Here is a 55,100-nt window from a genome sequence, read left to right as displayed (position 1 = left end):
GCGCGCACTCCGCCATCACCGCGCGGAACAGGTCCGCCTTGTCGCGGAAGTGGTGGTAGAGCGCCCCGCGCGTCACCCGGGCGGCCCCCACGATGTCCTCCGTACCGGTCGCCGCGTACCCGCGCTCGGCGAACAGCGTCCTGGCCGCCTCCATCAGGGCGCGCCGGGTGTCGCTGACGTGCTCGGTGCGGCGGCTGGCCCGCCCGCCGGGGAATCGGGGACCTTTCATACGTACATCCTGTTCCATACAGACTGTATGTTGGTAGTGGTAGAGGGGATCGGCCTTCGCACCACCGGTCCCCGCCGCACCGGCCAGAGCCCGCGGCGGCTCGGGAACGGAGACGCGATGGGACTCCCGCTCAACCTCACCGTCAAGATGGGCACGTACCTGGTCAAGCAGAAGCTGCTGCGCCGGGAGAAGTTCCCGCTCATCGTCGAGGTGGAACCGCTCTTCGCCTGCAATCTCAAGTGCAACGGCTGCGGCAAGATCCAGCACCCCGCCGGAGTGCTGAAGAAGCGGATGCCGGTGGCGCAGGTGATCGGAGCCGTGGAGGAGTGCGGCGCCCCGATGGTGTCGCTGGCCGGTGGCGAGCCGCTGATGCACCCGCAGATCGACGTGATGACCAGGGAGTTGCTCTCCCGTGGCAAGTTCGTCGTGCTGTGCACCAACGCCGTGCTGCTGCCGAAGCACCTGCACAAGTTCCGGCCGCACCGCAACTTCGCGTGGATGGTGCACATCGACGGGCTGCGTGAGCGGCACGACGAGTCGGTCAGCAAGGAAGGCGTCTTCGACCAGGCGATCGAGGCCATCCGGCAGGCCAAGGCCGCGGGCTTCGCCGTCTACACCAACTCGACGTTCTTCAACAACGACAGCCCGCAGGACGTCATCGAGGTGCTGGACTACCTCAACGACGAGCTGAAGGTCGACCGGATGGAGATCTCCCCGGGCTACGCGTACGAGAAGGCCCCCGACCAGGACCGCTTCCTGGGCGTCGAGCAGACCCGGCAGCTGTTCCGCAAGGCGTTCGGCGAGGGGCGGCGCCGCAAGTGGCGGCTGAACCACTCCGAGCTGTACCTGGACTTCCTCGAAGGACGCACCGACTTCGAGTGCACCCCCTGGGCGATCCCGTCGTACTCCCTGTTCGGCTGGCAGCGGCCCTGCTACCTGATGTCGGACGGGTACGCGGAGACCTACCAGGAGCTGCTGGAGGAGACCGACTGGGACAAGTACGGCCGGGGCAAGGACCCGCGGTGCGACAACTGCATGGCGCACTGCGGCTACGAGCCGACGGCCGTGCTGGCCACGATGGGCTCCCTGAAGGAGTCGCTGCGGGCCGTCACGGCGCACTGAACCCCGGTTCCCCCGGGGTTCCCCGGACCGCCCGGCCAGGTGGTGGGAGGCGCGGCGAGGCCGCAGCCGCGCGGGGGCACCCGCCCCACCCCGCACCGGCCGGGCCCTGACGTCCGCCGTCGAGGACGGGTGGCGGGCCGACCCGCCGTCCCGGTGACGGTCCCGCGCGGCCCCGGCGGGGCTACCGCCGCCCCGATCCGCTCTCCCGGGCGTCGTCGCGCCGCGCCGCACCGCCGTTCTCGGTCCGCTCCCCGGTCGCACCGCCGCCCCGCGCCTTCTCGCGCTGGGCCGCCGCCCGGGCCTTCTCCGCCATCTCCTTGGCCTTGCGCTTGAACTCGTCGCGCTTGAGGTCGTCCGCGGCAGCCATGTCCGCACCTCCTGAGAACTCGACGCTACGGGCGCCACCAGGCTGGCACGCGGCGTCGCCCCGCGCATGTCGTACGTATGCGTACGGGCGGACGTTCACGCGGGCCCGCGCGCCAGGTGCGCGGGATGCCGGAGCCGGACGCGCGGATGCCCCGGCGGGCGGTCGCCGGGGCATCCGAGTGGAGTGGGCCGGAGCCCGGGCGTCAGCGCACGGTGACGTTGAAGACCGCGGAGGCGGTGCTTCCGCTGACCATGCGCAGCTGGTTCTTGCCCTTCAGGCCCAGCTCGACGCGGAGCGAGTAGGCGCCGGAGCGGGTGACGGTGGTGCTGGCCGGCAGGGTGACCCACTTGCCGTGCTGGACCTGCTGGAGGGTCACCTTGCTGCCCGCCTTCAGGCCGGTCGCGGTGCCGGTCACCCGGAACTGCTGCCAGGCGTTCACGCTGGTGACCGACGGCTTGGCGGTGAGCGACGCGCGGGCGGCGGTGACGGCCGCCTGGTGCGCGGCGGGAGTCGCGGCCATCGCCGTGGTGCCGGCCAGGGCGAGGGTGACGGCGCCCATCGCACCGACGGCGGCCAGACGCAGCGAGTTCCGCTTGGTGACGATCATGTCGAGTCCTTTTCGCTGAGAACTTCATGGTTCGCGCCGGTATCTGCTCATCCGGGCTGATTGGCGCGGTCTCAGGTGGTTAGACGGCGCACACAGGAAAATCGTTGCCGCCTCCTATGTCACTGTCTTGTAATAGGCGCGACGAGAGTCGCCAGGCGGTACGGGCGGGTCGAACAGGCGTCAGTCGCGACCCCGGACCGGGTGAACGCGCGGGGCCTCCTGTGACCCCCTACGGACCGCGGCGTTGATGGTGCATGACCACCATGACGATGTACTGGAGACCGCTGGGGAAGCGGGAAGAATCGATTCCGCGCATCCCTGACGCGCCCATCTACGAAGCCTTGGCCCAAGGCTGGGTCCTGGCCGGGCGGACCGTGCCGGGACAACACGACGTGGAGTGGGCGGAACTGGCCGGGCAGTCGCCCTGGCCCGGCGCCGACGACCCGCGCTAGCCGCCCCCTCGTGCGGGCCCGCGCACCCCGCAAACCTCCCGGTCGCATCCGTCCGCCTATCGCATGAACTCCACCGGCGTGTCGGCGTGCGCGGGCGCGTCCTGGGACAGGCTGCGGCGCAGGGGGCCGGACCGCGCAGGTGCGGACGCCGTGCCCCGGGGGAGCGGAACGCCGTGGGGACACGGCGGGTCCGCGGGGAGCACGCAGGAGGGGGCGGTGCCGCTGTGCGCTGGCCGAGTCATGCCATACGACGACCGGGTGGTCCCGCGCGGTCGTGGAACGAACGCCGTCGGCGCGCCCCGGCGGCCCCCGGGCGCCGCAGTCGGGTGGCGCGGCTGCTGATCCGGGGGGCTCCGGCGCTGCTGCTGGGCTGCGTGATCGTGCTGGCGGCCGGGACCGCCGGCGCGGCGCTCGCCTGGCCGGGCGGCGGCTCACCGGTGCCCGTGCCGACGTTGCGGATGCCCCGGATGAGCGGGCTGCCGACGCGGATGCCCGCCATGCCCCGGCGCGCCAGCGCACCGCGGACGGCAGCGCGGGGGAACGGGGTGCGCGGGTCCGCGTCCCGGCGTGGTCTTCCCGCGCCTCGGGGCGGGTTCCCGTTCGGCGGTACGCCGCGCGGGGACGCCGGGTCGCGCCTGCCGGGACTGGCCGCCGTCCGCGCCGCGGTGCGCTGCCCGCACGGCATCGGGTTCGCCGTCGCTGTCCACGGCGGGCCGCTGGGCTGCGAGATCGCCGTGCGCCGAGTGGCGTGCGCGCCGTTGCTCGCCGTCGACGTGGGCGGCGCCGAGGCCGTCGTACGCACCCGGGGCGACGCCGCGGAGCTGCGACGGCTGACCGGTCTTGCCGACCGCGACTGCCGCAGGCCCGCGCCGCCCGTTCGGCCCGCGCCGCGTCCCACGCCCCGGCCACGACCGGTCGCGCCGCCCAGGCCCGCACCGCGCACGCCGCCGCCGAGCCCGGCGCCGACGCCCGCACCGCGCCTGGTGGCCCTCCCGGTGCCGAAGCCCGCCGCGCCGCCGACGCCCACGCCGACGCCCAAGCCGACCGTGCCCACGGCGTACCTGCGGATGACGCCGCAGACGCAGAGCCCGGCGCGGGGCGGGATGGGCACGCCCGCCGCGTTGTTCCTCGTCCTGCTTCCGGCCGCCGTCGCCGCCGTCGCCGCGGGTGCCCGCGCGATGTCGCGTTCCCGGTGACCTTCCACACCGCCGGTGGCCGCCACGACGACCGCCGGTGACCTTCCGAGGAGAACCCTTGTCCCATCTGCTCAGCACCGTGGCGATCGTCGCGGGCGGCGCCCTGGTGGCCGCCGTCTGCGTGATCCTCAAGCACCGCTTCTTCCCGCTCAAGGCCGACGAGGAGCCCAGCGACGACGTCGCCGAGTACATCTCGATGATGATCGGCGTGATCTACGCGCTCGTCCTCGGCCTGGCCCTGGTCTCGGTGTGGGACACCCACTCCAACGCCGAGTCCGACATCTCCACCGAGGCCGGCGCGCTGCACCAGGTCTACCTGCTCAGCGACGCCCTGCCGCCCGCCGGGCAGCAGGAGATCCGCACCACCGTCGACGCGTACGCCCATCAGGTGACCGCCGTCGAGTGGCCGCGGATGGCCAAGCACGAGTCGCTCGGCCCGGCCGGGTGGCAGATGCTCGACAAGCTGCGCGACACCTACGAGACGGCGCCCGCCGCCAACGCCACGTCCGCCCAGCAGAACGCCGGGCAGGAGGCCATCTCCCAGCTGTCCACGCTGGACCAGGCCCGCAGGGGCCGCGCGAGCGACGCGCGCAGCAGCCTGTCGGACGTGCTGTGGGCGGGCATGTTCGTCGGCGGCATCCTCACGCTCGCGTTCATGTTCGTCTTCGGGGTGCAACGCAGCGGCAGCCATCTGGTGATGGCGATGGTGCTCGGCGGGTTCATGGTCTTCCTGATCCTGCTCATCCAGCAGCTCAACCAGCCGTTCAGCGGGGTCTTCGCGGTCGGCAAGAGCGACTTCACCAGCTACTTCCCCGTATGAGGCCGCCGCCGGGGCTCCGCCGCCCGCGACAGGTCGCGCCTCAGTAGTGCCTGCTGATCAGGGAGAACAGCCCGCCTTCCGGGTCGCGCAGCCCCGCGACCCGGCCGTAGGCGGAGTTCTCCGGCGCACCGGTGACCTCGCCGCCGAGTTTGGCGGCGAGTTCCACCGTGGCGTCCACGTCCTCGACCGAGAAGTACACGTGCCACCGCGGCCGCACCCGCGGGTCGGCGGCCGCCTCCGTGCCGCCGCCGGACAACGCGGCGACGCTGTGCCCGTCGACCCGCAGCACGACCCGGTCGTGCTCCCAGACCACTTCGTACCGTTGCGGATCGGCGTCGTCCCACGCGAACACGCCGCCGTAGAAGAGCGCGGAGGCGAAGGCGTCCCGGGTGCGCAGCTGGATCCAGACCGGGGAGCCGACCCGCTGGGCACGCTGCGGCCGTCCCTGCGCGCCCTCCCAGACGCCGAACGAGGCGCCCGCCGGATCGGCCGCCAGCGCCAGCCGCCCGGCGTCGAACTCCAGAGGTCCCACCGCCACCGTCCCGCCCCGCTCGCGGATCGCGTCGGCGGTGCGGTCGGCGTTGTCGGTGCCGAAGTACGTGGTCCACGAGACCGGCAGCTCCCAGCGGGCCGCCACCGCGCCGATGCCCGCGACCTCCCAGTCGCCGGAGTGCACCCGCAGGTACGGGCCCCAGCGCTCCGGCCCGGGCTCGAAGTGCCAGCCGAACAGCGGGCCGTAGAAGCCCGTGGCCGCGTCGAGATCGCGGGCCATCAGGCTCACCCAGCAGGGAGCCCCCGGCACGCACTCCTTCGGCATTCCGGTCACGTCAGCACACTCCCGGCCGCGGGCGGGCAATCCGGCACACAGGCCCTCAAGGGCCGCGTACAGCTTAAGCCTGCTCCCCGGGCCCCGCGCGACTCTTTCCCCCGGGCGGGCGGCCGGTCGCCCACGCGTCCGGCCGCCCGGTTTCCGCAGGTCCGCTCAGGGGCGGCGCGCCGGAGTCATCTCGTGGGTCTTGAGCGGATCGGTGACCGCGACCGGTGCGATGATCTCGTCGATCCGCGCCAGCAGTTCCGCGTCCAGCCGCACCCCTGCCGCCTTCGCGTTCTCCGTGACCTGCTCGGGCCGGGAGGCGCCGACGATCGCGGCGGAGACGCCCGGCTGCCTCAGCACCCAGGCGACGGCCAGTTGCGCGAGCGACAGGCCCGCCTCGTCGGCCAGCGGGCGCAGCCGCGCCACGCGTTCGAGCACCTCGTCGCGCAGGAAGTGGCCGATCATGTCGGCGCCGCCCTTGTCGTCGGTGGCGCGCGATCCGGCGGGCGGCTGCTTTCCCGGCAGGTACTTGCCGGTGAGCGCACCCTGGGCGATCGGCGACCAGACGATCTGCCCGATGCCCAACTCCTCGCACGCGGGGATCACTTCGGACTCGATGACGCGGTACAGCATGGAGTACTGCGGCTGGCTGGAGACCAGCGGCACCCGCAACTCGCGGGCGAGGGCGTGCCCCCGCCGGATCTGGTCGGCGGTCCACTCCGAGACCCCGATGTAGTGCGCCTTGCCGGCCCGCACGACGTCGGCGAAGGCCTCCATCGTCTCTTCCAGCGGGGTGGACACGTCGAAGCGGTGCGCCTGGTAGAGGTCGACGTGATCGGTCTGGAGGCGGCGCAGCGAGTTGTCGATCGACTCCATGATGTGTTTGCGCGACAGGCCGCGGTCGTTGTGCCCGGGACTGGTCGGCCAGAAGACCTTGGTGAGGATCTCCAGCCCTTCGCGGCGCTCCCCCTTCAGGGCACGGCCGAGGACGGATTCGGCGCGGGTGCCGGCGTAGACGTCGGCGGTGTCGAAGGTGGTGATCCCGGCGTCGAGCGCGGCGCGCACACAGGCGGTCGCGGCCTCCTCCTCCACCTGGGAGCCGTGGGTGAGCCAGTTTCCGTAGGCGATCTCGCTGATGATCAGGCCGCTGCGGCCGAGGTGACGGTATTCCATGGTGGTTCAATCTAGAACGAGCCGAGCGCGGTTCGGCCGTCGGCGGCGCCCGGAAGTCCGGGTGCCGGCAGTGCCCGGTGTCCGGGTGCCCGGTGTCTTTCGGGAGGAGAGCCATGGCCCTGGTGGAGCAGCCCGAGGAAGCGTCGATCCCGGTCGGAGGCGGCCGTCTGCACGCCCTGCGGTTCGGTGCCGGACCGCGGATCGCGCTCGCGGCGCACGGCATCACCGGCTCGGCCCTCGCCTTCCTCGCCGTGGCCCGCCTGCTGCCCGACGACTGGACCCTGGTCGCCGTCGACCTGCGCGGCCGCGGCGGCAGCGCGGGGACGCCCGGGCCGTACGGGCTGGCACGGCACGCCGAGGACTTGTGCGCGGCGGCCCGCCACCTGGGCGGCGGCGCCCCCGTCACGCTGACCGGGCACTCGATGGGCGCCTACGCGGCCGTGCGTGCCGCCGCCGCCCACCCCGAACTCTTCGACCGCGTCCTGCTCGTGGACGGCGGGCTGCCGCTGCCGGTCCCGGCGGGCGCCGACCTCGACGCGCTGCTCGACGCCTCCCTCGGCCCGGCGATCGCGCGGCTCGGGATGACGTACGCGAGCCCGGAGGCGTACGTGGAGTTCTTCCGGGCCCACCCGGCGCTCGGGCCGCACTGGAACGAGGACGTCGAGCGGTACGTCCGCGCCGATCTGACCGGCCCCGAAGGGTGGTTGAGGTCCCGGGTGCGGCCGGAGGCGGTCCGGGCCGACGGCCGTGACCTGCTCGCGTCGGCGGCGTCGCTGGGCGAGGACCTCCAACGGCTCACCGTGGACGCCCTGTTGACGTACGCGCCGCTGGGGATGTTCGGCCAGGCGCCCGGGATGCTCCCCGAGCAACTGGTCGCCGCGTGGCGCGACAGGGCGCCGGGGCTGCGCACCGAACTGGTCCCGGACACCAACCACTACACGATCCTGATGGGTGCCGGGGCCGCCGTGGTGACGCGCAGGCTCACCGGGGGGTGGTGAGCCACCCGGCCGATCGCGGTGCGGTCGTCACGCGGGCAGGGTCCGCCCCGAGCGGGCCAGCCAGCGGCCGTCCAGCCGGGCGACCTCGACAGGCCGCCCGAAGCAGTCGCTCATCCGGGCCCCGGTCAGCACCTCGGCCACCGGCCCCTGGGCCCGCACCCGGCCCTCCTTGAGCAGCAGCGCGTGCCCGATGGCCGGGGACAGCTCCTCCAAGTGGTGGGTCACCGTGATCGTCGCCAGTTCCGGGCGGCCCGCCGCCAGCCGGTGCATCGTGTCGATCAGGTCCTCGCGCGACGGCAGGTCCAGCGCGTTGAAGGGCTCGTCCAGCAGCAGCAGCGCGGGGTCGGACATCAGCGCCCGCGCGATCAGCACGCGGGCCCGCTGGCCGCCGGAGCACACCCCGAAGGGGCGGTCGGCCAGGTCCTTGCACTCCAGCTCCGCCAGCAGCAGCGACGCCCGCTCCCGCACCGCCGCGTCGTACTTGCCCCACAGCGGCTGGACGGTGCCGGTCGCGCCGGTGAGCACCACGGTGTGCGCGGTGGCGTCCAGCGAGACCTTCTGCGAGCTGGAGACCAGGCCGATACGGGCCCGCAGTTCGCGCACGTCCACCCGGCCGAGCCGGTGGCCGAGCACCTCGACCGTGCCGGACGTCGGGTGGACGACCGCGCCGATCAGCCGCAGCACGGTCGTCTTGCCCGCGCCGTTCGCGCCGAGCAGCGCCCAGTGCTCGCCGGGCCGCACCGACCAGCTGACGTCGTCGAGGATCACCTGTCCGGTCGTGAACCGGCGCACGCTCACGCCGTCCAGGGCGGCCACGGGGCCGGGCGAGCCGTCGGTGACGCGGGGGAGCGGGGGCCGGGCAGCAATGGGGTCCATGCCCCGGCAGGCTAGCTGTACCGGCCACCTTTCGCCGCCGGCGTCCGCCAGTCGGAACGCGCGGGTGGAACGGGACGTCTTCCGGGACTCGCCCACGTACCGGTGACAATGCCGGTGCGCGGGCCGGTCGTTGGGTACCACGGGGGCATGACCGATGCCTCCCGGCGCCGCACGAGTGGCGCCCGCAAGGCCGTCCGGCTGGTCGACGAGGTGACCACGGGCCCGGCCGGGGCCATGACGCGGGACGGCAGGACGATCACCGGGGACCTGACCGTGGTCACCGCCGCCCTGCGCGACGGGCGGGCCGAGGTCAGCGCGCGGCGTGCCGGGGCCGACGAGTGGCACCCCCTCGCGGGCAGCCCCTTCCCCGTACCGGCCGAGGGGATCGAGACGCTGCACGCCATCGTGGTCGCCGCCATCGCGGCGGGCGCGCCGTAGCTCCGGCCCGGCCCGCCCTGAAGCGCCGCGAGCCGTCGGCCCGTCAGCCGGGCAGGCCCGCCAGCGTGTTCCAGAACATCAGCTCGTACGCCTGAAGCAGCCGCCCGTAGCGGTCGGCCTCGCCGGTGTCCAGCCGCCCGCCGTCCAGCCCCTCCTGAACGGCTTCCAGCGCCTGCGCCTCGAGTGCGGGAGCCGGTTCGGCGAAGAAGTCGAAGAAGCCGCAGGCGGCGTCGGAGAAGCCGTACGACGTCCGCAGCGCCCGCCCGACCGCCGCGCAGTAGCCGCCCCACGCGGCGAAGTTCGCGCCGAGCGAAACCACCGCGTCCACCGGCTCCGCGTTCAGCGCCAGCCAGGCCACGTACGCCGGATAGGCCTGGCAGCCCGGGTGCGGCCGGTGGCCGCGGACGGTCTCGTCGTCCAGGCCGAGGGCGTCGATCAGCGCGGTCAGCCGTTCGGCGGCCAGCGTCTCGCCGTTCGCCAGCGAGGCGAAGAACCGCGCGGTCGCGGGACGGTCCGCCGAACGCTCGGCCAGCCGAAGGAAGGCGCGGCGGTCGCTGTCGATGACATGCCGCTGCTCCATCGCGAACGCGGCCAGCGCCTCGACGGGCGCGCTGCCGTCGACGACGCGGGGGACGAGGCGGTTGGCGTCCTCGTCCGGGGCCGTGTTCGCGGCCGCGGTGTCCAGTACCTCGCGCGCGGTACGTGTCATCGCCCGCCCATCCTTCCTGGCCGTGGGGCACCCTCCCGCCACGGTCTCACGGCGGCGCGGCGGCGGCCGGATTCGGCGTGCGATTCAGCCCTTCGCGACGCGGGCCCGGTGACGTAGGCGCGGCGAACCCGGCCACCGCGCCCGTGCTCAGGCCTTGCGCGGCGCCCCGGGGTAGGTGCCGAAGGACCAGCGGTTGCCCTCCGGGTCGCGGGCGGCGAAGTCGCGGGAGCCGTAGTCGGTCGTGTGCGGTTCGGCGACGATCTCGGCGCCCGCCGCCCGGGCCCTGGCGCACAGCTCGTCGGGCGCGTCGGTGACGACGTACGCGCTGAAGGCGCCGGGCCGCAGGCCGCACTCCTCGTCCGCGTCGGATCCGCGGCTGGAACCCAGCATGACGCCGCCACCAGGCGGCCAGCTCAGCTCGGCGTGCACGACCAGGCCGCCGTCCTCGTAGACGACGTTCTCCTCGAAGCCGAACGCGTCGACCAGGAAGCGGATCAGCGCCGGGGCGTCGGCGGCCCGCAGCGCCGGCCAGACCTGCGGCGGGGGCGCGGCGCCCGGCGAGGTCCCGGTGGTGCCGCCTTCCTGCGCGGTGTGTGCGGTGTCGGTCATGGGGACCAGACCTCCTCGGGGTCGTGATCGGGGGCGGCGGACCACTCGTCCGGCCCTTGTTCCTCCCAGCCTTGCGCCCCCAGCACCTCGGTGACTTGGACGTTTCGGAACTCCTCCGCCAGCCACCGGCTCGGCGGGCACCCCGCGAGGGCGCGGAACTCGCGGGCCAGGTGCGCCTGGTCGAAGTACCCGCAACCGACGGCCAGCGCGGCGAGCCCCAGCCCGTCGCCGCGACCGCGTACCGAGCCGGTCCCCGCCGCCCCCGCCTCGCCTCCGGGAAGGCCGTCCGTCCCCGGATACGCCGTCGCTCCGGCCGCCAGCAGCCGCCGCGCCCGGTCGAAGCGGACCACCCGGGCCGCGGCCTTCGGGGTCAGCCCGATCTCCTCGCGGAAGCGGTCGGCCAGATGGCGGCCGCTCCAGCCCGCCTCAGCCGCCAGCGCGTCCACCGGAACGGCGCCGCCCCCGCGCAGCAGCGCCCGCCACGCCCGCGCCACCGGCTCCGAGGCCGCGCGGTCGGGCCGCAACCGGGCCAGCAGCGCCGCGTCCAGCGCGGCGAACCGCCCCCGCCAGTCGCCTGCCGACCGCAGCCGGTCGCACACCTCGTCGGCGAACCGGCCCAGCACCGCGTCCGCCGGGAGGTCGAGGCCGCTCAGCTCACCGGCGGGCAGCCCCAGCAACGCCCGCGCCCCGAGCGGACCCAGTGCCAGCTGGACGCCGGACTGGGCTCCCGCGTGCGTGATCAGCGCGGGCGTGGTGTGCAGCCCGCCGACCAGGGCGTCATAGGCCTGCGCGGGCTGCCGGGCGTCGGGGTGGGCGGCCACGGTGAGCGGCTCGTCCAGCGTGAAGATCAGCGTCAGGTACGGCGAGGGCAGCCCGCGGTGCCGGGCGGGCGCCAGACCGCGCTGGCGGTAGCCGCTGTACCAGGCGACGTACGGGCGCAGGGCAGGCGCCGGACGACCCCGGACAGACTCGTTCACCCGCCCGTGCGGCCCACCGCTCTCGACGCCGTCCACGCTGCCCACTCTGCCCACTCCACCAGTATCGGCGTCGGCACCGACACCCGCCCGGCCACGCGGCGGGGCCGTTCGTGCGGGGGCGGGTGCTCTGAGCGGGTGGTCTTCGCGGGTGGTCTTGGCCTTGCACCGCGTGGCGGGCCACCGGAGGGCGCGTAGAACGGATCAGGATGCGGTCGACACGAATCCGTTTCTCTCCCCCAAGGAGACCGTCATGATCCGTAAGGCACTCGTCGTCGCCGGTGCGGCCGCGCTCGCCCTGGTCGGCACCGCCGGTGTCGCCTCGGCCGACTCGTGGGCGGGCGGCGCCGCGGTGGGTTCGCCCGGCGTCCTGTCCGGCAACGTGATCCAGGTCCCGATCGACGTTCCGATCAACGTCTGCGGCAACAGCGTCGACGTGCTCGCGCTGCTGAACCCGGCCTTCGGGAACACCTGCGCCAACCACTGACGCCCGCGCGTCGCGCCCGGCACCGCCTCAGATGTGCGGTGCCGGGCGCAGTACGTGTACGGCCTGGTCGCTCACCCATCCGGCGCGGTCGTCCAGCCGGTACCACTGACGGCCGCCACCGCCCTCGGTGCGGTAGCGCAGCGGCACCACGGCGCAGCGGCGCAACGCGCCCAGGGACTCGGAGTCGGCCGTGGGGTCCTGGCGGACCACCGCAGCGGCGGCCACGACCTGGGCCCACCCGGAGTTGGCGTCCACATCCAGCCGGGGCGCCGCGCAGCCCGCGGCGGCCGGGACCAGCGCCCGCGCCGGGGCGGACGGGCCGAGGGCACCCAGGGCGAGCGCGGCGAAGGCGACGGCCGCCCCCGGCAGCCGGGCGGAACGGGGCAGATGAGCGCTGGTCACGGCAGACGTCCTTCGGGCGGGGTACGGGCGAGCACCGTATTGCGGCCGGGACGCCCGCCGGGCCGGCCACCACCCGCCCGGGGGTCAAGCCCCACCTGATCGAGGGCGTGTGCCGCCGGGGAACTGACGGCTCGCGGCGCCGGATACGGTGGAGGTGCAGCACGCCGCCGTGAACGTCCGTCGGCGGTCGTACGTGAGGAGGGCCGGCACAACCATGACCGACCGGAGTGCCCCGACGACGGCCGGCGCGGTGGATCCGGCGGTGATCTCCCGCCTGCGGCTCGCCATCGCCCGGCTCAACCGGCAGATGGTCCGCGCCTCCGCAGGACAGGACCTCACCTTCGCGCAGGTGTCGGCGCTGGCCAGGATCGAGCAGTTCGGTCCGCTGCGGCTGGGGGAGCTGGCCGTCAGGGAGGGGGTCGCCGCGCCCTCGATGACCCGGACGCTGGCGCCGCTGACCGCCGCCGGGCTGGTAGGCAAGGCGCCCGACCCTCAGGACGGACGGTCCTGGCTGATCGAGATCACCCCCAGCGGCGTCGCGATGATCGCCGACATCCGGCGCGAGCGCTCCCAGCTGCTGGCCGACCGCGTCGCCGGACTCACCCCGCAACAGTGCGACGCGCTCCGCGCCGCGCTCCCGGTCCTGGAAGCGCTCGCGGGTGAGCCGGAGGGCGGCTGACGGCGCCCTCCGGCGGTGGCCCGGTGGGCCCGACGCTCAGCGGTTCGGTTTGCGGTGCGTTCTGCGGCCTATGCGCAGGCCGAAGAAGACCAGGTTGAGCAGGAACACGATCACGCCGATGATCAGCAGGTACAGCAGTCCGTGGACGACCGCGCCGACGATGCCGAGCGCGATGGCGACCAGGATGATGAGCAGGAAGAGTGCCATCCCGGGTTCCTCCTAGGGGCCTGTCCGGCCGAGCGGCTCAGCGCCGGGCCAGCCTGCGTTCGCCGGCACTGCCCGGCTGGAACGGCAGTTGGTAGTGCTTGAAGACGGCTTCCTCGTCCTCCGCGGGCAGTTCGCCGTCGGTGTCGATCGCCGGGGCGTCCTTGACCAGGCTCTTGTCGAACTGCACCTTCAGGTACCCGGGCCCGACCGTCGCCCCGGCCAGCGGGACGAAGGCGAGCCGTTTTCCCTTGAGCATGCCGACGGTGACGGTGGCGAAGGACGGCAGGTCGGTCGTGGTGTCCACGTAGACCGATTCCAGAGTGCCGATCTTCTTGCCGCTGTCGTCGACCACGTCGTGTCCGCGCCACTCGCGGATGTCTCCGGCCTCGAACATCGCTGCGCGCTCTCTTCCCGAGGGCGGGCGCCCTCCTCTTCCGGCCTTTCCGGTCTACCTACCCGGTCGGACCGTCCTAAGGCCTGCCGTTCCGCCGAGCCACTCGTACGGGCGCTCGACGCGGGGGTCTGTCCGTACGCCCGCGGGGGCCTGTCCGTACGTCGTGGTCCCGACCGCGCCAAGGGCATGGAATCCGGACGTCCGGGTAGGCAGGGCCCATGTCGGATCAGTGCGATATCGAACCGCTGGGCGGCCACGAGTACCTGGTGCGGGTCCACCACCCCGCCGAGATCGTCGAGTCGCGTTTCCAGGCCACCGAACGGGTCATGGCGGACCTGCACGCCGGGGCCGGGGACGAGCGCCGGGTCATCGAGGCCACGATGGACTTCCTGCGGGACAAGAAGTCGGCGGACGAACTCCCGCAGCTGGTCGACCTCGACGACGTCGCCGCCAGCTACGACGACTACGTGGACGCCCTGCGCGGCAGGCTGCCCTCCGCCTGACGGCGCTACGGCGACGAGCGGTAGGACCCGGCGACCACGCAGACCAGCGGGCCCCACAGCAGGATGCCGACCGCCGCCAGCGTCAGCCCGGTGGAGCCCAGCATCAGACCGAGCAGCAGCATCGCCACCCAGCCGGTGAGCAGCAGCGCCCAGACCAGGTGCCGCGGGCGGACCCGCCCGCGTAGCAGGCCGCCACGGGCCACGGCGCCACGGGGCCGGAGCGGACGGGAGTCGGCGAACTGCCGGGCCCAGTCCGGATCGTCTGCCACCAGCGTCGCCTCGATCGCGCGCAGCAGCCGGTCTTCCTTCTCCGACAGAGCCATGGCTCTCACCCGCTTCCGCCGCCCAAGGGCCCGCGGCCCTTCCGCCGGGGCGGCAGGGACCGGGCCTCGGTCTTCCTTATCCCTTGTGTGCCCCTGCCCGGCGCGGATCAAGCACCGACACACGGCCGAAAGAGGGTGCTCCGCCCGATGCCGATGCCCCTCGCCCACCGGCGGGCCGCGGGCCACCGAGGCGCCTAGCATCCGAAGGGACGCCTCCCGCACCCGAACGGGGTTCCCACCCATGTCAGAGCCGACCGACCGCCAGGCCGTCGACGTCGAGGGACACCGTCTGGTCCTCACCCACCTCGGCCGCGTGCTGTTCCCGCGGACCGGGGAGACCAAGGCCGCCGCGCTCCAGTACTACGCGCGGATCGCCCCCGTGATGGTGCCGCACACCGCTGGGCGCCCCGCCTCCTTCGTCCGTGCTCCGGAGGGGCCGGGCGGGCAGCGCTGGTACGCCAAGACCCCGCCCGCCGGGCTGCCGGACTGGGTGCGCACCGTCGAGGTGACCGGCAGCGAGGGACCGGCGCCGTACGTCGTGGTCGACTCCACCGCGTCGCTGGTGGCCGTCGCCAATCTCGGCGCGTACGAGATCCACGTGCCGCAGTGGACCGCCGACGCGGGCCCGGACGCCCACGACCGCGTGGTCTTCGACCTCGACCCCGGGGCCGGCGCGGACCTCACCGACTGCTGCCGGGTGGCGCTGCGGCTGCGCGAGGAGCTGACCGCCGACGGGCTGACCGCCTGCCCGGTCGTCTCCGGCTCCAAGGGCCTGCACCTGTACGCGTGCGTCGAGCCCGCCCCGCAGCGTGCCGTGAGCGGCTACGCCAAGAAGCTCGCGGAACGCCTGGCCGCCGAGGACCCGGGCCGGGTGACCGCCGTGATGGCGAAGGCGGCACGGCCCGGCCGGGTCTTCATCGACTGGTCGCAGAACGCCACCGCCAAGACCACCGCCGCCCCCTACACCCTGCGGCTCAAGGACCGCCCGGCCGTCGCCGCGCCGGTCACCTGGGACGAGGTGGCGGCCTGCCGCGATCCGGGGCGGCTCCTCCTCACCCCCGACCAGGTCCTCGACCGTGTCGAACGGCACGGCGACCTGCTCGACGCGCTGGGCGACCCTGCCGCCCTGCCGTGAACACCCCCTGCGGTGGGCGCCTCACCGACCGGGGCGCAGCCGCCGGGACGCCGAGCGGGCGCCGCTGCGCAGCCGGGTGACCAGCGAACCGGGCACCGGCTCGTCGGCGCCGATCTGCGAGGCCAGCCAGCGCGCCCGGCGCTCCACGTCGAGTTCGTTCAGCAGCCGGTCGATGTTGGCCAGCAGCGCGCCGTGCAGCTCCCAGCTCTCCCACTCCCGCTCGCTGCGCTCCCGCAGCAGTTCGGAGATGCGGTGGCGGTCCTCCCGCCCGCGGTGCAGCGCCTCCGCGAGCTCCTCCTCGGCACGTTCCGCGCCTTCGGTGACCTGCGCGGTGATGAGCCTGCCGAAGCTGTCCACCGCGGTGGCCACGTGGATCAGCAGTTCGTCGAGCGCGTCGGCGATCTCGCCCGCGTACAGCGACTCGTGCTGCTCCACGTTCTGCGCCAGGTCGCGCAGCGAACGGCACAGGGTGCGCAGCACCACCGCGCACACCTCCAGGGTGTCCAGCCCGCTGCGCAGGATCAGCCGGGCCATCGCGCCCTGCCGCACCCGCGGGTTGAAACGGGTCGACTCCTCCGCCCGGCGCAGCGACTCGTCGAACCGGGCGATCTCGTTGTCCAGGGTGCGCGCCTCCAGCAGCCACGACGCGGCCTCCTGCGCGCTGGCCCCGCGCCGCAGCTCGGACCCGATGCGCAGCAGCAACCGGCGCATCCAGTCGGCGAGTTCCTCCACCGCCTGGCCGGCCGTCTGCACGAACACCGGGGGAGCGAAGACCGTGTTGAGCGCGACGCCCACCACCGCGCCGATCAGGGTCTCCTCGACCCGGTCCAGCGCCTGGTTGCCGGGGCCGGTGACGCCCAGGATGAGCATGCCGCTGATCGCCACCTCCGCGACGAACTCGTCCACCCGGATGGCGTGGCCGATCAGCAGCGAGGTGAGGATGATCAGGCCCAGGCTCCACCAGCTGAGCCCGAACAGCTCACTGAACGCGACCGCGATCAGCACCCCCGCGATGACCGCGAGCACCCGGCGCACGCCGGTCGTCAGCGTCGTGTACAGGGTGACCTGCACGACCAGCAACGCGGTCAGCGGCGCGGTCAGCGGCCTGGGATAGCTCACCAGATTCAGCGCGACGACGTAGCTGATCACGGCGGCGACGGTCGAACGGATCAGCTGGACGACGACCGGTTCGTTCCGCCGCTTGATGAGCCCGACGAGACGGGAGGGAACAGCGCGCACTGTGGTCATATATCCCCCCGGCACCCCTCCGTACCGCCCCGGGCGCCCACCTGGCTGTCACGCTCCCACCGGATCCGCCGTCACGCCCGCGCCCGCCGCCACTCGGCCGCGAGCCGGCTCGCCACCGTGCCGGTGAACCGCACCGCCTCGGCCAGCGCCGGCACCGGGTCGTCATGGCACAGCCAGGCGCGTTCGGTGTGCCGCCGGGGCAGGAACGACTCGGGCAGTCGGTGTTCCCGGGCCGCCCACGCCAGCGCGGACGGCAGGTCCAGCTGGCCCACCGCGTACGACCTCGGCTGCACCTGCCGGCCCACCGGGATCGGGCGGCCGGACAGGTCGAGGTGGAGCGCGCGCACCACGTCCACCCCGCGTTCGGACTCGAAGAGCCGGAACTGCGCCCCGGTGCGCGGGTTGAAGTCCAGCAGCTTGTAGCGGCCGTCGCGCAGGTCCAGCCGCCAGTCGAGGTCGGCGACACCGCTGTAGCCGATGCGGCGGCACAGCCGGATCGCCAGCGCCGCCAGCTCCGGGTTGGCCACGGCCCGGGCCCGCGTGGTGACCCCGGCGCCCGGCGGCCAGGAACGCTCCTTGACGCCGGTGAAGACCACCCGGGTCGCGCCGTCCGCCGCGCAGTACAGATGGGTGATCCAGTCCTCGCAACTCCGAGCCGGCAGGTACTCCTGGACCAGCAGCGGCGCGCGCACCTCGTGCGGACAGCGGGCGAGCAGGTCGGCCTCGCTGCGCACCAGGACGGTGCCGGGCACCGCCGGGTCGCTCAGCCTGGTCCACGGGTCGCGGTTCTTCAGCACCAGCGGATAGCCCCACTCCCGGCCCACCGCCAGCAGTTCCGCGTGGTCGGCCGGTGCCCAACTGCGCGGCGCCGGGACGCCGTGCCGTACGCACAACTCGTACAGCGCCGCCTTCCCCGCCAGCCTGCGCGGCAGACCGCGCGGCACCGGCGGCAGCAGGAAGTGCTCCGACAACCGGGGCGCGTGCTCGGCCAGCAGGACGGCCGCCTCGTCGTCGGTGGCCACGGCCACGCTGCGCACCCCGATCGCCCGGCCGATGATCACCAGGGCGGCGACCAACTGACGGGGCTGTTCGAGCCCGCTGGTCGGCCAGACGAAGCGGCCGGTGATGTAACGCGACAACGCGGTGGGCGTGTAGCGGTCCTCGACCATCGCGTACACCGGCACGCCGGCCCGCCCCAGGCTGCGGGCGACCCCCACGGCACCGTGGTGCTGCGGATAGCGGCCGACCTTCACCAGCAGCGCCGGAACCCTCGGGTCGAGCCTGGGCGCTGAGTCGTGCATGACGGCCTCGATCCGGAGCGGCGGCCTCCCGTCAGCACGATTCTCCGTGGCCCGCGGGCCCGCCGCCAGCGATGGCCCGGCAGGTCGCGGCACCCGCCGGAATGCGGGAGGATTTTCCTGCCCCCCGCAAGGCCTGTCCAGCGGAAGCAGGGGAGGACGACTGATGGCGATGACCGCGCGCGCCGGCGCCCCGACGACACCCGTGACCGTGATCGGCGCGGGACCCTACGGCCTGGCCGCCGCCGCCCATCTGCGCGGCGCCGGGATCCCGGCCCGGGTCCTCGGCGAGCCGATGGACACCTGGCGCGCCCACATGCCCGCCGGGATGTACCTGAAGTCCACCCCCTCCGCCTCGTCCATCTCCGCGCCCCGCGCCGCCTGGGGACTGGCCGCGTTCCGCGCCTTCGAGGGCCGCCCGCCGGGTGACGACCTGCATCCCGTGCCGGGCGGGGAGTTCACGCGCTACGGGACATGGTTCGCCGAACAGTGCGTTCCCGACGTGGAACGCGTGGAGGTCACCGGGGTCGCGCTCGACGGGCGGGGGTTCCGGCTGACGTCGGCCGACGGCGAGGAGTTCACCAGCCGGGCCGTGGTGCTGGCGACCGGCCAGACGGCCTACGCGTACCTGCCCGAAGTCCTCGCCGGGCCGCGGGACGCCGGGCGCGCCTCGCACACCGCGGACCACGCCGACCTGTCGGGGTTCGCCGGGCAGCGGGTCGCGGTGCTCGGGGCCGGGCAGTCGGCGCTGGAGAGCGCCGCGCTGCTGCGCGAGGCGGGCGCGTACCCCACGGTCGTGGCCCGCGCACCGCGCCTGCTGTTCGGCACCCCTCCCGCCGACGGCGACCCCCGTGCCCGCCCGATGGCCGAACGCCTGGTCAAGCCCGCGTCACCGCTCGGCCCCGGCTGGTCGCTGCGGTCGGTCAGCGGGGCCCCCGGCGCGTACCGCCATCTGCCGGACCGGGCCAGGGCGCGCCTGCTGCGCACGGTGCTCGGCCCGTCGGGGGCCTGGTGGCTGCGGGAGCGGGTGGACGGCGTGGTGCCGGTGCTGCTCGGGCGTGCCGTGCGCGCCGCGGACGACACGCCGGACGGGGTGCGGCTGCGGCTGCGCGGCCCGGACGGGTCGACGGAGGTGCTGGACGTCGACCACGTGCTGGCCGCCACCGGCTACCACGTCGACGTCGACCGGCTGACCCTGCTCGACGAGTCGCTGCGCCGGGCGGTGCGGCGGATCGGACGGGCGCCGCGGCTGACGGGGGACTTCGAGTCGTCGGTTCCCGGGCTGTACTTCACCGGCCTCGCGGCCGCGGCGACCTTCGGGCCGGTGCTGCGCTTCGTGTGCGGTACCGGCTTCGCCGCCCGGCGGATCGGCGCCGGGGTCGCGACCCGCCTACGGCGGTGACCGTGCGACGCGCGCGGCCCGCGCTGCGCGCCCTGGCGGCCTGCCTGCTGGCGGTCGCCGCCGGATGCGGCGCGCCGGCGGCGACCACTCCGCCGGCGCCGCCCGCCCCCGCCGCCCCGGGCCACTGGCACCAGGTGTTCGCCGACGACTTCGGCGGCAGCAGGCTCGACCCGGCGAAGTGGACCACCTGCTACGACTGGAACCGCGGGGGCTGCACCAACAGCACCAACCACGAACTCCAGTGGTACCTGCCGGGCCAGGTCACCGTGGGCGGCGGAAAGCTCACCCTCACCGCGCAGCGACGCACCACCAAGGGCACCGACGGCCACACCTACCCGTGGACCTCCGGCATGGTCTCCACCGGCCGTGACTCCTGGAACGCCACGCCGCGTTCCACCTTCACCTACGGCTACTTCGCCGCCGCCGTGCGCATCCCGTCCCAGGGCGGCATGCTCCCCGCCTTCTGGCTGATGCCCGCCTCCCGCCACACACCGCCCGAACTCGACGTGGCCGAGGGCCTCGGCAGCACCACCACGGTGCGGATGACCACGCACTGGAAGGGACACGACGGCACCGAGCAGTCCGCGGCCGGGCACTACGGTCCGGTGGACTTCCCCGCCGGCTACCACGTCTTCGCCCTCGACTGGGAGCCCACGTCGCTGACCTGGTACGTGGACGGCACGCCCCGGTTCCGGGTGACCTCGGCGCAGCAGATCCCCCACGTGCCGATGGAGGTCCTGCTCACCCTCGCGGTCGGCTACCCGTCACCACCGCCGCCCGGAGTCGACTCGGCGGCGATGTCGGTGGGCTGGGTGGACGTGTGGCAGCACTGAGAGACGCTGGACTGACGGCACGCCAAATACCTTGTCCAGGATGGAAGTTCACTCCAGCGTGCTCGGGCCGGGCGGGCCGCCGACCGGTCGTCCGGCCACCGCCCGTGCCCTGCGGTACATCCGCCAGCCCCGGGTGCGCAGCGACTCGTGCAGAGGGGCGACAGGGGTGCCGGCGCAGCGGGTCCAGCGGGTGAAGGCCTCGGCCGTGGTGTCGGAGCGCACCATCAGCCGCGCGATGCGCATCGGATCGTCGGTCGCGGAGCTGATCGCGTTGCCGACCGCGGCCGCCGAGGTGTAGCCCGCCTCGCGGACCGCGCGGCGCACCGAGGCGCTGGAGTAGCCGTGCGGGTAGGCGAAGGAGTACACGGGATGGCTCAGCGCGTCCTCCAGCCTGCGTTTGCTGTCGAAGACCTCGTGCCACACCTGCCGGGCCGAGAGGGTGTCGAGCTGGGGGTGGGTGACGGTGTGATCGCCGATCTCGAAGCCGAAGGTGTCGAGCGTGCCGATCTGGCGCCAGTTGAGCATGTCGGCGGGCGGCAGCAGGCTGCCGTTGGGACCGGTGCCGGGGGTGTGCACGGCGCCGGTGGTGACGTACACCGTCGCGGGCAGTCCGCGATCGGTGAGCAGCGGGGTGACCGTCCAGTAGAAGTCGGCGAAGCCGTCGTCGAACGTCAACACGGCCGAGCGCGGCGGCAGTCGGGTCCCGCCGCGCAGCGCGGTCACAAGCCGCCGCAGGGGTACGACGGTCAGCCCCGCGTCGGCGATCCGGTCCAACTGCTCGGTGAAGACCCGGGGAGTGACCGCGTAGGGGGCGATCCAGTCGGGCGGATCGTCGGTCACCGCGTGGTAGAGGAAGACGGGCACCGGGGTCATGGCCGCGCCCCCTGTCCGCTGCGCGCCTCCTGTCCGCTGGGGGCGGCCGTGTCGTGCCGCCGGGGCCACAGGGCCACCACCGTGCCGAGCGCGGCCGCCGCCATCAGGGCGCGTTCCGGAGCGAACCGGCCCAGGAGCAGCAGCACTTGGCCCGCGAGCACCGCGTAGGCCAGGCTCACCGCGACGGTCAGCACGAGCCCGCGGGTGCGTCGTCCGACCGGGTCGGGGCCCGCCGCGGCCCGCTCGGGCGCCATCCGCAGGACCACCGCCGCGCCGGGCACCGTCAGCACGGCGAGCGTCACGGCGGCGATCCGCAGGCCGGATCCGGCGGGCAGGGTCATCGCGGCCGGGCCGATCCAGCAGACGACGGCGAGCGGCAGACGGGCGGCGACACGCATCACGGACCTCCCGCCGACGCGGGCAGGACGCGGTAGACGATCGCGTCCGGCCCCCGGTAGAGGACCGGGTAGGACGCCGGGTCGGCGGCGAGCGCGGTCTCGATCCTCGGCACGGTGCCCGGGGGCAGCGCGCCGGTCGAGGAGACCTGCGCCTCCTGGGCCCGGGTGAGGATCAGGTAGACCGGCCGGGCGGGTCCGCCGCCGCTCAGCACCCGCAGCTCCGTGGCCGGGTCGCGCAGCAGCAGCCGCTGGTCGACCGGTGCCGCCTCGTCCAGCCACAGCCGGTCGTGGTAGCCGTAATCGGAGTACGCGTAGGGGAAGTTGTCGGACGCGGCGACGATCAGCGAGAAGCGGGGCGCGTGCGCGTACAGCCACTGGGCCGCCGCGGTCTCCGAGGGCGTGAAGTAGTTGGTGTCCTCCTTGCCGTAGTACGCCAGCGACAGTGCCGCCAGCAGTGCGACCACCAGGACCGGCACGCCCGCCCCGCGCAGCCGTCCCAGCCTGCCGCGCGGCACGGACCCGGCCGCGCCCGCGGTGGTCAGTGCCGGACGCAGCAGCAGCGTCGCGGTGGCGAACGCGGTCGCGGGCAGCGCGAACAGGTAGACCCGGAAGATCATCTCGCCGCCGTAGCTGTTGGCGACCACCCACGGCAGCGGCGCCAGCGCCAGCAGGGCCAGCGGGGTGCGGCGCAGTGCCGGACGCACCAGCAGCGCGAGCGCCGCGAGCAGCAGGACACCGCCGGACAGCACGCGGTCCGCCCAGGCCACCGCGACCTGGCCGGTGGAGACCCCGGTCAGCCCCAGCAGCCCGGAACCGGCGTTGGCCTCGGGCTGGGTGAGGCCCAGCAGCATGGCGTGGAAGTTCTGCGACAGGTAGGAGCGTGCCTCGGTCGCGTCCCAGACGAGCGTCAGCGCGGTCGTCAGCAGCAGCACCGGCAGCACGACCCGGCGGTTGCGGCGCGGTATCGCCAGCGCCAGCAGGGTGCCGATCAGCATGACCGGCGTCAGCGGGTGCGAGCAGACGATGGCGCCGATCGGCAGGGCCAGCGCGAGCAACCACCCTGCTCCCGGCGCCCGTTGCGCCCCCCGGCCCACGGCACGGCCCTCGCGGTCGGTGCGGGAGCGGGCGTGCCGCGCGGCCACCGCGTCGCCCGCGTAGGCGACCGCCGGTGCGGTCCGCGAAGCCCAGGGCCTCGGCAGCCGCCGCACCACCAGCGCGATCACGCACACGTACAGCACGTATGCGAACGCCTGCGGCGAGAAGTAGTCCTGGCCGACCCAGGAGCAGCAGAAGAAGACGAACACCCCGCCCCACGCCAGCCTGCGGCTGCGGCTGAAGGACCGGTAGAGCAGCAGGAGCGGCGCGATCAGGGCGACGTTGGTCAACACCGGCCACCAGGACGCGTACGACAGCGGTGAGGCGAGCCCGGTGCCGCGTAGCACCAGGTAGTTGAGGGCGAAGAACCCGGGCCACTGGGCGTAGACCGCCAGCGGCCCGAACGACGGCGGGATGGCGCCGTAGCGCAGCAGTTCGTCGGTGACCGCCACGTGCTTCCAGGCCCAGGCGTACCGCAGTTCGGGATAGAGCAGCGCGGGGGTGGCGTGCAGGAACGCGATGAGCGCCAGGACGAACGCCGCGTACGTCCAGCCCGAGGTGCGGCGATCCCGCAGCGCGGCGCAGAACCCGGCGGCGAGCACCAGGAGACCGGCCCAGTAGCTGACCGGCAGCACCTGCACCAGGCCGAGGTCGCGCATCGCGCCCAGGTCGACGTGGCGCAGCGAGACCAGCCACAGCAGCACGGCGAGCGGCAGCGCGATCCGCGCGAACAGCCGTGCCCGCGAGCGCGGTCGGGTCCGTTCGCCGGACGGGACGTCGTGCGGGCGGCGGACGCGGCCGACCGCGTAGCCGAGCGCGGTGGCGCCGACGCCCATGGTCAGCGCGCCCAGGGTGCGCGGCCCGGCGTCGGTGCCCGGGGTCAGCGCGCGGACGACGGCGCGCGGCAACGCCGAGCGCAGGTAGGCGCGTTCGCTGGACAGCGCCCTGCGCGGGCCCGCGAGCCGCGCGACGGCCGCCTTCGACAGCCCCTCGGCGTAGCAACGGGCCCGGAAGTAGCGGCGGGTGGTGCGGGCGGCGGGCACGTGGTGGCGTACCGCGGCGGCCGGTTCGTACAGCAGGGTCGAGCCGGGGTCGCGGGCGGCGACGCGCAGGCACAGTTCGGTCTCCTCGCAGCCCAGCGGCCGGGTGCCGACCCGCCCGAGGTCGGTGCGGAAGCCGCCCGCGGCGAGGAGGTGGGCGCGGCGGAAGGACATGTTGGCGCCGATGAGGTTGCGCACGCCGCCGCGGGTGCGTGGCAGACCCCGGTACGAGCAGCCGACCACCCAGTCGAACTCGGGCGGGAACCACGGCGGACGCCCGGTCTCCCACCACGCGCGCACCAGGCCGCCCACGCCCAGTACCGCCGGGTCGCGGTACGCGGCCAGCAGCCGCGCCGTCCAGTCGGGTTCGGCCGCCGCGTCGTCGTCGAGGAAGGCGACGACGTCGCAACGGGCGGCGGCCACACCGGTGTTGCGGGCCCCGGACAGACCCTGGCGTTCGGTGTTGACCAGCACCCGCACGCCGCGCAGTTCCGCCGCCGCCCGCTCGGCCAGCTCGGGGCAGTGGTCGACCACGAGGAGGATCTCGTCGGCCGGGTGCTGCTGTTCCAGGACCGAGCGGACCGCGTCGGCGAGGTCGTCCCAACGCTCCGGCGTGTACGCGCAGATGACGACGGTCAGGCTGAGCGTGCCCGGTGCCTCCCCGGTCGCCTCCGGCCGCCCGGGCCTGTCGCCGCGCGGCCCGGCGACCGTCTCCTCGTGGGATGCGGGCAGCCAGCGCGGCAGTGTCAGCAGCAGCGCGAGGCCGATGAGGCACTCGGTCACCAGCCAGGCCACGCCGACCCCGTTCAGTCCCATCACAGGCAGCAGCCAGGCGGTCAGCCCCAGCACCAGCACGCACAGCACCGCCTGCAACGCCACCGCCCACGCCAGCCGCCGCCGGGCCCGCGCCACGTCGATGGCCACGTTCAGCAGCAGGTTGGGCAGCGCGGACAGCGCCAGCAGCCGCAGCAGCCCGGTCGCCTCCCGCGCGTACGCGGCGCCGAAGAACGACAGCAGCCACGGCCCGCAGAACCAGAGGGCCACCACGCCCACCACCAGCAGCCCGCCGCAGTGCCGCAGCACCCGGTGGGCCTGCTCGGCCAGCCGCTCCGGCGCGTGTGCCGCCTCCACGATGAGCGAACTGCCCATGTTGTACGCGGCCAGGTAGAGGGTGTACGCGATGACCCAGGCGATCGAGAAGTAGGCGTTCTTCGCGTCCCCCAGCTCGTCCAGGACCAGCAACGGCACCACGTTGTACGCGGCGAGCCGGAAGAACGCCCCCACGTAGTCGGCCGCCGCGTACCCCAGCAGGCGGGCGGGCGGCGCGCCGAGTTCGGGGCCGGCGCGCTCGTGCGCGGGCACCGCGTGGCGCAGCAGGTAGACGTTGGTCACGACCAGGGAGACGGCCAGCGCCCCGGTCCACGACAGCAGGATGCCGGAGGCGAACACCAGCCCGGCGGCCAGCGGCAGCAGCGCGGTCTTGACGACGGCGAACAACGCGTTCTCGCCCAGCACCCAGTGGGTGCGTCGCAGACCGGTCAACGCGCCGTCCTGCACGATGAACAGCGCGTACCCGGCGGTCGCCGCCACGAAGCAGGGACCGGCGACCGGCCCGCGCAGGAAGTCCAGACCCGGGGTGACGGCCGGGATCACGAGGAGGAAGCACGCGGCCACCATCGCGGTGCACGCGAGGGACGCCCCGTAGCAGCGCAGCACGACCCGGCGGGTGTGGCGCCCGGCGGTGGGAACGAAACGCACCAGGACGTCGGCGAGATTGAGCTGTCCGACGCCCGCGAGCAGCGACACCGCGGCGATCACGGCGTAGCTGCGACCCACGGTCGCCGCGCTGTACCAGTGGGTGGCCAGCACCCAGAAGATCGCGCCGAGCCCCGCGGTCATGAGCGAACTGAGCGTCAGGACATGGCCGTTGCGCAGCAGCGGCTCGTACGACAGCGCGGCGCGCACCCGCCCGCGCAGCACGGCCGGGTAGGACCGCGCGGGCGTGGCGCCCTGCGGCGGCGCCGGGGGAGCGGTGCGCGAGGCCATCGGCATCACGCACCCACCGGGTCCGGGGAGCGGGGGAGACGGTCGGCGCGGCGGGCGGCGAGCACGCTGCGCAGGTAGCCGAACGGCCCGTACAGCAGCCCCCGTAGTTCCAGGCGGGTCAGCACGGCGGCGTCCGCCGGTCCGGGCAACGGACCGTCGGCGGCCGCGCGCGCCCGGGCCCTGGCCGCCGCGTGGGCGACGCCGCGCGGCAGGCGGCGCAGCAGAGCGGGCAGCGTGCCGGGACGGTGCCGGACCGCGGCGGCGAGGAACGCGCCGAACCCGGCGCCGTAGCCGAACGCCTGGGCGGCCAGAGCGTCGTCGGTGCGGCGGTGGCGGTGCCAGATGACGGCGTCCGGCTGGTAGACGACGCGGTGCCCGGCACGGATCACCTGGAAGAACGCCAGGAGGTCGTCGCCGCCGCGGGCGGGGGTCCCGGTGCCGGTCGCCGGGTCGAAGCCGCCGAGGGAACGCAGGACGTCGGTGCGGAACGCCATGTTGGCGCCGGAGCCGAACCGCCCGGCGGTGAACGGGAAGAGCGGATCGGGCGGCGGGTCCCGCAGCGACCAGGCGCGCGGGGTGAAGCCCTTGCCGAAGCCGCCGTGCCGTTCCAGCGCGGACTGCGCGGGCGTCTCCAGCTCGGCGGGCAGGATCAGCCCGGTCACGCAGCCGGGGCCGCCGCCATTGCCTTCTCGGTGCGCCGGGTCGTCGAAGGCGTCCTGGAGCGCGGACAGCCAGCCGGGGTCGGCCAGGGTGTCGTCGTCGGTGAAGGCGCAGATGCGGCCGCGGGCCACGGCGAGCCCGCGGTTGTGGGCCCGGCCGAGACCCGGCACCGGCTCGGTCAGGTAGCGCACCCGGTCCCGGTACCGGTCTTCGACCAGCTGTCGGGTGGCGTCGTCGGCGGGGGCGTTGTCGACCACGATCACCTCGTACGAGGGGTGGTCGCAGCGCAGCAACGAGTCGAGGCACCGCCGCAGCATCCAGGGCCGGTCGTGGGTGGCGACGACCACGCTGACGGCGGGCGCGCCCGCCGTCCCGTGGAGTCGTGGCGGTGCGGCCCGGCGCACGACCCGCGGTGCGAGCGGTGCGGCCAGGTGGCGATGGGCGGCGTCGGCCAGCGCGAGGCCGAGCCGCACGGTGTCCGTGAAGTCACCGTCGACGCTGACCAGTCCGAGCGGGTGCCCGTGCAGCCGCACCAACGCCAACACGCGTCCGCCCGGCGCGTCGGTCCTGGCCCCGCCGGGCGAGCGGGGCTCACCGGGCGCCTCCAGGTCCACGTCCACGACGTGGGCGGGGGTGTAGAGCGAGTCGCGGGCGGCGAGGCCGGGGCAGGCCGCCGGAGCGCGTCGGCCGGGGCCGGTCATCGCTTCCCCGCCCCCAGGGGGGAGGAGCGCCGGGCGCCGGGGCGTTCGGCGATCAGGGTGCGCAGCACCCGGCGGCCGTCGGAGACCGCGTGGAGATGCGAACGCCCACTGCGGCGGGGAAGTTCGAGGCTCGGCACCTCCGCGACCCGCAGTCCGGAGCGCAGCGCGTGCGCGATCAGCTCCGCCTCGATCTCGAACCCGGCGGAACGCGGGTCGAGTTCGTCGAGGAAGCTGCGCCGGAAGGCACAGAAGCCGTAGCACAGGTCGGTGAGGGTGGCGTGGTAGACGCGGTTGACGACGGTGAGCAGCAGCTGGTTGCCCAGCGACCTGACGCGTGTCAGGTCGAGCGAACCGCCGCCCGCGATGAACCGGGAGCCCTTGACGAAGTCGTAGCCGTTGTCGAGGAAGTGCAGGTAGTGCGGTATCTCGCCGGGCCACATGCTGCCGTCCGCGTCCATCATCACCACGTACTCGCCGGTGGCCGCCCGGAACCCGGTGCGCAGCGCGGCGCCCTTGCCCGGGCCGTCCTGCTGGATGCTGCGCACGGTCGGCAGGCAGTGCGCGGCCATCCGCACCGTGGCGTCGTCGGAGCCGCCGTCCACGAGGATCACCTCGTCGACGCAGGACGGGATCTGGTTGAAGACCCACGGCACGTTGCGGGCCTCGTTGTGGGCGGGGATGACCAGGCTGACGGTGCGTCGGATCACGGCGGCGTCGGTCGCGCGACGCAGCGGCTGGTGCTCGGCGACGCGGTCGCTCGCGCGGCGCAGCGGCCGGCCGTCGTGCGCGGCGCGCTGGACCGCGTGGGAGGGCAGGGGCGTGCTCATGGGAGGGCTGCCTAACGGGAGGCTCACGGGCCCCGACCGCCGATCGGGCGCGGACGGGCCCGGACACGTGACGAGGGGCGGGCCGGCGATGACGTACGTACGCCGGCGTTCGGCGTGCGCCGCGAGGACGTGCGCCGGCCCCCGTACCGGAAGGGGAGTGCGACCTACGGAGCGACGGGGGCGGGGATGGGCCCCGGCGGTTCGCCCCGGACGCGCAGGTGCGTCTGTCGGACTCGGACGCGTGATGCGTCGACCACCACAACTGGCGAATGTGCTCTCCGCGCCGGATGCGATCTTGCGTTCGTACCGATCGCGGTGCCAGGACCCCCACATTGGCAGGGCAGTTGGGTCAGGTCAAGGGCGTTTGTCTGATTTGCGGCTATTTTGCCGTTTGTTTACGAAAAGTGTGGTGTGTCGCGAACGAAGGGCCTGGCGCGGTCTCAGGCGCGCCGTACCCGGGGGTCACCGAGCCCCTCCGCGATGCGCCGGGTGATCTCCTCCGGCCGGGTCGGCCGGCCGTAGTACCAGCCCTGCGCCCAGTCGCACCCCATCGCCCGCAGCCGTTCGGCGTCCGCCGCGGTCTCCACGCCCTCGGCGGTCACCGTCAGGCCCAGGGTGTGCGCCAGCGACACCAGGCCGCTGACGATCCGCCAGCCGAGCAACTCGCCGTCGCCGCCGTCGTGCGGGCTCGGCCGGTCGTGCACGTCGGAGATGAACGACCCGGCGATCTTCAGCCCCGAGACCGGCAGGTCGCGCAGGTACGCCAGGTTCGACCAGCCGGTGCCGAAGTCGTCCACGGTCAGCGACACCCCCATGTCCACCAGCGCGTGCATCGCCTGCAAAGCGTGGTCGCGCGGCCCCAGCACCGCGCTCTCGGTGATCTCCAGCTGGAGCCCCGAGGGATCGAGACCGGTGCCGCGCAGCACCCGGTCGACGTCCGAGACCAGCGCCGCGTTCCTGGCCTGACGCACGGCCAGGTTCACGTTCATCTTCGGCGTCCCGGGACCGAACCGGCGCGCCCACCGCGCCGCCTGGTCGCAGGCCTGCTCCAGCACCCACCGGCCCAGCGGGATGATCAGCCCGGTCTCCTCCGCCGTCGCCACGAACTCGTCCGGTCCCAGGACCCCCAGCTCGGGATGGCGCCAGCGCACCAGCGCCTCGACCGCGGCCAGCGAGCCGTCCCGCAGCGAGCACAACGGCTGGTAGTCGATGAAGAACTCGCCTCGGTCCAGCGCCATCGGCATCCGCACCGACATCGCGTACCGGCTGACCGCCACCGCGTTGCGCTTGGGGTCGAACAGCGTCCATCGCCCCCGCCCCTCCTTCTTCGCCCGGTACAGCGTCAGGTCGGCGGCGCGCATGGCCGCCCCGGGGGTGGTCGCCGCGACCGGGCGTTCCAGCACGCCGACGCTCGCGCGCACCGCGAGCTTCTGGTCACCGATCAGGAACGGCTGGGAGAGCGCGTCCAGCACCGTCTTCGCCACCGCGACGCTCTCCTGGTGCCCCAGGCAGCTCTCCAGCAGCACCACGAACTCGTCGCCGCCCAGCCGCGCCACCAGGTGTCCCAGCGGTGCCACCGTCGAGGCGAGCCGTTCCGCGACCGCCGCCAGCAACTGGTCGCCGGTCTCGTGCCCGAGGCTGTCGTTGATGGCCTTGAAGCCGTCGAGGTCCACCGAGCACAGCCCGAACCGGGCACCGGGCTCCGGCGAGTCGAAGATCCGCTCCAGCCGCTCGAAGAACTCCGCCCGGTTCGGCAGCCCGGTCAGCGGGTCGTGGGTCGCCTGGAAGCGCAGCCGCTCCTGGAGCCGGTGCCGGTCGGTGATGTCCTCCAGCATCGCCACCTGGTAACGCGGCACGCCCTCCTCGTCCCGGATCAGCGAGACCGTCAGATGCGTCCAGATCACGCCGCCGGCGCGGCGGTAGTACGGCTTGTCGAACTGGAAGTGCTCGCGCCTGCCGTTGACCAGGTCGTCGTACGCCTCCCACACCCCGGGCGTGTCCTCCGGGTGCACCAGCTCGGGGACCCGCAGGTCCCGCATGTCCTGCGGCCGGGCGCCGAACATCTCCTGCAACGCCCGGTTGACGGCCAGGATGTTGCCGTTCACGTCGCCGATGCCGATGCCGATCGCGGCGCTCTCGAAGACCGCCCGGAACCGCGCCTCCGACGCGTACAGGGCCTTCTCCGCGCCCTTGCGGGCCAGGTCGGCGGCGAGGCGGATCGCCTCCTGCTCGCGCAGCGTGCGGTCGCGCAGCGCCACCGTCCAGCCGGACGCGAACGCGCCGGCCACCTTGGGGGCGTGCTCGCCCGCCGGATGGCCCAGCAGCAGTTCCACGGCCCGGGCCAGCACCGCCGCGTCGGTGAAGTGCGCCTCCACCAGCAGCGCCCCGGCCTGCTCGGCGGGGGCCGGGTCGAACGGTTCGGCATCCCGTGCCCGGCCCAGCAGTTCGATGGTGCGTGACACGACGCGGCCGAGGGTGCCCGGATGGACCGCGGCCCCGTGGCCCTCCCGTAGCAGCCGGGCCCACGCCTCCTCGAATCCGGCCTGCGCGGCGGCGTGGCCCGCCGTCGGTGCGGCGCTCACGACAGACGCCCCACCCCTGCCAGCCCGGTCATGCGCTCGGGGTGCGGCCCCACCGACTCCGGGCGCTCGGGACGCCATTCGGGCAGGTAGACCACCCCGGGCTCGATCAGCTCGAAACCGTCGAAGAGCCGCACGACGTCCTCCCGGGACCGCATCGTCAACGGGGTCGGGGTGCGCGCGTACAGGTCCTGGTGCGGGCCCGCCTGGTCCGGGCGGCCCTCGAACGAGGCGTGGGAGAGCACCAGCGCGCTGCCCGGCGGCATGGCGTCGCGCAGCACGCGCACGATGCCGACCGGGTCCTCCTCGTCGCGGACGAAGTGCAGCACCGCCACCAGCAGCACCGCCACCGGCTCGCCCGCCGCCAGCAGGTCCGCCACCGCCGGATCCGCGAGCAGGGCGCGCGGCTCGCGCATGTCCGCCTCGATCACCGCCGCCCGCTCGTCGCCCTCCAGGATCAGCCTGCTGTGCGCGACCGCGACCGGGTCGATGTCCACGTAGACCACTCGCGCATCCGGCTGGATCCGGCGGGCGACCTCGTGGACCGCGCCGAAGGTGGGGATACCGGAGCCGATGTCCAGGAACCGGGTGAAGCCCCGCTCCGCCAGGTACTGCACGGCCCGCCGCAGGAACCCCCGGTTGGCGCGCATGATCTTGGGGAGTTCGGGCCACAGCTCCACGGCCTTGCGGGCCATCTCCCGGTCGGCGGCGAAGTTGTGCGACCCGCCGAGGTAGCAGTCGTAGACCCGGGCGACGTTCGGCGTCTCCTGATCCGTCCCTTCCGGAATCCACCTCGGTCGCTTCATGCGAGCACCCCTTCTCGGCCGACAGGTCCACCCTCGGCCACAGAAAGCCTGCCCCCGTCACCCACCCGCCGCAACCGGGCGGGCACCGCGCCGCACCGGTCCGCCGCACCGGGCGGCGGCGCCCGCGTGCCGCCGGGGACCGTTGGCGAACCCGGGCGCCCCGGCGGGAGAATGGAGCACGGCGAAGCCGCACCGCACCGGACGGAGCCGGCATGCCGGGACGCATCGAGGACTACGCCCTGATCGGCGATCTGCAGACCGCCGCCCTGGTGGGACGGGACGGCGGTGTGGACTGGCTGTGCCTGCCGAGGTTCGACTCGCCCGCCTGCTTCGCGGCCCTGCTCGGCGACGAGCGGCACGGCGGCTGGCGGCTCGCGCCGGTCGGCGCCGACACCTGCGAGAGCCGGGCCTACCGGGGCGACAGCCTGGTGCTCGAGACGTTCTGGCAGACCGCCACCGGGGCCGTGCGGGTCACCGACTTCATGCCGCACCGCGACCGCGCGCCCCGCCTGCTGCGCATCGTCGAAGGACTGCGCGGCGTCGTGCCGATGCGCGGCGACCTGCGCCCGCGCTTCAACTATGGACGCGTGACGCCCTGGGTGCGGCGCACCGAGCACCACCGCGTCGCCACCGCGGGGCCCGACTCGGCCTGGCTGCGGGTCCCGGCCGGTGTGCACACCTTCGGGCACGACGGCGCCACCCGCTCGGAATTCACCGTACGGGCGGGTGACCGCGTGCCGTTCGTCCTGACCTGGCAGCCCTCCCACCTGCGCACCGTCCACCGGGTCGACCCGGATCGCGAGCTGGAGCAGACCGTCCGGGAGTGGCGCCGCTGGACCGAGGGGTGCCGCTACCGGGGTCCGTGGCGCGGCGCCGTCCTGCGGTCGCTGATCACCCTCAAGGCGCTCGCCTACGCGCCCACCGGCGGCATCGTCGCCGCCCCGACCACCTCGCTGCCGGAGACCCTCGGCGGGGTGCGCAACTGGGACTACCGCTTCTGCTGGCTGCGCGACTCCAGCATGACGCTGTCCGCCCTGCTGCGCGGCGGGTTCCGCGAGGAGGCGGAGGCCTGGCGGCACTGGCTGGTGCGGGCCGTCGCGGGCGAGCCCGGCGACCTGCAGAGCGTCTACGGCGTCGCCGGTGAGCGGCGGCTGCCCGAGACCGTGGCCGACTGGCTGCCCGGCCACCAGGGCTCCGCGCCGGTACGGCTGGGCAACGCCGCCGTGGGGCAGCTCCAGCTCGACGTCTACGGCGAGGTCGTGGACACCCTCTACCTCGCGCTGCGTGCCGGGATCCCGATGGAACGCCGGGTCTGGGGCCTGCTGCGCACCCTGATGCGCCATCTGGAGGCCCACTGGGGCGACGCGGACGAGGGCCTGTGGGAGGTGCGCGGCGAACGCAGGCACTGGACCCACTCCAAGGTGCTGGCCTGGGTGGCCGCCGACCGCGCGGTGCGGATGGCCGAGACCACCGGGCTGCCCGCCCCCATCGACCGCTGGCGCGCGGTGCGCGACGCCATCCACGCCGACGTCTGCGCCCGCGCCTACGACCCGGGCCGCGGCGTCTTCACCGCCCACTACGGCGGCCGCGAGCTGGACGCGGCCACGCTGTTCGTCGTCAGGACCGGCTTCCTGCCGCCGGACGACCCCAGGGTGGTGCGCACCGTCGAGGCGGTGCGCGACGAGCTGGACGACGGCGGCTTCGTGCGCCGCTATCCGCCCGCACGCTCCGGCGGCACCGCCTGCGACGGACTGCCCGGCACCGAGGGCGCGTTCCTGGCCTGCTCCTTCTGGCTCGCCGACGCGCTGGCCGCGATCGGGCGGCGCGGCGAGGCGCACGAGCTGTTCGAACGGGCGCTGGCCTCCGCCAACGACCTGGGGCTGCTGTCGGAGGAGTGGGACCCGGCCGCCGGCCGCCAACTGGGCAACACCCCGCAGGCCTTCACCCACGTCGCCCTGGTCAACACCGCGTTCGCGCTGACCGAACCGGCACTCGCGCTCGCCCCGGCCTCCCCGCCGCCGGCCGCCTAGCCCGAGGTCTCCTCGCGGCCCTCCTTGCGCAGGAAGCGCTTGAGCTTGCGCAGCGGCCAGGTGTTGATCACGTCGTCGGCGGTGAGCCAGCCGCGCTGGGCGGTGCCGACGCCGTAGCGCACGTAGTCCAGGCCGGGCGTGGAGTGGGCGTCGCTGTCCACGGCGAACCTCACCCCGTACTGCCGCGCCCGCAGGATCTCCTCGTCGCCCAGATCCAGGCGTTCCGGCTGGCCGTTGATCTCCAGCGCGGTGCCGGTGCGGGCGCAGGCGGCGAACACCGCGTCCAGGTCGGCGTCGATGCCGGTGCGCTTGCCGAGGCGGCGGGCGGTCGGATGGCCGATGACGTTGACGTACGGGTTCTCGCAGGCCCGCAGCAGGCGGCGGGTCTGCGCGTCGCGCGAGAGGGCGAAGTGCGAGTGCACCGACGCCACGCATAGGTCGAACCCCGCCAGGAACTGAGGCGGCCAGTCCACCGCGCCGTCCGGCCCGATGTTCAGTTCGGTGCCGTGCAGCAGCCGCATCCGCCGGTGGCGGCCGTCCAGCTCCCGCACCCGTTCGCGCTGCGCCAGCATCTTGGCGTCGGTCATCCGCTGCATGAACAGGTCCGGCGCGTGGTCGGTGACCGCGTAGTACGCGTAGCCGAGCCGCGACGCCGCGAGGACCATCTCCTCCAGCGTGGCCACGCCGTCGGTGAGGTCGGTGTGGGTGTGCAGGTCGCCGCGCAGGGCATCGCGGGTCACCACGTCCGGCAGCTCGCCCGCGAGCCCGGCGGCCACCTCGCCGCGGTCCTCGCGCAGCGTCGGCGGGATCCACGGCAGGCCCAGCCGCGCGTAGACGTCCTCCTCGGTCGCGGAGGCGACCCGCTCGCCGGACTCGGTGTCGAACAGGCCGTACTCCGACAGCTTCAGGCCGTCGCGCACGGCGATCTGCCGGACGTGGACGTTGTGCGCCTTGGAGCCGGTGAAGTACACCATCCCGGCGCCCCAGGCGTCCGCGGGCAGCACGCGCAGGTCGATCTGGAGCCCCTCGGTGGTGCGTACGGAGGTCTTCTTGGCGCCGTGCGCCACGATCTCGGTGACGAACGGCAGGGCGGTGAACGCCTCCATCACAGGCCCGGAGTCGTCGGCCGCGACCAGCACGTCCACGTCGCCGATGGTCTCGCGCATCCTGCGCAGCGATCCCGCGTACGCGCACCGCTCGCACCCCGGCACCTCGGTGAGCGCGGCCACCACCTCCTCGGCGACCGCCATCGCGGTGCCCAGCGGGACGCGCTGCCCCGACTGGCGCAGCAGCGCGATGCCGTGCAGCAGGTTCTCCTCGGTCTTCGGCCCGAAGCCCTTCAGGCCGCGCAGCCGCTCCGAGCGGATCGCCCCGGCCAGCTCGTCCACCGAGGAGATGCCGAGGTCCTGGTAGAGCGTCATGGCCTTCTTCGGGCCCAGCGCCGGGATCGCGACCAGCTCCCGCACCCCGGCCGGCACGCTCTTCCTCGCCTGGTCCAGCTCCGGGACGGAGCCGTCGCGGAAGTACGCGACGACCTTCTCGGCGATCGACGCGCCGACGTTGGGGACCGCCCGCAGCGCCTTGGCGTCCATCCGCGAGACGTCCGCCGGGTGGCCGGCGAGCGCCCGGGCCGCCTTCTCGTACGCGCGGGACTTGAACGCGTCACCGCCGGTGATGGCGAGCAGGTCGGCGTACTCCTGCAGGACCGCCGCCACCTCGTCGTTGGGCCGGGCCATGGATCCAGTCTCGGCCCGAAGGACGCCGCCCGGCCATACGGCCGCCGCCGTCCGGTGCGTGAAGGGGGCCGCCCGCCCGGCGCGCGCCGGGCCGTCGTCCGGTGCCAGGCGCGGCGCGTCCGGGCGCGCACCGGGCCTCAGCCGCCGGGCGAACGGCCGTCCTGGGCGTCCAGGACGTCCAGCACCTCGGCGTCCGTCAGCTGCCGGAAGTCGTCGTACCACTCGCCGACCGCCATGAACCGCGGCGGCCGGTATCCGCACACCACCTCGTCTGCCTCCTCGCCCAGCGCGGCGACCGCCCCGGCCTCGCCCACCGGGACCGCGAGCACCAGCCGCCGCGGCCGGGCGCCCCGCACGTGGCGCAGCGCCACCCGGGCCGTCGCGCCGGTGGCCAGACCGTCGTCGACCACGACCACCGACCGGCCGGTGAGGTCCGGCGCCGGGCGGCCACGCCGGTAGCACTCCTCGCGCCGCCGGGCCTCGGCCCGTTCCGCCGCCACGCGCGCGTCCAGTTCCTCCGGTGCAAGGCGCAGCGCGGCCACGGCGGACTCGTCGACGTACGGCGGGTCGTCGCCCGCGAGCGCGCCGATGGCGTACTCCTCGTGCTGCGGGGCGCCGATCTTGCGGACGATCAGCACGTCCAGCGGGGCGTCCAGCGCCCGCGCGACCTCGGCGGCGACCGGCACCCCGCCGCGCGGCAGCGCCAGCACGACCGTCCCCCCGGGCAGCCCGCCGCGCTCGCGCGTCTCCCGCAGCCGTCGCGCCAGCTCACGTCCCGCCTGCGCGCGGTCCTGGTAGCGCATGCCCGTCGCCTTCCCGCCGCCTCTCCTGCCTCCCGCCGCCCCCTGCGCCGGGAACCGCGAGATCCCGGCAGGCGTCTGTCATGGATGAGGATACGTCCCGATTGGTGCACGTATGCGGCGTACGATGACAGGACGAGGAGGTCTCGAGATGGCCGCCGCTTCGCGCGTGTCGGGGTCCGCATGGGACGGGCGCGTGAACCTCCTGTGGATCTCGCCGTTCGTGGCCCTGGCGGGCTGCGTGGTCGTGGTCTTCGGATCCAACCCGCACAGTCACTACGGGCTGCTGCTCGCCGTCGTCCCGCTGCTGTCGGCGGCGGTGCACAACGTCGGCACCACCACGCTGGTCGGCGGCGCCTGCGTGGCCTTCTTCGCCCTGGCCCACTACCGGGTGCCCGCGGGCGACACCGCCGTGTGGCTGATCAAACTCGGCATCGTCGCCGCGGCGGCCGTCATCGGCGTGCTCATCAGCCGCGCCCGGGTGAGCGAACGGCAGTTGACGGAGAGCCGGGCGGTGGCGCTCACCCTGCAACGCGGTCTGCTGCCGCACGACGTCAAGGCCACCAACGCTGTCGAGGTGCACCACCGCTATCTGCCCGCCGACAGCGAGGCGGGCGTGGGCGGCGACTGGTTCGACGTCATCCAGCTGTCCGGCGCCCGCGTCGCCCTCGTCGTCGGTGACGTCGCCGGGCACGGGGTGCACGCCGCCGCGACGATGGGCAGGCTGCGCACCGCCGTCCACACCCTCGCCGACCTCGACCTGGCCCCCGACGAACTGCTGGCCAGACTGGACGACTTGGTGATCCGGCTGGCCGACGACGAGACCGACCGCATCGTCGCGGCCAGCTGCCTGTACGTCGTCTACGACCCGGTCTCGCGCCGCTGCACCATCGCCCGCGCGGGGCACCCGGCGCCCGCGATCGTCCGCCCCGACGGCCGCGCAGACTTCCCCCGCCTGCCCGACAACCCGCCGTTGGGACTCGGCGGCACGGGCTTCGAGTGCGCCGAACTGACGCTGCCCGAGGGCACTCTCCTCGCCCTCTACACCGACGGCCTGCTGGCCCTGCGCGCCGGCGGCCCCGAAGCGGCGCAGGAGGCGATGGCCCGGGTGCTGGAGCGTACCGGCCTGCCGCTGGCGAGCCTGTGCGACGGCGTGCTGGCCGCCCTGCCGCCCTCCGGGGCCGAGGACCGCTCCCGCGACGACATCGCGCTGCTGCTGGCCCGTACCCGTGTCGTCGACCCGCGGTGGGTCGCCTCCTGGGAGCTGCCCGCCACTGCCGAGGCCCCGAGTCGCGCCCGGACGCTCACCGCGCGGCAGTTGGACACCTGGCACCTGTCGGAGGCTTTGTTCCCCACCGAACTCGTCGTCAGCGAACTGGTCACCAACGCCGTGCGCTACGGCGGCGGCCCAGTGCGGCTGCGCCTCATCTACGACCACGCGCTGATCTGCGAGGTGTCCGACACCGGCAGCACCTCCCCGCATCTGCGCCACGCCCGACTGATGGACGAAGGCGGCCGCGGGCTGTACCTGGTCGGCTGCCTCACCGACCGCTGGGGGACCCGCTACGGCTCCGGCGGTAAGACCATATGGGCGGAACGGTCACTTGCGGGTGTAACGGGCGCCGCACGCGAACCGTCGTCAAACGGCATCAGCCGGGACGCGGTTCGAAGCTGACGAGCTCGCACGTCTATGGTGTGGGACCGACCGGACCGCCAAGGAGGAGACGTGCCCCGACCAGCCGCTGTCGTCGGCGAACCGTTGTCCGAGGACGATTCGCCGTCGCCGTCCGGCTCCGCCGGGGGCGAGGACCACCATCCCGGCGCGGCGGTGCCGCCCGGTGTCGCGGTGCCGCCGCCGAGACAGCCAGGCGCGCCCCGCGCCCGCCACCGCGCGCCGCGCAAGAGCGGCAAGGCGCGCAAGCTGCGGGTCGCCGCCTTCGCCTGCGTCGGCATCGGCGTGGTGGGCACCGCCGCGTTGCGCGGCCTGCCGCACACCCACGTCCAGGCGACCGCCGAACCACCGCGGCGCCCGGCGCCGCAGACCGCCCGCGACATCGCACCCGCCGGCCGCGCCGCGCTGCTGCCCGGCGTCGGGCCGAAGTTCGGCGCCCGCATCCCGGCCGACGCCCGCCAGGCCCTCGTGGTCACCGGCGCCTCGGCCGACTCCTCCACGTCCACGGTCGTGCTGTGGCAGCGCGACGCCTCAGGGCGCTGGCAGCCCGGCGCCACCTGGGCCGCGCACAACGCGCTGCGCGGCTGGGGCACCGACCACCACGAGGGCGACCTGCGCAGCCCCGTCGGCGTGTTCACCCTCACCGCCGCCGGCGGCCTGAACGCCAACCCCGGCACCAAGCTGCCCTACGACCACTCCACCGCGTTCCAGGCGGGCGGGACCGGCTTCGAGGGCGAGCCGCTGACCGGCGCCTTCGACTACGTCGTCGCCATCGACTACAACCGCGTCCCCGGCTCCACGCCGCTCGACCCCCGTGCCCCGCTCGGGCCGAGTCGCGGCCAGGGCCTGTGGGTGCACGTGGACCACGGCGGCCCCACCCACGGCTGCGTGTCGCTCTCCAGTGCCCACATGGTCGACCTGCTCAGGACGCTCGACCCGGCCGATCATCCGGTGATCGTCATGGGCGACCGCGCGACACTCCAGGCCTGACCCGCCGCCGTTAACCCGGCGCCGCACCCGACACCCGCCGAACGCCAGACCGCATCCGGCGCGCCCGCGCCCGCGCACCCGAGACGACGAACATCCTGTCGTACGAACCGGGGCGACGGTCCGTCGGAGCGGACGGACGCCACGGACGACGACCGCCGCGAGCGGTGGTACCCGGCCCGCGGGGCACCGTGGTGGCAGGCTGGTGCCGACACAGGAGCGGGCACACCGAACCGAGGAGCCGCAGCGTGCCGGATGGCCAACCGCCGGGCGACGCCGCCGCGTCGCCACGACCCGGCCGACAGGCGGCCGTCCACACCGAGGAGCGCAGGCTCCGCCACGACCTGGGGTTCTGGGGCCTGACGGCCATCGGCTTCTCCAACATCGTCGGCTCCGGCTGGCTGTTCGCCGCCATGTACGCGGCCCAGACCGCTGGCCCAGCGGCCCTGTTGTCGTGGATCGGCGCGGGCGTGCTGTGCGCGCTGGTGGCCCTGGTCATGGTCGAACTCGGCGCGTCCCGGCCGGAGGGCGGCGGCACCGCACGCTGGCCGCTGTACGCCAGCGGGCGGCTCGTCGGCACGATGATCGGCTGGTCGGTGCTGCTGTCGGTGGGCGGCACCGCGGCGGAGATCAGCGCGATCATGCAGTACGCGGCGCACTACCTGCCCTGGATCTACAACGGCCACACCCTGACCGCCTCGGGACTCGGCGTCGCGCTGGGCCTGAGCATCGTGCTGACCGGCCTCAACTGGTTCGCGGTGCGGGTCTTCGCCCGGCTCAACAACGTGGTGTCGGTCTTCAAGATCGTGGTGCCGGTCGTCACCGTCGCCGCGCTGTTCGCCTCCGGATTCCACTCCGGACGGCTCACCGCGCACGGCGGCTTCGCGCCCTACGGCTACGCCGCCTGCCTGAGCGCCCTGGCCGGCGGCGGCATCGTCTACTCCGTCAACGGCTTCCAGGCGCCGCTGGACTTCTCCGGCGAGGCCCGCAACCCGCGCCGCACGGTGCCCGCCTCGGTGCTGGCCGGCATCGTCCTCGCGGTGCTGATGTACCTGGCGCTGCAACTGGCCTTCCTGTTCACCGTCCCCGACTCGCTGCTCGCGCACGGCTGGAAGGGCGTCGACTTCGACTCGCCGTTCGGCCAACTCGCGCTGCTGCTCAACCTCCAGTGGCTCTCCAGCCTGCTGTACGCCGACGCCGTCCTGTCCCCGGGCGGTTCCGCGTACGTGGGCGTGGCCATCGACGCCCGGCACACCTACGCGCTCGCCAAGAACGGGCTGCTGCCGCGACCCGTGATGCGGGTGGACCCGCGCCGCGGCATCCCGCACCGGGCGCTCGCCCTCAACCTCGCCGTCATCGTGGTCTTCCTGCTGCCGTTCGGCAGCTGGCAGAACATCGTCAGCGTCATGGGCGACATGTACCTGCTGATCTACGGCGCCTCCGCGGTGGCCGCGGGCGTCTTCCGCGCCGCGCCCGGCGCCCGCACGAGCGGCTGGGTGCCGGGGCTGCGCTGGATCGCGCCGGTCAGCTTCATGGTGGCCAGTGAGTTCGTCTACTGGTCCGGCTGGCACGACCTGCGGCTCGCGCTGCCGCTGGTGCTCGCCGGGCTGCCGCTCTTCCTGCTGCTGCGCCGCGACCCGGCGACCGCGGCTCGCTCGCTCGGCGACGAACTGCGCGACGGCGCCTGGCTGGTGGCCTACCTCGCGGTGCTCACCCTGCTGTCCTGGCTGGGCAGCTTCAAGGGGTCGGACCGTCTTCCCGCGCCGTACGACTCCGTGACCGTCGCCGTCGTCGCGGTCGCCGTCTTCCGGTGGGCGGTGCGCTCCGGCGTACGGCACCTCGCCGGGGAACCGTCGCCCGAACCGGCCTGATCCGGGCTGGAGGCGGTCAGGAGGCGGTCAGACCAGGGTCGGCTGGAGCGCGCCCTCGTGCGTGAGCAGCCACTCCTTGCGCTCCAGACCGGCCGCGTAGCCGGTGAGCGTGCCGTCGGCGCCGATCACGCGGTGGCACGGGCGCAGCACCAGCAGCGGGTTGGCGCCGATCGCGGCGCCCACGGACCGTACCGCCGCACGCGGCGCGCCGATCCGTTCGGCGATCTCGCCGTACGTCACCGTGGTGCCGTACGGGATCTCCTCCAGCGCCCGCCACACCCGCTGCCGGAACGCGGTGCCGGTCACCGTGTACTCCAGGTCGAAGACGCGGCGCTCGCCGCGGAAGTAGTCGGCCAGCTGACGCACCGGCTCGGCCAGCGCGTCGGCGTCGCGCCGCACGTCCGCGGGGACGGCGGGCGGGGCGGGCGTGGCGTGGTCGGCGAGGGAGAGCGAGGCGACGGCGAAACCGCCGTTCGCGGTCGCGGACTCCTCGCCCACCAGCAGCAGTTCGCCCAGCGGGCTGTCGATCGTCGTGCGGACCGTCATGACACGTCCCTCTTCCGTCCTCGCGGTGGTTCACTGTCTCGCACTCACCATCCTGCGGCCCGCACGGGGCCGTTGCTGGCGGAAATCGGACATGGCATCCGCGGGTGGAGGACGGCCCTGTCAGGCGCCGGTCCAGGCGAGCAGCCGGTCGACGTCCCACGTGGTCACGACACGTTCCGCCGGCACCCCGCACTCCTCGGCCCGCGCGCAGCCGAAGATCTGCCAGTCGAGCTGGCCCGGGGCGTGGGCGTCGCTGTCGACGGCGACGTACACGCCCGCCTCCAGCGCCTGGCGCAGGAGCGCGCGGGGCGGGTCCAGCCGGTCGGGCCGGCTGTTGATCTCGACGGCCGTGCCGTGCTCGGCGCAGGCGGCGAAGACCTCGGCGGCGTCGAAGCGGGACGGGGGACGGCTGCGGCCGGTGACCCGCCGCCCGGTGCAGTGCCCCAGCACGTCGACCAGCGGATCGCTGACCGCCGCGATCAGCCGCCGGGTCATCGCGGGCGGGTCCATCCCCAGCTTGGAGTGGACCGAGGCGACCACCACGTCCAGCTCGGCGAGCAGCTCCGGGTCCTGGTCCAGCGAGCCGTCGTCGAGGATGTCGCACTCGATGCCGGTCAGCAGCCGGAACGGCGCCAGCTCCTCGTTCACCCCGGCCACCACGTCGAGCTGCTCGCGCAGCCGCGCGGCGGTCAGGCCGTTCGCCACCGTCAGCCTGGGGGAGTGGTCGGTGAGCACGGTCCACTCGTGGCCGATCTCCGTGGCCGCGGCCCGCGCCATCGTCGCGATCGGGCTGCCGCCGTCGGACCAGTCGGAGTGCGTGTGGCAGTCGCCGCGCAGCTTCTCGCGCAGCCGTTCGCCGCCCTCGGTCAGCGGTTGTTCCGCGTCGGCCTCCAGCCGGGCCAGGTAACCGGGTGTCCGCCCGTCCAGCGCCTCCGCCACGACGTGCGACGTCTTCGGCCCCAGTCCTTCCGTCGCGGCAAGCGTCCCCGCCTCGGCCTGGCGGCGCAGGGTGTCCCGCGGGATGCCCGCGACGGCCCGGGCCGCGGTACGGAACGCCTTCACGCGGTAGGTGGCCGCCTGCCCCCGCTCCAGCAGGAAGGCGATCCGTTCCAGCGCGTCGACGGGGTCCATGGCCATCACTCCAGGGTGCCGCAGGGGGAGCGGGGGCGCGCGGGCGCGACGAGGAGGCGTGACCGCGACATGAGGCGTGACCGCGACATGGCGTGCGGCGTTGGCGGTGGGCGCGTGGCGCTACCGGCCTCCGGTGCTGATCAGGTCGCGGGCCGCCGTCACCAGCGCCGCGTTGTCCTTGGCCGCAGAGCCGTCGGGCAGCACGAGGACGTCCTCCAGGCCGATGCGGGTGTCCAGTTCCATCCGCACCGCCAGCCGCAGCACCGGCCAGGCGCCCGTCTCCTCGCCGTGCAGCAGGAGGGGCGCCCGGACGCCCGCCGCGAGCTTCGACACCAGGGCCGACGCGGTGTGCGGCGCGGTGTCCGGGTCGGTGTCCACGGCTTCGGCGAGCACGCGCAGCACCCGGTCGGCCAGCGGCGAGCCCAGGAAACGATCGGCCGCGTCACCCCCGGACCAGACGCCCGCCTCGACGCCCACGCCGCGTTCCAGCAGGGCGCGGGCGACCGGCTCGGCGCCGTCCTCGTGCCAGTTCACCGAGGCGTGGTCGGGCAGCACGGTCCACGACCGCACCAGCTCGGCCCGCCGCTCCGGCTCGGGCACCGCCCACGCCCCCGTGGTGACCCCGACCCGTACGCCCTCGGGAACGGCGCGCCGGACCGCCTCGACCGCCCGGGCCACGTCGCGCGGCTGAAGCGAGTCGGCGCCGTCGTCGTCCTTCGGGTGGAGGTGGACGTCGCGCGCACCGGCCGCGACGGCCCGCGCGGCCTGCGCCGCCAGTTCGTCCGGCGCCACCGGAAGCCGCCGGAAGTCGTCCCGGGTGCGGGCGCCGTTCAGACAGACCTGCAACATGCCTCAGACCATGCCAGGTACCCGGACGCGCTGCGAGCGCGTCCGGTCACGGAAGGCGTCCCGGGCGACCCGTTGACCAGTACGGTCACCATGCGCAGAATTTACCGGTCGCCCGGGCTGCGTCCGGGCGCGGCGCGGAGCACCATGGGAGGCGGCGGGCCGTGCCGGCCCGTCGGCCCACCCGCGTCCGTGCGACCGAGAGGGGGACGACCGGTTCGGACCGGGCCGGTCCGTGCCGATCCGCGCAGGCGTCGCCGCAGACGGATGGGGGTCCTGGGACATTGGGTGCCACCGAACCACTCCGGACCGGCCGGGACGGCGACGACAGCCCGCCGCCCGGCCGTGAACGGCCCCCGGCCTCCGGAGCGCTCGCGAGCCCCGAGGCCCCGCTGCTCGGCACCGACGCGCCCGGCGGGCTGCTCGACGTCCTGGGCGTCGCCGCGGTCGTGCTGGATGCCGAGGGACGGATCGTGCTGTGGAGCCCGCAGGCGGAGGAACTGTTCGGCTACACCGCGCAGGAGGCCCTGGGCCGGTTCGCCGGGCGGATCATGGTCGGCGAGGAGCACCTGCAACTCGCCCTCGACCTGTTCGAACGCGTCATGGGCGGCGGCAGCGGCAGCTGGGCCGGGGTCTTCCCGATCCGCCACAAGGACGGCAGCACCCGCTTCGCCGAGTTCCGCAACATGCGCCTGGAGGACGCGGGCGGGCGCCGCTACGCCCTGGGCCTGGCCGCCGCCGAGGCCACCGTCCGCCAGGTGGAGACCGACCTCGCGCTGTCGGTCCGGCTGGTCTCGCAGTCCCCGATCGGCCTCGCCGTCCTCGACACCGACCTGCGGTACGTCACCGTCAACCCGGCGCTCGAGCGCATCAACGGCAAGCCCGCCGAGGCGCACGTCGGACGCCACGTGCGCGAGGTGCTCTCCGGCCTGGACGTCGACTCGGTCGAGGCCGCGATGCGCCACGTCCTGGCCACCGGCACGCCCCTGCTGGACCAGTACGCGGTCGGCCGGATGGACCCGGACTCGGCGGGCGGCGACCGCGCCTGGTCGGTGTCGTACTACCGGCTGGAGGACTCCGCGGGCCGCGTCCTGGGCATCGCCACCTCCGTCATCGACGTCAGCGAACGGCACCGGGCGGCCACCGAGGCGGCCCAGGCCCGGCAGCGGCTCGCGCTGATAGCGGACGCCTCCAAACGCGTCGGGACCACCCTGGACCTGGACCGCACCGCCCACGAACTCGCCGACCTGTGCGTGCCCGCGCTCGCCGACGTGGCCGCGGTGGACGTGCTGGACACCGTCCTCGGCGGCCAGCGCACCTTCGCGGTGAACGCCACCGAGGAGGGCGAGGCCACCGTCTTCCGGGCGCTGGCGGTCGCCGCCGCGCACCCCACGCTCGCGGTGCGCGCCGCCGACCCGCCGGGCGAGGTGGCCAAGTACGGGCCCGACCGGCTGGTGACCCGGTGCGCCAAGACCGGCCGCCCGGTGCTCGTGCCGCAGGTGACCGACGAGGACCTGCGGCGCATCGCCCGCGACGGCGACGCGGTGGCGCTGCTGGAACAGGCGGGCGTGCACTCCTACCTGGCGGTGCCGCTGATCGCCCGCGGCGAGGTGCTGGGCGCGCTCGACCTGAAACGGGCCCGCAACCCGCTGCCGTTCACCAGCGACGACGTCGCGCTCGCGTGCGAGCTGGCGGCCCGCGCCGCCGTCTGCATCGACAACGCCCGCTGGTACCAGAGCCAGCGGCAGGCCGCGCTGACCCTCCAGCGGCACCTGCTGCCGCACCAGCCGCCCGACCGGCCCGGCCTGGAGATCGCCTACCGCTACGAGCCCGCGCAGGGCCCGAGCCAGGTCGGCGGCGACTGGTTCGACGTCATCTCGCTGTCCGGGAACCGCACGGCGCTCGTCGTCGGCGACGTGATGGGCAGCGGCATCGGCGCCGCCGCCACGATGGGCCAGGTGCGCACCGCCACCAGGACCCTGGCCGAACTCGACCTGGAGCCCGCCGCCGTCCTCACCCACCTCGACCGCATCACCGACGGCCTGGAACGCCCCATCGCCACCTGCGTCTACGCCGTCTACGACCCGGAGACCATGTGCTGCCACATCGCCAACGCGGGCCATCTGCCGCCCGTGCTGGCCCGCCCGGGACGCCCACCGGAACTGCTGGAGCTGCCCACCGGGGCGCCGCTGGGCGTCGGCGGCGTCCCGTTCGAGTCGGTGGAACTCCGGCTCGCCCCCGGCGACCAGCTGGTGCTCTACACCGACGGCCTGGTGGAGACCCGCGACCAGCCGCTCGACGACCGCCTCGCGGAACTGCTGCGGCTGCTGGACCAGCCCCGGCGCCCGCTCCAGGACACCTGCGACGTGCTGCTGCACAGCCTGCGTCACGCTGCGGACCCGGACGACGTGGCGCTGCTGGTCTCCCGGATGGAACGACTGCCGCAGGAGTAGCGCCCGCCACCACCGGTCGGCGTTACCGCTTGACGCCGAGGCCCGCCGCGATCAACTGCTCCCAGACGGAGGCCTCCTGGCCGATCCGCGGGACGTCCGCCCCTTCGTCGGGGCGCCAGTGGGACGCCTGCACGACACCGGGGGCGAGCAGTTCGAACCCGTCGAAGAGGTCACGGATCTCCTCGTCGGTGCGCCACCGGCCCCGCCCGAAGGTCTCCTGAAGGAGCTGCTCCGCCTCCGCGGTCTCCTCGTTGTGGCCGCTGCGGAAGTGGCTGATGAAGACGTAGCTGCCGGGCACGACCTGCTCCCGCCAGTACGCGACGACCTCCTGCGGGTTCTCGTCGTCGTTGAGGTGGTGCAGCACGGCGCTGAGGATGACGGCCACCGGCTCGTCGAAGTCGATGAGCTTGGTGGTCTCCGGGTTGTGACGTATGGCCTCGTAGTCGCGGATGTCGCCGCGGATGACCCGGGTGTCGTCGTTCTGCACGAGCAGCGCGCGGCCGTGGGCGAGCACGATCGGGTCGCTGTCGACGTACACCACGCGCGAGCCCGGGGCGTGCCGCTGGGCGACCTGGTGGACGTTGTCGGCGGTGGGCAGACCGCTGCCCATGTCGACGAACTGCCGCACCCCGGTCTCCAGCGCGATGGTCCGCACGCCGCGCACCAGCGCCTGGCGGTTGGCGTGCGCGATCGCCACCGATCCCGGCAGGTCGTACTTGAAGCGGTCGCCGATCGCCCGGTCGACGGCGTAGTTGTCCTTGCCGCCCAGCAGGTAGTCGTAGACGCGAGCGATGCTCGGCCGGGTCTGGTCCACCTCTGAATGCTCGTCAGCCATCAACTGCCCCTTCGGCCCGCGGTGTTGTACGGCGCAATCATAGGAGCGGGGCCGGTCGGCCGGTACCACTCGGTAGCCTCGACCCTTGTCTCCATCTCGTGAACGCAACGAACTACCGAAGAGTGATGTTCGCTTCAAGCCTTGACAGTTGGTCGCCACCGGAGCACGCTCACGCCCGCAGCCCCGCCGAGCACGGCGACCGAGAGGATGGCTTACCCCTCCATGTCCACACACGGGACGCGGCAATGGCGTCGCGCAGTCTCCCTGTTCACGGCGGCGGTCAGTGTGGCCGCCGCCGCTCTCGCGGCCGCGTCGGCACCCGCCGCCGCGGCCTCCGCCCCCGGCGCGCCCGGGGCCGACGCGTACTGGAACGAACCCAGCGTTCAGGGCTTCGCCGACGCGGTGTCCGGCAACGCGACGGCCTCCAAGGTCTGGTACACCGTCGGCGACGGCGAACTGGAGAACGCCTTCTACCCCAGGCCGGACAACCCCGACACGTTCGGCCTCCAGTACTACGTCACCGACGGCTCCACCTTCACCGGTGACGAGGTGTCCGACACCAGCCACGCCATCGCGCTGGCCGACCCCACCTCGCTGGAGTGGACGCAGACCAACACCGCGAAGAACGGCGCCTACACGATCACCAAGACCTACGTGGCCGACCCGGCCCGCTCGGTGATCCTGGTGAGGACCACCTTCGACAACCTCTCCTCGTCCCCGCTGTCGCTGTACGCGCAGTACGATCCGGCGCTGGGCAACGACGGGATGGGCAACACCGGTGGCACCGACAGCTCCTCCGGTGACCTGACCGCCTCCGGCAACGGTGTGTCCAGCGCGCTCGCCGCCTCCACCGGCTTCACCCAGACCTCCACCGGCTACGCGGGCACCTCGGGCGACGGCGCACAGGAACTGACGAGCAGTCACCAGATCACCACGGCAGGCCAGTCCGCGGCCACCGCGGGACACATCACGCAGACCGCCCGCATCCCGGTGGTCTCCGGCGGCACGACCACGTTCACCCTCGCGCTCGCCTTCGACACCAGCCAGAGCGCCGCCGTCTCGGCCGCCACCGCCTCGCTGAACGCGGGATTCCCCGCCGCCGAGAGCGCGTTCCGCTCCGGCTGGCACAGCTGGCAGTCCGGGCTGAACGCCCCGCCGTCCTCCGTCACCGGCGACGCCAAGCTCAAGGAGCAGTACGAGGTCTCCCTGATGGAGGTCAAGGCCGACGAGGACAAGACGTACACCGGAGGCTTCGTCGCCGCGCCCGTCACCCCGTGGGGCGCGAGCGTCAGCGCCGACAGCGCCGGACAGCACGGCTACCACCTGGTGTGGACGCGCGACGAGTACCAGATGGCGACCGCGCTGCTGGCCGCGGGCGACAGCACGGACGCCAACGACGCGCTGAACTACATCTTCCAGTACGAGGAGACCTCCACCGGCTACGTCAAGCAGAACAGCTGGCTGGACGGCACCCAGGAGTGGGGCGGCGTCCAGGAGGACCAGGTCGCCTTCCCCATCGTCCTCGCCTACCAGCTCGGCAGGTCCGACGCCGCGACCTGGTCGAAGGTCCAGCTGCTCGCCGACTACCTCGTCGCCAACGGCCCGGCCACCGGTGAGGAGCGCTGGGAGGAGAACGGCGGCTACTCGCCCTCCACCATGGCCGCCGAGGTCGCGGGCCTGGTCTGCGCCGCGAACATCGCCACCGCCAACGGCGCGACCGCCAAGGCCACGACCTACCTCGCCAAGGCCGACTCCATCCAGGCCGCCGTGGACACCGACACCTACACCACCACCGGCTCTCTCGCGGGCGGCTCGTACTACGTGCGCATCACGCCCAACGGCAACCCGAACAACGGCGACACCGTCAACATCGCCAACGGCGGCGGGAGTTACGACGAGAGGTCCATCGTCGACGCCGGATTCCTGGAGCTGTCCCGGCTCGGCGTGAAGCCCGCCGACTCCTCGCAGATCACCAACTCGCTGGCGGCCGTGGACGCCACCATCAAGACCACCATCCCCGGCGAGGGCACCTACTGGGGCCGCTACGACCACGACGGCTACGGCGAGACCTCGACCGGCGGCGACTACACCGGCCAGGGCATCGGCCGGGTGTGGCCGGTGCTCAGCGGGGAACGCGGCGAGTACGACGTGCAGACCGGTGACACCACCGACGCGAAGTCGATGCTCTCCAGCATGGCCGACGCCGCGAACGACGGCTACCAGATCTCCGAGCAGATCTGGCCGACCGCGAGCGCCGACGGCTTCACCCAGGGCAAGCCCGACAACTCCGCCACCCCGCTGATGTGGGCGATGGCGCAGTACGTGCGCCTGGCGATCGACATCTCGGCGGGCAGGACCGTGGAGACCCCGGCGATCGTCGCCCAGCGCTACGCCAACGGCAACCCCACCGCCCAGGTCGCCGTCACCTTCGACGAGAACGCCACCACCACCTGGGGACAGAACGTCTACGTCGTCGGCTCGATCCCCGCGCTCGGCGACTGGAACACCGGCGCCGCCGTGCCGCTGTCCTCGGCCGGCTACCCCGTGTGGAGCGGGACGGTGAGCCTGCCGGCGAACACCTCGTTCCAGTACAAGTATATCAAGAAGAACCCGGACGGCTCGATCACCTGGGAGAGCGACCCCAACCGCTCCTACACCACAGGCGCTTCGGGATCCGTCACGCTCAACGACTCCTGGCGATAGGGGAGTCGGCGCCGCCCGGTCCGCTGCCGGACCGGGCGGCGCCGACGTGTCACCGTGACCGGGCACCGGCGACGCCCTCTTGCGCGGCGGCCGTGCGCCCGTACGATCACCGGGGCGCCGCCCACCGCACGGAGGCGTCCCCGCGCCGACGCGACGAAGCCCCAGCGAAGGGAACCACGACCGTGGAGCCGACCACCGCCCTCCAGCCGGTCATCCGCCGTGCCGGATCAGCGGACCGGGGCCCGATCAGCCGACTGGTCGGCGAGGCGTTCATGGACGACCCCGTCAGCCGCTGGGTCTTCCCCGACGAGGCACGGCGCCGCGCGGTCCATCCCGAGTTCTTCGGGGTCTTCCTCGACGAGGCGCTGCGCGACGGCTGGGTCGACGTGGCCGAAGGCCACCTCGCGGCGGCGCTCTGGCTGCCGGTCGGCGGCGACGCGGCTTCCGGTTCTGTTTCCGCCGGGCCCGGGGACGACGTGGCCGCCCTGCTCGCGCGGGTCGCGGAGAACGACCGCGGTGGCATCGTCGGCCGCCTGCTGGACGAGGCGCACCCCGCCCGCCCGCACTACTACCTGCCCATCATCGCCGTCGCGCCCGGCCACCAGAACCGCGGCCTGGGCCGGACGCTGCTGGCGCCGGTGCTGCGGCGCTGCGACGACGAGGGCATGCCCGCGTACCTGGAGGCGAGCAACGAGCGCAGCAAGGCGCTCTACGAACGCCTGGGCTTCGCCTTCACCGGCACGCCGGTGGGCCTGCCGGACGGACCGCGGATGTGGCCGATGTGGCGCGAACCGCGGTCCTGACCGGATCCGGTGCGCCGCCGGTCAGACGGCGCGGCGGTGCGAGTGGTCGACGTAGAAGATCGCCACCCCCATCGAGATCGCCAGCGCCAGGCCGAGGAATCCCGCCTTCAGCCAGGTCTGTCCGCTCAGGCTGAGCAGCCAGCCCATCGCGCAGCCGAAGACGACCGCGTACAGCGCCGAGGCCGTCTCCGGCTGCACCCGGTGCTGGAGCTGTCCGATCGCGTAGCACAGCGCGAAGACGACGATCGCGGAGATGAAGCCCATCAGCCAGCCCTGGCCGCCGGTGTAGCCGTTGTTCCCGGCCAGGAAGACCGTGTACAGCATGTAGACCACGGCCAGGGAGGCCGGGACCGCCCAGGAGGCCATGGAACGACCGGAGGCGCCTCGCGCCGAGGCGCGCGTCCCCTGGTGTCGGAGTGCCGGAGTGTGACTGGGCATGGCGGAACTCCTCTCTCCCCTTCCCACCAGGGCACACCCGGCCGACCGGCTCGGCAAGTCGATCACGGCCCCGGGCCGTGGTCGTGGCCTAGGGTCGCTCTGGGGTCCGGCACCCGCGCCGCGGTGGATCGGTGTGCGGGGACGGGCGTGGTGCTCGGTGAGGAGGGCAGCGGCGATGAACGCGAGTGCCGGTGGCGACGCGGACGCGTCCGGGCCGCCTTCTGCCGAGTATCCCGGTTTCCCCGCCGAACGCGCCCCTCGCGCACGGGATTTGGCGGAACTGGACGAGGCGGTCACCACCTGCCGGGCCTGTCCGCGCCTGGTCGCCTGGCGCGAGGAGGCCGGCCGGGTCAGGCGCAGGGCGTACCGCGACTGGGCGTACTGGGCCCGGCCGGTGCCCGGCTTCGGCCCGCCGGACGCCGCGCTGGCCATCGTGGGCCTCGCCCCGGCGGCGCACGGCGGGAACCGCACCGGCAGGGCGTTCACCGGTGATCCCTCCGGCGACGTGCTGTTCGCCGCGTTGCACGACGTGGGACTCGCCTCGCAGCCGACCGCCACGCACCGCGACGACGGACTGCGCCTGAACGGGGTGCGGATCGCGATGCCCGTGCACTGCGCCCCGCCCGACAACCGCCCCACCCCCGCCGAACGCGACACCTGCCGCCCCTGGCTCGCCCGCGACCTGGAACTGCTGCGGCCGACGCTGCGCGCGGTCGTCGTGCTCGGCGGCTTCGGCTGGCAGGCGCTGCTGCCGGTGCTCGGGGACGCGGGCTGGGCGGTGCCGCGTCCGCGCCCGGCCTTCGGGCACGGGCGGCAGGTCCGGCTCTCCCGGGCGGAGGGCGAACCGGCGGCGGAGCTGAGGCTGTTCGGCTGCTACCACCCGAGTCAGCGCAACATCTCGACCCGCACCCTCACCCCGGCCATGCTGCGCGAGGTGCTGGCTGACGCGGCACGGGCGGCGGGCCTGCTCTGAGCGGTTCCGGGAAAACGGAGCGGCCGGCCCCCGCTGAGACGGGGACCGGCCGTTGCCAACTCGAGGTGCGGTTGGCGCGCTCCCGTATCCGGTACGAGACCACGCCCGACGGATCGGTGCCAGCCGTGGGCCGGCCGCGGGAGCGGCCCCGGGGGCCCGTCGCGTACGTCGGGCTCCCGGGGTGGGACTCAGCGGTTGGCGCCGTTGCCCGACAGGATCGGGATGTCGTCGACCAGGTGCGACAGCGGGTCGTCGCCCTTGACCTGGCTGGAGTTCTCGGCGCACTGCTGGATCTGCGGCTGGGTCAGGATGTCCTGGACGGTGATCGGGACCAGGCCGACCACGGAGCCCACGTCGAGCTTGACCGGGATGCCGAGGCAGGGCTTGTTGGCGCTGCCCTGGACCAGGCCGACCTGCGGGCTGAGCTGACCGCCGGTCGTCGTGTTCCCGTACGCCTGCTTGGAACCGTTGCCGTTGGCCGAGCTGGGGCCGTGGTGGTTGCCGATGGCCATCGCCGGGGTGGCGGTGACGCCGGCGGCGGAGACCACCACTGCGGCCGTGGCGAGAATCTTCTTGATCACGCGAGTGTTCCCTTCGGTACCCAAGGGCTCCTGTGTCGGAGCAAACTGAACAACTCGCGACGCAAGAGGAGGTTCCGGTCGTTCACTCTCCCGGATCAGCCGACGCCGCGCGTGGACGCCGCCGTGATCATCGCAGCGCCGATTCGACGGGCTGGGCCCAGGTCAGCAGGTGTTCGTCCGAGCCGACCCCCGCCACGCACTGCACGCCCAGCGGCAGGCCTTCCGCGGTGCGGCCCGCCGGGACGTTCACCGCGGGCATGCCGGCCAGGCTCCACGGCACGCACATCGCCGGGTCGCCGGTGCGCTCCAGGCCGTGCGGGGCGGGCCCGGTCGCGCTCGGCGTGATCCACATCCCCACGCCCTCGTCGGCCATGACCGACTCCAGCCGCTCGCGGAAGGCCGTCCGCCACCGCAGGGCCGCCTCGTACCGCTCGGGCTCGACCGCCCGCCCTTCGCGGACCGCCCGGGCGCTCTGCTCGCGGTACAGGCCGCCGTGGCGCTCGAACCATTCCGCGTGCACCTGTGCCGTCTCGTAGCGGTTGACGGTGAACAGCTGCGCCCTGATCTCGTCGAAGTCGTCGAGGAGCGGCACCTCGCGCACCGTGAGCCCCGCCTCCCGCAGCGCCTTCACCTGCGCCCCGAAGGCGTCCAGCGCGACCGGCTCCGTACGCCGCAGGTACGCCCCGGCCGGCACGCCGAGCACCGGCGCCGGGCCGTCGCCGTCGGTCGGGCGCCAGTCGTCGTACAGCGCCCCGGCCGCGTACGCCACGTCCGCGACACGCGCCGCGAAGAACCCCACGGTGTCCAGCGTGGGCGCGTTGGCGATCATGCCGTCCGTCATCGCCCGGTCGTGCCCGGGCCGGTAGCCGACCACGCCGCAGTACGCGGCCGGCCGGATCGTCGAGCCGACCGTCTGCGTCCCGATGGCCAGCGGGACCATCCCGGCCGCCACCGCCGCCGCGGAACCGCTGCTCGACCCGCCCGGCGCGTACTCGGGGTGGTGCGGGTTGCGCGTCGGCCCGGGCGCGGCGATGGCGAACTCCGCCGTCACCGTCTTGCCCGCCACGACCGCCCCGGCCGCCAGCAGACGGTCCACCACCTCGGCCTGACGCCCAGTCAACTCCGTTGCGGGGAGAGCCGAACCGCCGTGCGTCGGGAGCCCGTCGACGTGCGCCACGTCCTTGACGCCCACCGTCACCCCGTACAGCGCGGGCCGCTCGGCGGGGTCCGGCCAGCGCTCGGCGAGCTCGCGGGCGCGGGCCGTCACCCGCTCGCGCCTGCCGGGCTCCGGCACGAACGCCTCGATCAGCGGGTCGACCGCGTCGATCCGGTCGCAGGTGCGGGCCGCCGACGCCAGGACGGCCTCGCCTCCCGCCCGCAGGGCCCGCGTCTCCTCCAGCAGCGGCCGGGACCGCACGAGATCGTCCATGACCGCAGGCTATCCACCGCCCGCCGCGCGCCGTACCCCTTCGCCGCACCCGCGGCGGCCGTGCGCCACCCGCGCGGCAGGCGCGGGACCGGCGACGGTGGAAGCATGGGAGCCGAGGCACACGGATTCGAGCCGAGGAGGCGTCCCGTGTCCGAGGAGCACACCTTCCGGCAGCCCGGCAGGACCACCGAGCAGGGCATCCTGCACCGGATCAGCTCGATGATCGACGACGAGAAGACCCTGCGCGACCAGCTCGCCGAGGGCCGGATCGACAGCCGCACGGAACACGAGCGGCTCGCCGAGGTCGAGCGGGAACTCGACCAGTGCTGGGACCTGCTGCGTCAGCGGCGCGCCAGGGCGCAGTACGGGGAGGATCCCGACGAGACCCGGGTGCGCCCGTCCTGGCAGGTCGAGGGGTACGAGGGCTGAGCGCCGGGCAGGCGCACACGCGGACGAGGGACCGACGAGCCGCGAGGAGGCGGTCAGGCCGCGATGGACGACTTCGACGTGATCGTGGAGATCCCGCAGGGCTCCCGCAACAAGTACGAGATGGACCACGACACCGGCCGCATCCGGCTGGACCGGCTGCTGTTCACCTCGACCAAGTACCCGGCCGACTACGGCTTCATCGACGGCACCCTGGGCCGCGACGGCGATCCGCTGGACGCCCTCGTGCTGGTCGGCGAACCGACCTTCCCCGGCTGCGCGATCCTGTGCCGCGCGGTCGGCATGTACTGCATGTCGGACGAGAACGGGCCGGACGAGAAGGTGCTGTGCGTACCGGCGCACGACCCCCGGTACGCCGGGGTGCAGGAGGTCACCGACGTGCCGGAGTTCGACCGGCTGGAGATCACCCACTTCTTCGAGGTCTACAAGGACCTGGAACCCGGCAAGTCGGTCGAGGGCTCGCACTGGGAGGGCCGGGACCGCACCTACGAGGAGATCGCGGCCTCCCGTCGCCGCGCGGAAGGCCGTCCGGGCCGCGGCCGCACGGACCACCAGCCGGGCGCGGTGCCGGGCGGCGGCTGAGGCGGTCGGGGCCGGCGATCGCGCCTCACGCCCTCCCCGACGCGCCCGTGCCTACGATCGCCCCATGGCCCTCTTCCGGATCACCCGCCGCACTCCGCTGACCGCCGCCGAGGCGTGGCGGCGGGTGACGGACTGGGAGCGGCACGCCGCCCCCGTGCCGCTCACCGCGATCACGGTGACGACCGCGCCGCCCACCGGACCCGGCACCCGGTTCACCGCGCGTACCTCCGTCGGGCCGGTCGGGTTCGACGACCCGATGGAGGTGACGCGCTGGCAGCCGCCGCGCGACGGCGGCCCGGGGCTGTGCCGCCTGGACAAGCGCGGTTCCGTGGTCACCGGCTGGGCGGAGATCGAGGTCCGCCCCGGCGTCAACGGCTCGATCGTGCAGTGGCGCGAGGACCTGCGGGTCGCCGCGCTGCCGAGCGCCTTCGACGGCGCGACGGCGTGGTCGGGGCGCCTGCTGTTCGGCCGGGTGCTGGGCAGGCTCCTGGCCGGATGACGACGCCCGGGGTCACTCCTTGCCGCGCGCCCTCCTGAACCGGGCCAGCCCGTCCGCGAGGTCGATCAAGGGCTCCGGGTAGTCGCCGCAGGCCGCCCGCGCCGCGCCCTTGAGCTTCCACGGCTCGTGGACCGAACGGCCTTCCACCCCGGCGAGTTCGGGCACCCACCGCCGTACGTAGGCGCCCTCCGGGTCGTAACGGCGGCCCTGCGCAACGGGGTTGAGTACCCGGTTCGGCCGGGTGTCGGTGCCGGTGCCCGCCACCCACTGCCAGTTGAGCTGGTTGTTGGCCACGTCGCCGTCCACCAGCAGATCCAGGAAGTGGCGGGCGCCCCCCCCCCCGTCCACGTAGAGCGGCTTGGCCAGGAACGAGGCGGTCAGCAGACGGCCGCGGTTGTGCATCCAGCCCTCGTGCCGC

At 74.0% G+C, this 55,100-nt stretch carries 55 protein-coding genes (1 of these 55 running past the window's edge); 23 read left to right on the top strand and 32 right to left on the bottom strand.

The window, feature by feature from the left end; translation table 11 throughout:
* A protein-coding gene (locus tag K7472_RS26265) for a TetR/AcrR family transcriptional regulator (RefSeq protein ID WP_222981041.1) crosses the window boundary here: on the bottom strand, positions 1-229 show its 5' portion. 422 nt of this gene lie to the left of the window's left edge; the window shows 229 of its 651 coding nt (coding positions 1-229); the start codon lies at positions 227-229; its stop codon lies off the left edge, out of view.
* Positions 230-346: 117 nt separating this feature from the next.
* On the opposite strand from K7472_RS26265, the gene hpnH reads away from it, so the two are divergent.
* Positions 347-1,351, top strand: a complete 1,005-nt coding sequence (hpnH, locus tag K7472_RS26260) for an adenosyl-hopene transferase HpnH (protein ID WP_109454534.1) — start codon at positions 347-349, stop codon at positions 1,349-1,351.
* A gap of 181 nt (positions 1,352-1,532) precedes the next feature.
* Here the strand turns inward: hpnH and K7472_RS26255 are convergent, their stop codons facing one another.
* Complete coding sequence (locus K7472_RS26255; protein WP_222981040.1) at positions 1,533-1,718, bottom strand: hypothetical protein; 186 nt, start codon at positions 1,716-1,718, stop codon at positions 1,533-1,535.
* A 202-nt stretch (positions 1,719-1,920) separates the two neighbouring features.
* Complete coding sequence (locus K7472_RS26250; protein ID WP_222981039.1) at positions 1,921-2,325, bottom strand: hypothetical protein; 405 nt, start codon at positions 2,323-2,325, stop codon at positions 1,921-1,923.
* Positions 2,326-2,579: 254 nt separating this feature from the next.
* Here K7472_RS26250 and K7472_RS26245 point away from each other — a divergent pair, with 254 nt between their 5' ends.
* The 3 genes from K7472_RS26245 (at position 2,580) to K7472_RS26235 (ending at position 4,793) form a co-directional block, all read left to right on the top strand.
* Positions 2,580-2,777, top strand: coding sequence for a hypothetical protein (locus K7472_RS26245; RefSeq protein WP_252396265.1), 198 nt, complete (start codon positions 2,580-2,582; stop codon positions 2,775-2,777).
* A gap of 326 nt (positions 2,778-3,103) precedes the next feature.
* Positions 3,104-3,973, top strand: coding sequence for a hypothetical protein (locus K7472_RS26240; RefSeq protein WP_222981038.1), 870 nt, complete (start codon positions 3,104-3,106; stop codon positions 3,971-3,973).
* A gap of 58 nt (positions 3,974-4,031) precedes the next feature.
* Complete coding sequence (locus K7472_RS26235; protein WP_222981037.1) at positions 4,032-4,793, top strand: bestrophin-like domain; 762 nt, start codon at positions 4,032-4,034, stop codon at positions 4,791-4,793.
* A gap of 40 nt (positions 4,794-4,833) precedes the next feature.
* On the opposite strand, the gene K7472_RS26230 is transcribed toward K7472_RS26235, so the two are convergent.
* A complete protein-coding gene (locus tag K7472_RS26230; RefSeq protein WP_252396274.1) occupies positions 4,834-5,610 on the bottom strand; it encodes a VOC family protein in 777 nt (258 codons plus the stop codon).
* Positions 5,611-5,775: 165 nt separating this feature from the next.
* The gene (locus K7472_RS26225; protein WP_222981036.1) at positions 5,776-6,780 is read right to left on the bottom strand and encodes an aldo/keto reductase family protein; all 1,005 of its coding nucleotides are present in this window, start codon (positions 6,778-6,780) and stop codon (positions 5,776-5,778) included.
* 113 nt (positions 6,781-6,893) lie between these two features.
* Between K7472_RS26225 and K7472_RS26220 the strand changes: the two genes are divergently transcribed.
* A complete protein-coding gene (locus K7472_RS26220) occupies positions 6,894-7,778 on the top strand; it encodes an alpha/beta fold hydrolase (protein WP_222981035.1) in 885 nt (294 codons plus the stop codon).
* Between the two features lie 27 nt (positions 7,779-7,805).
* Here K7472_RS26220 and K7472_RS26215 read toward each other — a convergent pair whose 3' ends face one another.
* Positions 7,806-8,654: an ABC transporter ATP-binding protein gene (locus tag K7472_RS26215; protein WP_222981034.1), complete on the bottom strand. Its 849-nt coding sequence runs from the start codon at positions 8,652-8,654 to the stop codon at positions 7,806-7,808.
* 147 nt (positions 8,655-8,801) lie between these two features.
* Between K7472_RS26215 and K7472_RS26210 the strand changes: the two genes are divergently transcribed.
* Positions 8,802-9,092, top strand: a complete 291-nt coding sequence (locus tag K7472_RS26210) for a hypothetical protein (RefSeq protein ID WP_222981033.1) — start codon at positions 8,802-8,804, stop codon at positions 9,090-9,092.
* Positions 9,093-9,135: 43 nt separating this feature from the next.
* On the opposite strand, the gene K7472_RS26205 is transcribed toward K7472_RS26210, so the two are convergent.
* The 3 genes from K7472_RS26205 to K7472_RS26195 all read right to left on the bottom strand — a co-directional run bounded on the left by K7472_RS26205 (position 9,136) and on the right by K7472_RS26195 (position 11,423).
* A complete protein-coding gene (locus K7472_RS26205) occupies positions 9,136-9,801 on the bottom strand; it encodes a thiaminase II/PqqC family protein (protein ID WP_222981032.1) in 666 nt (221 codons plus the stop codon).
* Between the two features lie 147 nt (positions 9,802-9,948).
* Entirely contained in the window at positions 9,949-10,410 is a 462-nt protein-coding gene (locus K7472_RS26200; RefSeq protein ID WP_222981031.1) for a VOC family protein, read from the bottom strand.
* The gene (locus tag K7472_RS26195; RefSeq protein ID WP_308014095.1) at positions 10,407-11,423 is read right to left on the bottom strand and encodes an AraC family transcriptional regulator; all 1,017 of its coding nucleotides are present in this window, start codon (positions 11,421-11,423) and stop codon (positions 10,407-10,409) included. Before K7472_RS26195 ends, K7472_RS26200 begins: the two co-directional genes overlap by 4 nt.
* Positions 11,424-11,637: 214 nt before the next feature.
* On the opposite strand from K7472_RS26195, the gene K7472_RS26190 reads away from it, so the two are divergent.
* The gene (locus K7472_RS26190; protein ID WP_222981030.1) at positions 11,638-11,871 is read left to right on the top strand and encodes a chaplin; all 234 of its coding nucleotides are present in this window, start codon (positions 11,638-11,640) and stop codon (positions 11,869-11,871) included.
* 27 nt (positions 11,872-11,898) lie between these two features.
* Here K7472_RS26190 and K7472_RS26185 read toward each other — a convergent pair whose 3' ends face one another.
* Entirely contained in the window at positions 11,899-12,273 is a 375-nt protein-coding gene (locus K7472_RS26185) for a hypothetical protein (protein ID WP_222981029.1), read from the bottom strand.
* Between the two features lie 214 nt (positions 12,274-12,487).
* Between K7472_RS26185 and K7472_RS26180 the strand changes: the two genes are divergently transcribed.
* Positions 12,488-12,952, top strand: coding sequence for a MarR family winged helix-turn-helix transcriptional regulator (locus K7472_RS26180; protein ID WP_222981028.1), 465 nt, complete (start codon positions 12,488-12,490; stop codon positions 12,950-12,952).
* A 36-nt stretch (positions 12,953-12,988) separates the two neighbouring features.
* Here K7472_RS26180 and K7472_RS26175 read toward each other — a convergent pair whose 3' ends face one another.
* A complete protein-coding gene (locus tag K7472_RS26175) occupies positions 12,989-13,159 on the bottom strand; it encodes a hypothetical protein (protein WP_222981027.1) in 171 nt (56 codons plus the stop codon).
* 37 nt (positions 13,160-13,196) lie between these two features.
* Positions 13,197-13,553: a PRC-barrel domain-containing protein gene (locus K7472_RS26170; RefSeq protein ID WP_222981026.1), complete on the bottom strand. Its 357-nt coding sequence runs from the start codon at positions 13,551-13,553 to the stop codon at positions 13,197-13,199.
* 218 nt (positions 13,554-13,771) lie between these two features.
* Here K7472_RS26170 and K7472_RS26165 point away from each other — a divergent pair, with 218 nt between their 5' ends.
* On the top strand, positions 13,772-14,056 hold the full coding sequence (locus tag K7472_RS26165) for a hypothetical protein (protein ID WP_222981025.1): 285 nt from the start codon (positions 13,772-13,774) through the stop codon (positions 14,054-14,056).
* Positions 14,057-14,061: 5 nt separating this feature from the next.
* Here the strand turns inward: K7472_RS26165 and K7472_RS26160 are convergent, their stop codons facing one another.
* The gene (locus K7472_RS26160) at positions 14,062-14,379 is read right to left on the bottom strand and encodes a DUF3040 domain-containing protein (protein WP_222981024.1); all 318 of its coding nucleotides are present in this window, start codon (positions 14,377-14,379) and stop codon (positions 14,062-14,064) included.
* A 241-nt stretch (positions 14,380-14,620) separates the two neighbouring features.
* Between K7472_RS26160 and ligD the strand changes: the two genes are divergently transcribed.
* A complete protein-coding gene (gene ligD, locus K7472_RS26155) occupies positions 14,621-15,514 on the top strand; it encodes a non-homologous end-joining DNA ligase (protein ID WP_222981023.1) in 894 nt (297 codons plus the stop codon).
* A gap of 21 nt (positions 15,515-15,535) precedes the next feature.
* Here ligD and K7472_RS26150 read toward each other — a convergent pair whose 3' ends face one another.
* Both K7472_RS26150 and K7472_RS26145 read right to left on the bottom strand, forming a co-directional pair.
* Entirely contained in the window at positions 15,536-16,762 is a 1,227-nt protein-coding gene (locus K7472_RS26150; protein ID WP_222981022.1) for an FUSC family protein, read from the bottom strand.
* A gap of 71 nt (positions 16,763-16,833) precedes the next feature.
* Positions 16,834-18,063 carry a carboxylate--amine ligase gene (locus tag K7472_RS26145; RefSeq protein ID WP_222981021.1) on the bottom strand — a complete coding sequence of 410 codons (1,230 nt, stop codon included), beginning with the start codon at positions 18,061-18,063 and terminating at the stop codon, positions 16,834-16,836.
* A gap of 163 nt (positions 18,064-18,226) precedes the next feature.
* Here K7472_RS26145 and K7472_RS26140 point away from each other — a divergent pair, with 163 nt between their 5' ends.
* Complete coding sequence (locus K7472_RS26140; protein WP_252396264.1) at positions 18,227-19,462, top strand: FAD-dependent oxidoreductase; 1,236 nt, start codon at positions 18,227-18,229, stop codon at positions 19,460-19,462.
* A complete protein-coding gene (locus tag K7472_RS26135) occupies positions 19,459-20,295 on the top strand; it encodes a glycoside hydrolase family 16 protein (protein ID WP_222981020.1) in 837 nt (278 codons plus the stop codon). Before K7472_RS26140 ends, K7472_RS26135 begins: the two co-directional genes overlap by 4 nt.
* 48 nt (positions 20,296-20,343) lie before the next feature.
* Here K7472_RS26135 and K7472_RS26130 read toward each other — a convergent pair whose 3' ends face one another.
* The 7 genes from K7472_RS26130 to K7472_RS26100 all read right to left on the bottom strand — a co-directional run bounded on the left by K7472_RS26130 (position 20,344) and on the right by K7472_RS26100 (position 31,320).
* Positions 20,344-21,168, bottom strand: a complete 825-nt coding sequence (locus K7472_RS26130; protein WP_222981019.1) for a polysaccharide deacetylase family protein — start codon at positions 21,166-21,168, stop codon at positions 20,344-20,346.
* The gene (locus tag K7472_RS26125) at positions 21,165-21,566 is read right to left on the bottom strand and encodes a hypothetical protein (RefSeq protein ID WP_222981018.1); all 402 of its coding nucleotides are present in this window, start codon (positions 21,564-21,566) and stop codon (positions 21,165-21,167) included. Before K7472_RS26125 ends, K7472_RS26130 begins: the two co-directional genes overlap by 4 nt.
* Positions 21,566-25,747 carry a glycosyltransferase gene (locus K7472_RS32970; protein WP_252396263.1) on the bottom strand — a complete coding sequence of 1,394 codons (4,182 nt, stop codon included), beginning with the start codon at positions 25,745-25,747 and terminating at the stop codon, positions 21,566-21,568. Before K7472_RS32970 ends, K7472_RS26125 begins: the two co-directional genes overlap by 1 nt.
* A gap of 5 nt (positions 25,748-25,752) precedes the next feature.
* The gene (locus K7472_RS26115) at positions 25,753-27,108 is read right to left on the bottom strand and encodes a glycosyltransferase family 2 protein (RefSeq protein ID WP_222981017.1); all 1,356 of its coding nucleotides are present in this window, start codon (positions 27,106-27,108) and stop codon (positions 25,753-25,755) included.
* Positions 27,105-27,935, bottom strand: coding sequence for a glycosyltransferase family 2 protein (locus tag K7472_RS26110; protein WP_222981016.1), 831 nt, complete (start codon positions 27,933-27,935; stop codon positions 27,105-27,107). Before K7472_RS26110 ends, K7472_RS26115 begins: the two co-directional genes overlap by 4 nt.
* 440 nt (positions 27,936-28,375) lie before the next feature.
* Positions 28,376-30,517, bottom strand: coding sequence for a putative bifunctional diguanylate cyclase/phosphodiesterase (locus K7472_RS26105; protein ID WP_308014094.1), 2,142 nt, complete (start codon positions 30,515-30,517; stop codon positions 28,376-28,378).
* Positions 30,514-31,320: an SAM-dependent methyltransferase gene (locus tag K7472_RS26100; RefSeq protein WP_222981014.1), complete on the bottom strand. Its 807-nt coding sequence runs from the start codon at positions 31,318-31,320 to the stop codon at positions 30,514-30,516. The genes K7472_RS26105 and K7472_RS26100 overlap by 4 nt, the downstream gene beginning before the upstream one ends.
* Before the next feature lie 212 nt (positions 31,321-31,532).
* On the opposite strand from K7472_RS26100, the gene K7472_RS26095 reads away from it, so the two are divergent.
* Positions 31,533-33,350, top strand: coding sequence for a glycoside hydrolase family 15 protein (locus K7472_RS26095; RefSeq protein ID WP_222981013.1), 1,818 nt, complete (start codon positions 31,533-31,535; stop codon positions 33,348-33,350).
* On the opposite strand, the gene polX is transcribed toward K7472_RS26095, so the two are convergent.
* Together polX and K7472_RS26085 are read right to left on the bottom strand one after the other, a co-directional pair.
* Entirely contained in the window at positions 33,347-35,086 is a 1,740-nt protein-coding gene (gene polX / locus K7472_RS26090) for a DNA polymerase/3'-5' exonuclease PolX (RefSeq protein WP_222981012.1), read from the bottom strand. The two genes, K7472_RS26095 and polX, sit on opposite strands and share 4 nt — an antisense overlap.
* Positions 35,087-35,223: 137 nt before the next feature.
* Entirely contained in the window at positions 35,224-35,889 is a 666-nt protein-coding gene (locus K7472_RS26085; RefSeq protein WP_222981011.1) for a phosphoribosyltransferase, read from the bottom strand.
* A gap of 193 nt (positions 35,890-36,082) precedes the next feature.
* Here K7472_RS26085 and K7472_RS26080 point away from each other — a divergent pair, with 193 nt between their 5' ends.
* The 3 genes from K7472_RS26080 to K7472_RS26070 all read left to right on the top strand — a co-directional run bounded on the left by K7472_RS26080 (position 36,083) and on the right by K7472_RS26070 (position 40,416).
* Positions 36,083-37,561 carry an ATP-binding SpoIIE family protein phosphatase gene (locus K7472_RS26080; RefSeq protein WP_308014093.1) on the top strand — a complete coding sequence of 493 codons (1,479 nt, stop codon included), beginning with the start codon at positions 36,083-36,085 and terminating at the stop codon, positions 37,559-37,561.
* 51 nt (positions 37,562-37,612) lie between these two features.
* Positions 37,613-38,548, top strand: a complete 936-nt coding sequence (locus K7472_RS26075) for a L,D-transpeptidase family protein (protein WP_308014092.1) — start codon at positions 37,613-37,615, stop codon at positions 38,546-38,548.
* 245 nt (positions 38,549-38,793) lie between these two features.
* Positions 38,794-40,416: an APC family permease gene (locus tag K7472_RS26070; protein WP_222981009.1), complete on the top strand. Its 1,623-nt coding sequence runs from the start codon at positions 38,794-38,796 to the stop codon at positions 40,414-40,416.
* Positions 40,417-40,443: 27 nt separating this feature from the next.
* On the opposite strand, the gene K7472_RS26065 is transcribed toward K7472_RS26070, so the two are convergent.
* From K7472_RS26065 to K7472_RS26055, 3 genes are all read right to left on the bottom strand, one after another.
* Positions 40,444-40,962, bottom strand: coding sequence for a methylated-DNA--[protein]-cysteine S-methyltransferase (locus tag K7472_RS26065; protein WP_222981008.1), 519 nt, complete (start codon positions 40,960-40,962; stop codon positions 40,444-40,446).
* A 120-nt stretch (positions 40,963-41,082) separates the two neighbouring features.
* A complete protein-coding gene (locus K7472_RS26060; RefSeq protein WP_222981097.1) occupies positions 41,083-42,093 on the bottom strand; it encodes a PHP domain-containing protein in 1,011 nt (336 codons plus the stop codon).
* Positions 42,094-42,213: 120 nt separating this feature from the next.
* Positions 42,214-42,942 (bottom strand): 3-keto-5-aminohexanoate cleavage protein, encoded by a 729-nt coding sequence (locus K7472_RS26055; RefSeq protein WP_222981007.1) that lies wholly within the window; start codon positions 42,940-42,942, stop codon positions 42,214-42,216.
* Positions 42,943-43,331: 389 nt separating this feature from the next.
* On the opposite strand from K7472_RS26055, the gene K7472_RS26050 reads away from it, so the two are divergent.
* Positions 43,332-45,392 (top strand): SpoIIE family protein phosphatase, encoded by a 2,061-nt coding sequence (locus K7472_RS26050; protein WP_222981096.1) that lies wholly within the window; start codon positions 43,332-43,334, stop codon positions 45,390-45,392.
* Positions 45,393-45,414: 22 nt separating this feature from the next.
* Here the strand turns inward: K7472_RS26050 and K7472_RS26045 are convergent, their stop codons facing one another.
* Positions 45,415-46,227 carry an SAM-dependent methyltransferase gene (locus K7472_RS26045; protein WP_222981006.1) on the bottom strand — a complete coding sequence of 271 codons (813 nt, stop codon included), beginning with the start codon at positions 46,225-46,227 and terminating at the stop codon, positions 45,415-45,417.
* Positions 46,228-46,449: 222 nt separating this feature from the next.
* Between K7472_RS26045 and K7472_RS26040 the strand changes: the two genes are divergently transcribed.
* Both K7472_RS26040 and K7472_RS26035 read left to right on the top strand, forming a co-directional pair.
* Positions 46,450-48,930, top strand: a complete 2,481-nt coding sequence (locus K7472_RS26040; protein WP_222981005.1) for a glycoside hydrolase family 15 protein — start codon at positions 46,450-46,452, stop codon at positions 48,928-48,930.
* 272 nt (positions 48,931-49,202) lie between these two features.
* On the top strand, positions 49,203-49,733 hold the full coding sequence (locus K7472_RS26035; RefSeq protein ID WP_222981095.1) for a GNAT family N-acetyltransferase: 531 nt from the start codon (positions 49,203-49,205) through the stop codon (positions 49,731-49,733).
* Between the two features lie 21 nt (positions 49,734-49,754).
* Here K7472_RS26035 and K7472_RS26030 read toward each other — a convergent pair whose 3' ends face one another.
* Entirely contained in the window at positions 49,755-50,099 is a 345-nt protein-coding gene (locus tag K7472_RS26030) for a hypothetical protein (RefSeq protein WP_222981004.1), read from the bottom strand.
* A gap of 247 nt (positions 50,100-50,346) precedes the next feature.
* Here K7472_RS26030 and K7472_RS26025 point away from each other — a divergent pair, with 247 nt between their 5' ends.
* A complete protein-coding gene (locus K7472_RS26025; RefSeq protein ID WP_222981003.1) occupies positions 50,347-51,144 on the top strand; it encodes a uracil-DNA glycosylase in 798 nt (265 codons plus the stop codon).
* Between the two features lie 188 nt (positions 51,145-51,332).
* On the opposite strand, the gene K7472_RS26020 is transcribed toward K7472_RS26025, so the two are convergent.
* Positions 51,333-51,725, bottom strand: coding sequence for a rodlin (locus K7472_RS26020; RefSeq protein WP_222981002.1), 393 nt, complete (start codon positions 51,723-51,725; stop codon positions 51,333-51,335).
* Positions 51,726-51,852: 127 nt separating this feature from the next.
* Positions 51,853-53,154: an amidase gene (locus K7472_RS26015; RefSeq protein ID WP_222981001.1), complete on the bottom strand. Its 1,302-nt coding sequence runs from the start codon at positions 53,152-53,154 to the stop codon at positions 51,853-51,855.
* 147 nt (positions 53,155-53,301) lie between these two features.
* On the opposite strand from K7472_RS26015, the gene K7472_RS32965 reads away from it, so the two are divergent.
* From K7472_RS32965 to K7472_RS26000, 3 genes are all read left to right on the top strand, one after another.
* A complete protein-coding gene (locus K7472_RS32965; RefSeq protein WP_308014091.1) occupies positions 53,302-53,583 on the top strand; it encodes a DUF2630 family protein in 282 nt (93 codons plus the stop codon).
* Positions 53,584-53,646: 63 nt separating this feature from the next.
* On the top strand, positions 53,647-54,183 hold the full coding sequence (locus tag K7472_RS26005) for an inorganic diphosphatase (RefSeq protein WP_222980999.1): 537 nt from the start codon (positions 53,647-53,649) through the stop codon (positions 54,181-54,183).
* Positions 54,184-54,247: 64 nt separating this feature from the next.
* A complete protein-coding gene (locus K7472_RS26000) occupies positions 54,248-54,682 on the top strand; it encodes an SRPBCC family protein (RefSeq protein ID WP_222980998.1) in 435 nt (144 codons plus the stop codon).
* Between the two features lie 12 nt (positions 54,683-54,694).
* Here the strand turns inward: K7472_RS26000 and K7472_RS25995 are convergent.
* A partial coding sequence (locus K7472_RS25995; RefSeq protein WP_222980997.1) for an FAD-binding domain-containing protein occupies positions 54,695-55,100 on the bottom strand: 406 nt, incomplete at its 5' end.

Source organism: Streptantibioticus parmotrematis (assembly GCF_019890615.1).
GTDB lineage: Bacteria > Actinomycetota > Actinomycetes > Streptomycetales > Streptomycetaceae > Streptantibioticus_D > Streptantibioticus_D parmotrematis.
This window is presented reverse-complemented; position numbering and strand designations above follow the sequence as displayed.

What these genes read in the sequence shown, in the direction of transcription:
- hpnH (WP_109454534.1), top strand. Translation starts at nt 347, where the DNA reads ATGGGACTCCCGCTCAACCTCACCGTCAAGATGGGCACGTACCTGGTC.
- K7472_RS26255 (WP_222981040.1), bottom strand. Translation starts at nt 1,718, where the DNA reads ATGGCTGCCGCGGACGACCTCAAGCGCGACGAGTTCAAGCGCAAGGCC.
- K7472_RS26250 (WP_222981039.1), bottom strand. Translation starts at nt 2,325, where the DNA reads ATGATCGTCACCAAGCGGAACTCGCTGCGTCTGGCCGCCGTCGGTGCG.
- K7472_RS26245 (WP_252396265.1), top strand. Translation starts at nt 2,580, where the DNA reads ATGACCACCATGACGATGTACTGGAGACCGCTGGGGAAGCGGGAAGAA.
- K7472_RS26230 (WP_252396274.1), bottom strand. Translation starts at nt 5,610, where the DNA reads ATGCCGAAGGAGTGCGTGCCGGGGGCTCCCTGCTGGGTGAGCCTGATG.
- K7472_RS26225 (WP_222981036.1), bottom strand. Translation starts at nt 6,780, where the DNA reads ATGGAATACCGTCACCTCGGCCGCAGCGGCCTGATCATCAGCGAGATC.
- K7472_RS26220 (WP_222981035.1), top strand. Translation starts at nt 6,894, where the DNA reads ATGGCCCTGGTGGAGCAGCCCGAGGAAGCGTCGATCCCGGTCGGAGGC.
- K7472_RS26215 (WP_222981034.1), bottom strand. Translation starts at nt 8,654, where the DNA reads ATGGACCCCATTGCTGCCCGGCCCCCGCTCCCCCGCGTCACCGACGGC.
- K7472_RS26210 (WP_222981033.1), top strand. Translation starts at nt 8,802, where the DNA reads ATGACCGATGCCTCCCGGCGCCGCACGAGTGGCGCCCGCAAGGCCGTC.
- K7472_RS26205 (WP_222981032.1), bottom strand. Translation starts at nt 9,801, where the DNA reads ATGACACGTACCGCGCGCGAGGTACTGGACACCGCGGCCGCGAACACG.
- K7472_RS26200 (WP_222981031.1), bottom strand. Translation starts at nt 10,410, where the DNA reads ATGACCGACACCGCACACACCGCGCAGGAAGGCGGCACCACCGGGACC.
- K7472_RS26190 (WP_222981030.1), top strand. Translation starts at nt 11,638, where the DNA reads ATGATCCGTAAGGCACTCGTCGTCGCCGGTGCGGCCGCGCTCGCCCTG.
- K7472_RS26180 (WP_222981028.1), top strand. Translation starts at nt 12,488, where the DNA reads ATGACCGACCGGAGTGCCCCGACGACGGCCGGCGCGGTGGATCCGGCG.
- K7472_RS26175 (WP_222981027.1), bottom strand. Translation starts at nt 13,159, where the DNA reads ATGGCACTCTTCCTGCTCATCATCCTGGTCGCCATCGCGCTCGGCATC.
- K7472_RS26170 (WP_222981026.1), bottom strand. Translation starts at nt 13,553, where the DNA reads ATGTTCGAGGCCGGAGACATCCGCGAGTGGCGCGGACACGACGTGGTC.
- K7472_RS26165 (WP_222981025.1), top strand. Translation starts at nt 13,772, where the DNA reads ATGTCGGATCAGTGCGATATCGAACCGCTGGGCGGCCACGAGTACCTG.
- K7472_RS26160 (WP_222981024.1), bottom strand. Translation starts at nt 14,379, where the DNA reads ATGGCTCTGTCGGAGAAGGAAGACCGGCTGCTGCGCGCGATCGAGGCG.
- ligD (WP_222981023.1), top strand. Translation starts at nt 14,621, where the DNA reads ATGTCAGAGCCGACCGACCGCCAGGCCGTCGACGTCGAGGGACACCGT.
- K7472_RS26150 (WP_222981022.1), bottom strand. Translation starts at nt 16,762, where the DNA reads ATGACCACAGTGCGCGCTGTTCCCTCCCGTCTCGTCGGGCTCATCAAG.
- K7472_RS26145 (WP_222981021.1), bottom strand. Translation starts at nt 18,063, where the DNA reads ATGCACGACTCAGCGCCCAGGCTCGACCCGAGGGTTCCGGCGCTGCTG.
- K7472_RS26140 (WP_252396264.1), top strand. Translation starts at nt 18,227, where the DNA reads ATGGCGATGACCGCGCGCGCCGGCGCCCCGACGACACCCGTGACCGTG.
- K7472_RS26130 (WP_222981019.1), bottom strand. Translation starts at nt 21,168, where the DNA reads ATGACCCCGGTGCCCGTCTTCCTCTACCACGCGGTGACCGACGATCCG.
- K7472_RS26125 (WP_222981018.1), bottom strand. Translation starts at nt 21,566, where the DNA reads ATGCGTGTCGCCGCCCGTCTGCCGCTCGCCGTCGTCTGCTGGATCGGC.
- K7472_RS32970 (WP_252396263.1), bottom strand. Translation starts at nt 25,747, where the DNA reads ATGGCCTCGCGCACCGCTCCCCCGGCGCCGCCGCAGGGCGCCACGCCC.
- K7472_RS26115 (WP_222981017.1), bottom strand. Translation starts at nt 27,108, where the DNA reads ATGACCGGCCCCGGCCGACGCGCTCCGGCGGCCTGCCCCGGCCTCGCC.
- K7472_RS26110 (WP_222981016.1), bottom strand. Translation starts at nt 27,935, where the DNA reads ATGAGCACGCCCCTGCCCTCCCACGCGGTCCAGCGCGCCGCGCACGAC.
- K7472_RS26100 (WP_222981014.1), bottom strand. Translation starts at nt 31,320, where the DNA reads ATGAAGCGACCGAGGTGGATTCCGGAAGGGACGGATCAGGAGACGCCG.
- K7472_RS26095 (WP_222981013.1), top strand. Translation starts at nt 31,533, where the DNA reads ATGCCGGGACGCATCGAGGACTACGCCCTGATCGGCGATCTGCAGACC.
- polX (WP_222981012.1), bottom strand. Translation starts at nt 35,086, where the DNA reads ATGGCCCGGCCCAACGACGAGGTGGCGGCGGTCCTGCAGGAGTACGCC.
- K7472_RS26085 (WP_222981011.1), bottom strand. Translation starts at nt 35,889, where the DNA reads ATGCGCTACCAGGACCGCGCGCAGGCGGGACGTGAGCTGGCGCGACGG.
- K7472_RS26065 (WP_222981008.1), bottom strand. Translation starts at nt 40,962, where the DNA reads ATGACGGTCCGCACGACGATCGACAGCCCGCTGGGCGAACTGCTGCTG.
- K7472_RS26060 (WP_222981097.1), bottom strand. Translation starts at nt 42,093, where the DNA reads ATGGACCCCGTCGACGCGCTGGAACGGATCGCCTTCCTGCTGGAGCGG.
- K7472_RS26055 (WP_222981007.1), bottom strand. Translation starts at nt 42,942, where the DNA reads ATGTTGCAGGTCTGTCTGAACGGCGCCCGCACCCGGGACGACTTCCGG.
- K7472_RS26045 (WP_222981006.1), bottom strand. Translation starts at nt 46,227, where the DNA reads ATGGCTGACGAGCATTCAGAGGTGGACCAGACCCGGCCGAGCATCGCT.
- K7472_RS26040 (WP_222981005.1), top strand. Translation starts at nt 46,450, where the DNA reads ATGTCCACACACGGGACGCGGCAATGGCGTCGCGCAGTCTCCCTGTTC.
- K7472_RS26035 (WP_222981095.1), top strand. Translation starts at nt 49,203, where the DNA reads ATGGACGACCCCGTCAGCCGCTGGGTCTTCCCCGACGAGGCACGGCGC.
- K7472_RS26030 (WP_222981004.1), bottom strand. Translation starts at nt 50,099, where the DNA reads ATGGCCTCCTGGGCGGTCCCGGCCTCCCTGGCCGTGGTCTACATGCTG.
- K7472_RS26025 (WP_222981003.1), top strand. Translation starts at nt 50,347, where the DNA reads ATGAACGCGAGTGCCGGTGGCGACGCGGACGCGTCCGGGCCGCCTTCT.
- K7472_RS26015 (WP_222981001.1), bottom strand. Translation starts at nt 53,154, where the DNA reads ATGGACGATCTCGTGCGGTCCCGGCCGCTGCTGGAGGAGACGCGGGCC.
- K7472_RS26005 (WP_222980999.1), top strand. Translation starts at nt 53,647, where the DNA reads ATGGACGACTTCGACGTGATCGTGGAGATCCCGCAGGGCTCCCGCAAC.
- K7472_RS26000 (WP_222980998.1), top strand. Translation starts at nt 54,248, where the DNA reads ATGGCCCTCTTCCGGATCACCCGCCGCACTCCGCTGACCGCCGCCGAG.